We start from the raw sequence: 57,671 nt of genomic DNA on the forward strand, positions 1-57,671 counted from the left end.
GGCGGCAGTGACCTTGGCAAAATATTGCGATGCTTCGTCATCGAGATTCAGCACAGCGTATTTGCGCTGACTTTTTTGATGAGAGAATTTATTGCCGAGCCGCGAGAAGAAAAGGCCTTTTGCCGCTCTGTATTCTTCCATCGATTTATGATAGTCCAGGTGATCCTGCGTCAAATTCGTGAAAATTGCCGTGCGGAAATCCGTGCCTTTAACACGCCCCTGTTCCAGTGCATGAGAGGAAACCTCCATGACGCAGCATTGCACGCCACCCGCCGACATATCGTCGAGGGAACGCTGCAGCTCCAACGCTTCCGGCGTTGTACCGGACATCGGAAACGTGCGGCCGCCATAGCGCATTTGAATGGTTCCGATCAGTCCGGTATTCACCCCATGGTCATTCATCATTTTTTCGATCAGGTACGTCGTGGTCGTTTTCCCGTTGGTACCCGTCACGCCGATCATCTTCATATGCGAGCTCGGAGATCCGAAGAACGCGTCCGCCATTACCGCCATCGCGTAGCGGCTGTCTTTGACGATCACCTGCGGAAGATCGATATCGAGCTGGCGCTCGACGACGAGCGCTGCCGCTCCTTGTTCAGCTGCCTTTAGGGCATAATCATGTCCATCCACGGTATATCCGGGTAGACAGATAAACAGGTCGCCCGGAGCTACCTTGCGCGAGTCGGTCTGAAGACCGGTGATGGTAATATCCCCGTTTCCTATGATTTGTGCAATTGTTAGTGTTGAAGCCAACTCGTTCAGTTTCATAACTTATCCCTCGCTCTAGTTCTATTATCGTCCATTGCTGCGATTTAAGTCTTAATCCGGTGCTTTATTTGAATCCGTAGGCTCGGGATCAGCGCCCATATAAATGCGGATGGTCGAGCCCCGTTCCACGCGGCTTCCCGCTTTGGGCGCCTGGCTGATCACCGTATTGCCGGTACCGGACTTCGCCAGCATGAAGTTCATGTTCATATCCTCGTACAAGTCCTGAACGGTAGCGCCGACCAGATCGGGAACGGTCACGATCGGCGTGTCGCCATACTTATATACCTTGGGCAGCTGATCCTTGCGCGGAGGTACGTTCAGCACCTGAAGGGAATCCTTCAAAATGTTCTGTACGATCGGCGCAGCAACAACGCCCCCGAATTGAATGCCTGCAGGATTATCCACTGCGGTATATACCACGATCTGAGGATCATCCGCCGGGGCAAAGGCAATAAACGAAACGATATGCTCCGTTGCGGAATAACGTCCGTTGACGACGATCTGCGCTGTACCGGTTTTGCCGCCGACGCGATATCCGTCAATGAAGGCAGGCCGGCCGGTACCGTTCGCCACGACGCTTTCGAGCGCTTCCCGGACTTGCTTGGATGTTTCTTCCGAAATCACCTGTCTGACAAGCTGCGGCTTATTCTCACTCACGGTTTCGCCCGTGTCGGGATTAACCCATGCCTTGGCTACATACGGCTTATATAGTTTACCGCCGTTGATCGCAGCCGATACCGCTGCCACCTGCTGAATCGGGGTCACCGATACGCCCTGTCCGAAAGCAGTGGTGGCCAGTTCCACCGGACCTACCTGGGACGGCTTGAACAGGATTCCGTTTTCCTCTCCGTTCAAATCGATCCCGGTTTTGGAACCAAAGCCGAAATCGCGGATATACTTGAACAGCGTATCTTTTCCTAAGCGGTTACCGAGCGTGACGAATCCCGGGTTGCAGGAGTTTTCCACCACCTGCAGGAATGTTTCACTGCCGTGACCGCCCCGCTTCCAGCATTTCAAGTTTGCTCCGCCGATTTTAATATAACCCGGATCATAAAATTGCTCGTTCTTGAGATCCACCTTCTTTTCCTGCAGCGCCGCGGCAAGGGTAATGATTTTAAAGGTCGAACCTGGCTCATACGTCATCCAGATGGGCAGGTTGCGATTGTATACTTCCGCTGCGTACTCCTTATAATTGCCCGGTTCGTATCCGGGCCTGCTTGCCATGGCGTAAATTTCTCCCGTCTTGGGATTCATGGCGATAGACCAGGCGCCTCTGGCCTGATATTGAACCATCGCTTGATCAAGCTCGCGTTCCATAATCGATTGAATGGATTTGTCGATCGTCAGCTCCAGATTGAGCCCATCCTTCGGAGCGTCGTATTTCTCCGACGAACCCGGCATGAGGCGCCCCCCTGCATCTGACAGATAGGAGATGCTGCCGTTGATCCCCTGAAGCATGCTGTCGTATTTCTGCTCAACGCCAGTCAGGCCCTGATTGTCGATCCCGGTAAAGCCAAGAATATGACTCGCGAGATCCCCATAAGGATAATACCTCTTATTGTCCTCTGCAACAACGATACCCGGCAGATTTAAATCACGAATTTTCTGAGCAAGCTCCATCGTAATTTTGCGTCCACCGGGCTGAAGTTTTACGTTTGATTGCTTTTTGGTAATCGTCGCTTTGATTTTCTCTTCCGTCATGCCGAGCAGCGGTGCCAGCAGCCGGGCCGTTTTGTCCGGATCCTTGATCTGTACGGGAACGGCCATAATCGTCGGTGAACTGATGTTGTAGGCGAGCGCAGTACCGTTGCGGTCCTGAATTTCTCCCCTTTTGGCCGTGGAGGGAATCTCCCTGCGCCAGTTCTCCTCCGCTTTGGCGGACAGCTCCGCTCCCTTGCCCAACTGAACATATGCGAGCCTTACTATTATAGCAACAAACAGCAAGCAAAGTACGAGCAAGCTCGCCAGAAGTCTCCGTCTGCGCGTCACGTTCGAAACCTTCACTCTAATTCCTCCCTGCTTATCCTGAAATCATGACCGTTATTCCTATCATGGTATTCGGGACAAACAGGGGATAGAACAAGCTGTTTATTGATCGTTGTTTTTGCCGTTGGTTTTGCCGGCGGTAGATTGACTGCTAGCGTCTGCGTTTCCGGAGTCGCCGCCTTTGTCCGCGGAGTCCCCCTTCGAATCAGAAGTGCCTGCATCGGGTTCGTTTGCTGGCTTTAAAGTCAGCTGTACGACACGCTTGCCGTCCTGATTCGTCACCTTCTGGCTGGATACATATCCTTCCCCGCTGACGTTCACGGATAGTTTCATGAGGGTCAGCACATCCAGCGCATCCCGCAGTGATTCGCCCGTCAAATCGGGAACCTCCATCGTCTTGTCCGTTTCGGTCAGCAGGTAAATCCGCTGGCCCGGACTCATCGGGGTTCCTTTTGCAGGAAACTGCTTGGTAATCGTGGCCCCTTTGCCGATGGTGTCGAATGCGATGCCCGATTTCAGCAGCTGTTTCTCCGCATCCTTGACGGTTTTGTTGACGAGGTCCGGCGCGGGCGGGCGGTTCTGTGCCTGAATGGCGCTGTTTTTACTGTCGGTTTCTTTCGCTTTATCCTTATCGTCCTTCGTCAAGGTTCTTGGCACGCCCATGTACTGCAGAGACTGCTCCACGATCTTTTTGAAGACCGGGGCGGCTGCCGTACCGCCGCCGACCGTTGCGCTGTCAGGCTGGTCAATAATGACGAGCACAGCGATCTTTGGATCGTTCACCGGCGCATAACCGATAAACGATACAACGGATTTGGAGTAGTCATACTTACCGTTGATTACTTTAACAGCCGTACCCGTTTTCCCAGCTACGCGATACCCGTCAATATAAGCCTTTCTACCCGTACCGATGACTTGGTCTGCAACAACTTGTTCCAGGTATTCACCCGTTTCCTTGGCCGCCGCTTGGGAAATGACCTGTTTTTTGAACTCCGGTTTCGTTTCCGTGGTCACTCCGGTGTTCGGATCCGTCTTTTCCTTGATCACGTGAGGCGTCAACAACTGACCGCCGTTCGCAATGGCACTGATCGCGGCCAGCTGCTGAATTGGCGTCACCTCGACCCCGTGACCGTAGGTTGCGGTAGCCGTCTCGACGGGTCCCGGCAGATAGACCTGCTTGGATATTTCTCCAGGAAGATCGATGCCGGTCTTTTTTCCGAAACCGAAATCGGTAATGTATCGGATTAACTTTTCTTTACCGAGAAGCTCCGTTCCCAGCTTTACGAAAGCCACGTTACTAGAGTGTTTAACCCCGTCAAGATAAGAGATTTTTCCCCACCCAGATCTGTTGATGTCATGCAACGGTGTGTGTGTGCCCTTAACGATGATTTGTCCGGATTGGTATTTATCGTTCGGATTGAAGACCTTTTCCTGCACGGCTGCGGCCAGCGTCACGATCTTGAACGTGGATCCTGGCTCGTACAATGACTTCACGGCATGATTGACGAAATTCCCGTAATCCTCCTGTTTGACTTCGTTATACTTATTCGGATCAAAGGTCGGGAGATTCGCCATCCCCAGAATATCCATCGTTTTCGGATCGGCCGCGATGACCGTCATGCTGATCGGCTTATACTCATCGTACGCCGCTTTCATGGCATCTTCGATATAATACTGGATCGTGTCGTCGATCGTCAGCTTGTAATTCATACCATTGACAGCCGGCTTATAGACTTCTTTGCCATTCGGCAGTTTATATCCCGAGGCATCCGTTTCATAGTTTAGCTTGCCTGGCGTGCCCGCCAATTCCGTATTCAGCATCGATTCAAGTCCAGCAATGCCTTTACCGTCCCGGTCCGTATACCCCAGCACATGCGCGGCCAGGGATCCTTGCGGGTAATAGCGTTTCGATTCCTTAATGGTATCTAGTCCGGTTTCCTGGATCTTCTTCTTATTCTTGAACTGCTCTTTTAATTGATCGTTCAACTTGTCGACCTGCGCCTTTTTGGCTTCGTCGATCTTCCAGCCCTCGTTGCGGACTTCCTTGCTTTTGGCGTATTCTCCGGTTTTGCTATCCTTGGCGTTCACCAGCTTACGCAGTTCTTCGACATCCTTGCCCAGGATTTGATGCAGACCCTGCACCACCATCTCCTCAGTTCCGTTGGCATGAATGACCTTCGGACTGATGACGACGGTATAGGCGGGCGCATTAATCGCCAGCGGATCGCCGTTGCGGTCCAAGATCGTCCCGCGTTCAGCCGCAATGTTCGAGGCTTTGGCCCAGCTCTTCATCCCTTTATCATGCCAGGTGCTTCCCTGGACGATTTGAAGGGTAAACATGCGGATGAGCAGAACGACAAAAAGGAGGGTGATGAATCCTCCTAGAAGCAGTGTGCGAAGTTTTATTCTTTTTACCATGCTTCAACCCTCACAAACCTATTTTTTTGCGGTTTCCGACTTCGTGCCGGTTTCTGTCGAATTCGAAGAGATTTTCGAGCGTTCCACGTTGATCGATTCCCCCGTCGGTTCCTGGTACCCCAGTTGGATCGCTTTGTCCCGGACACCGTTCAGCAGCTCCTGTTTTTGAACCGTCAGCTTTTTGATCTCCGCATTAGACTTCTTGATCTCCCTTTCGACGGTTTGCGTTTCCTTGTTCAGCCCGTATATGTTCGCGTTTTGCCAGATGATCAGGCTCGCTACCATGACGCATGCCACGATCGTCAGCAAATACAATAGCTTCTCTTTGATCGGAAGATATGTACGGCGGGTAACCACCATCGTTTTCTCCCGATAGCCGGGAGAAGTGCGTTTTGCGGGCTTTTGTTGTTCTTTTACTGCCAAGTTACCTCGGGTGTAGGCCATGTCCTCTTCCCCTTCATCGTAGTTTTGCGCTTGATCAACGCCAGATAATATTGCGACGTTTATATTTTCTCCGCGACCCTCAGCTTCGCTGAACGGGCACGTGAATTAAGGGCCAGTTCCTCTTCCCCCGCAACAATCGGTTTACGGTTCACCAGCTTAATTTCGCCTTTGCCTCCGCAGACGCACATCGGAAAATCCGGAGGACATGTGCATCTGCCAACATAACTGTTGAAAATCTGCTTGCAGATCCGATCCTCGAGCGAATGAAAGGTAATGACCGATACTCTTCCTCCCGGTGCCAAACAACGTACGGCTTGATGAAGCGCTTCTTCGAAAGCGCCAAGCTCGTCGTTCACCGCAATGCGCAGCGCCTGAAAGCTCCGTTTCGCCGGATGTCCGCCGGTTCTGCGGGCCGCTGCCGGGATACCTTCCTTAATAATATCGACAAGCTGTCCTGTCGTTTGAATAGGTCCCTGCTCCCTGTGTTCGAGGATGCATTTGGCGATGCGGCGGGAGAACTTCTCTTCGCCGTACTGAAACAGCACCCGCGCGATTTCCTTTTCCGGCCATTCATTTACGATATGCCATGCCGTCAGCTCGGAGGATTGATCCATGCGCATGTCCAGCGGCGCGTCATGATTATAGCTGAATCCCCGCTCCCCCTCGTCAAATTGCGGCGATGAGACGCCCAAATCGAATAAAATGCCGTCAACCTGCGGGATTCCGTCCTTCATCGGAACAGCCAAATCCCTCAAGGTTTCCTCCAGTTGACGGAAATTCGTTTTGACCAAGGATACCTTGTCCGCGTACGGAGCCAGTTTTTCCTTGGCATGATTCAGCGCCCAATCGTCCTGATCCAGCGCAATGAGTCTGCCATATTCTCCAAGCTTGGACGCGATCAGGGAACTATGCCCGGCCCCGCCAAGCGTACAGTCGACATAAATGCCGTCTCGTTTGATGTGCAGCCCTTCTGTCGCTTCTTCTTTAAGCACCGTGATGTGATGAAACAAGCTGCAGCCCTCCTAGACTTATTACAATTCAAAGTTAAAATCAACCAGCTTCTCGGCAATCTCGTTAAAAGCCCCTTCAGACTGCTGGAAATACGTCTCCCAGGTATCCTTGCTCCAAATCTCCACGCGATTGGATACACCGAGCACGACGCATTCTTTGTCAAGCTTGGCATATTGGCGGAGATTCCCCGGTAAATTTACCCTTCCCTGTTTGTCCCACTCGCATTCCGTCGCTCCCGAGAAAAAGAAGCGTGTGAACGCGCGGGCATCCGACTTCATGAGCGGCAGCGACTTCAGCTTCTGCTCCAGGATGCTCCATTCATTCATAGGGTAAACGAAAAGGCACTGGTCGAGTCCGCGGGTGATGACAAAGGATGAGCCTAATAGCTCCCGGAATTTAGCAGGAATAATCAAACGGCCTTTATCGTCGATGCTGTGTTGAAACTCCCCCATAAACATTCGGCCACTCAACTCCTTAACCCTAAATCCCCACTTTGCACCACTTTCCACCACTTAAGGATACTAGATTCGCCACCCAAAATCAAAATCCTGCATGCCAATTGTGTTTTTTTGGATATCTTCCAAAGGCATTCGATCCAATGACAGCACGAAACCCCTTGATCCGTAAGGAATCAAGGGGTTTTTCGGAAAGAAATAACAGACCAAAAATTACCTTCTATTCATGACCTGTCCAGCTGTCCAAATATTCGATCTGTGCCGGGCTCAGTGCATCGATCTGGATGCCAAGGCTTTCCAGCTTGTAGCGTGCCACCTGCTGATCGATTTCAAGCGGCACGTTCAGTACTTGGCCGCCGATGGTTTCGTAGTTATCGTTTACGTATTTCAAGGACATGGCCTGCAGCGCAAACGTCATATCCATGATCTCCGCCGGATGTCCGTCTCCCGCACCCAGGTTTACCAGGCGCCCTTCAGCCAGAAGATACACTTTGCGGCCATCCTTGAGCGCATACTCCTCAATGTTGCGGCGGACGGTGCGGATCGAAGCGGCACGGCTGCCCAGCTCAATCTTATTCACTTCCACGTCAAAATGTCCGGCATTGCACAAAATGGCTCCGTCCTTCATCACGTCGAAATGCTCTCCGGTAATGACGTCGCGGTTACCGGTCACGGTGACGAAGAAGTCGCCGTGCTTCGCGGCCTCGACCATCGGCATGACCTCGAAGCCGTCCATATGCGCTTCGACGGCGCGGATCGGATCCACTTCCGTTACGATGACCTTCGCTCCGAGCCCTTTGGCCCGCATCGCAACGCCTTTGCCGCACCAGCCATAGCCGACCACGACCGCCGTTTTGCCTGCCACGACCAAATTCGTCGTGCGATTCACCGCATCCCACACGGACTGGCCCGTTCCGTAACGATTATCGAACAAATACTTGCAGTAAGCATCATTTACGGCTACCATCGGCAGCTTCAGAAGCCCTTCCTTTTCCAGCGCCTTGAGACGTATGATGCCTGTTGTCGTTTCTTCCGCACCGCCGCGGATCGTCGCCAGCAGGTCGGGACGCTCGGAATGCAGAATCGTTACCAGATCTCCCCCGTCGTCAATGATAAGATCGGGCTTCGTCTCCAAAGCGCGAATCTGAAGTTCCTTGTATTCCGCCGGGTCAGGGTTGTACTTCGCCAACACCATCACGCCGTCCTCCACGAGCGCCGCACACACGTCATCCTGTGTGGAGAGCGGGTTGCTGCCCGTAATGGTGACTTCAGCACCACCAGCCTGAACGACCTTTGCCAAGTAGGCTGTTTTGGCTTCCAGATGCAGCGCAATGGTTACCTTCAATCCTTTAAAAGGCTGCTCCGCCTCAAATTGCTTACGGATTTGGTTCAACACGGGCATATGTGCCTCAACCCAATCAATTTTCAGATGCCCTTCCGGAGCCAAAGACATATCTTTGACTACGCTGTTCTTTAATGACAGTGTGCTCATCAAAAGCCTCCTTTTCGTATTCGTTACATTTCAACGATTTGATGCTCGGGCGTGTAGCGTCTACAGCTTCCGAGGATATCGAGAATCCAACCGAAGCCGTAACGGTTTATATAGTAGAAAACATTGAAAACTCTCTCCTGCGGTTTTCCCATCGGGAACAGGGACACGCCAATATGATCCCATCGCCGCAGTGCCGCTTCATGCTGCTTTTCCAGCGCCTGCTTGGTTTTGCGCTCCAGGTAGGAAATCTGCTCCAGGATTTTGTCTTTGTTCTTCTCGCCGAGCGGGATTAGACCATGCTGAATGGTGCCAAGCTCGCGGATCAAAGGCTCATACAGCTTTTCGAAAGCGCTGCGGGTTTCTTCGAATCTCGGCTCGATATGCAGGTCAGCCTGAGCATTCAGCCAGCTTTGGCGGGCGTCGTCCAACCGGTGCTGCACGTCCTGGAAGGAAAGATTGAAATGCTCCATGTATTTGCGCAGCGTTCCGTTCACCAGTGTAAAAGACATCCGGGGCAGCAGGATCGGCATTTTCAGCCCCATCACAGGAAACGCGTCCTTCGTGATCGCCCAATATGAGATTTCGCCTTGCCCGAGCACGGAACCGAGCACAGGCAGCAGGGATTCCTGCATCAGCGGGCGCGTCAGCACGTTATTGCTGAAACGTTCCGGGCGCTCCTGGAGCTCTTTCAGCAGCGCTTCACGGCTAAATTCAACGATGCCTTTCCGATCCGTGAAGCTTCCGTTTTGCTTCTGCAGAAGCAGTCGGTTTCCTTCATAGATATAGAATAGATTCGCTCCATCCGCCGTTACGTCCGCCTGCAGCGGATAGCCCTTTGAGGTTATGCGGGAGGCTGTCTCCTGATAGGTACGGCCGAGCTCGTCGTTGTGTTTGATGATCCGCTCAAAGACGGGAATCTCCAGCGCGCGCAGCGCGGGGTCGGCCGAATCCAGAAGAATCAGCCCCAGCTCTCCGAAGAGACGGCCCAGGAGCTTCGCGAAGGCGTCGCTCAAATTCCCGGATTCCTCGGCAGCCTGATGGAGCAGCTCCAGGATGGCGGGCTTGTTCTCGCTGTCGGGCAGCAGAGATGCCAAATGATCGATGGACTGCTTCCACTGCTCGGGGGACACCTGGATCCGGCTGACGGAGTTCCGAGGTCCCGGGGCCGCATCCATCTTGATTTTCTTCACCTGTAATTCCGGTGTCATGACATAGGTATGATTGACCTCATCCCAGTCATGATCCTCGCCGGCGATCCAGAATACGGGCACAACCGGACGCTGCAGCTTCTCCTCGGCTTCCTTCGCCGCCAAAACGATCGTCAGCGCCTTATAGACGACAAGCAGCGAACCGGTAAACAGTCCGCTTTGCTGTCCGCCAACGATGCTAAGAGTACCTTCCTGCGCAAGCAAATCCAGCGAGTTATGTACCTCTTTGTAGTCGTTATGCCTGCTATTATATTGTCTTAGACAGTCTGTCAGCGCTTTTCTGTTGACGCGGGTTCCTTCCGATTCGTCAAGCCATTCTGCGCGGCTCCGCCAGGATTCCTCAAGGCGGAAATCGTCGCCGTATAATTCCTGGACCTGCGCAAAACGGTTTATATAATCATCTGCAAGAGCGGAACCGCTCTTCAGCGAATCTGAAACAACATTCATGAGGTCTGCCTCCTATTCTGTACCTGTTCAAATCGTTTACGTGCTGCCTAAACCTTGGCCAATCGCCACATAAAAATCTTTCTTGATTGTAACTAAAGTTAACTCTGCCGTCAAAGCAAAACAGGCGAAGATGAATGGTTCGACGGCAAATGCTTCAAAATCGGTTACAGTTTAATAATTATAACTCTTCCCGTATCAGTATGCCATGCCCAAACGAAAAAAACCGCCGGATCAACCGGCGGTCGCTTATTTCAGGTTTTATGCATATGGGGCGGCAACCCAATGCCCCGGGGAGACTTCGACCAGTCTCGTATCTTCCTGCACGATCGCGTTTCCGTCCTTTGCCGAATGGATCGGGCCGGAAAGCTCGTCATCCATGAGAATCCGCTTTTTGTTCTCCTCAATTTCCGGATCCGGAATCGGGATCGCCGAAAGCAGTGTCTTCGTGTAAGGATGAATCGGGTTCGCGTAAAGCTCATCGCTGTCGGCAAGCTCAACCATTTTGCCAAGGTACATGACGGCAACGCGGTCGCTGATATGCTTAACCATCGACAGATCATGCGCGATGAATAAATACGTCAGACCGAGACGGTTCTGAAGATCCTTCAGCAGGTTGACCACCTGCGCCTGGATCGACACGTCGAGCGCGGAAATCGGTTCGTCGCAAATGATGAATTTGGGATTCACCGCAAGCGCGCGGGCAATACCGATCCGCTGGCGCTGTCCGCCCGAAAATTCATGCGGGTAACGCGTGGCATGGTCGGGATTCAAGCCGACCATGTCGAGCAGCTCTTCGATGCGCTTTTTCCGTTCCTTGCGGGTGCCGGCCAGCTTATGGATATCCAGCGCTTCACCAATAATATCCGAAACGGTAAACCGCGGATTCAGCGAAGCGTACGGATCCTGGAAGATCATCTGCATATCGCGGCGCATCGCTTTCATTTTATTAGGCGACAGCTTATAGATATCGGTGCCATTGAAGCGGACGCTGCCCGCGGTCGGCTCGTACAGCCGGAGAATGGTGCGTCCTGCGGTAGATTTGCCACAGCCGGACTCGCCAACCATGCCCAGCGTTTCGCCTTCACGGATATAAAAATTAATGTCATCGACGGCTTTCACGATTTTGCCGCCGCCTACATTAAAATACTTTTTTAGTCCTTCAACTTCGATCAAATGGTTGTCTTTCATGACGAATGAACCTCCTTCGCCATCTCATGCAGGTTCCAGCAGCGGGCCGTATGGGTATCGCTGAATTCCGTGGTACCTGGGTTGAGGCGTTCGCAAACTTTCATCGCCTCGTCGCAGCGTGCGCAGAATGCGCAGCCGATCGGCGGTTTGATCAAATCAGGCGGTGTGCCGATGATCGGGATGAGAGGCTCATCCTTCTTCTGATCCAGGCGCGGCATGGAACGAAGCAATCCTTTGGTGTAAGGATGCTGAGGATTTTTGAAAATCTCCCATTTCGTTCCGGTCTCTACCACTTCGCCGGCGTACATGACGATGACGCGGTCACACATGCCCGCAACGACGCCAAGGTCATGGGTGATCAAAATAATGGATGTTCCGAATTTTTTCTGCATGTCTTTCATGACGTCCATAATCTGTGCCTGAATCGTCACGTCCAGCGCCGTCGTCGGTTCATCGGCGATCAGTAGAGCCGGATTACATGCCAGCGCGATTGCGATCATGACGCGCTGGCGCATACCGCCGGAGAACTCATGCGGATACTGCCCGAAGCGTTCTTCCGGATTTTTGATGCCGACAAGCTTCAGCATCTCGATACCGCGCGCTCTCGCATCGGCCTTCGACATGTTCTGGTGCTTCATCAGCACTTCGGTAATCTGTTTACCCACTTTAATGGTTGGGTTGAGCGAAGTCATGGGATCCTGGAAGATCATGCCGATGTCTTTACCGCGGATATGCTCCATCTCTTTGTTGCTCTTTTTCAGGATATCCTGACCCTGAAAAATAATTTCACCGCTCTTGATATGGGAAGGCGGCGATGGAATGAGGCGCATGATCGTCTGGGCGGTAACACTCTTACCACTTCCGGACTCACCTACGATCGCCACCGTTTCTCCCTTGCCTATTTCAAAGTTCATGCCGCGGACGGCTTTTACCTCTCCGCCCTTCACATGAAAGGATACTTGCAGGTCTTTGACTTGTAAAATCGGTTCCATGATCTCACCTCCTGTTATTTCAGTTTCGGATCGAGCGCGTCGCGGAGGCCATCACCGAAAATATTAAATGCTAGCATGGTCAAACTGATCAGAATGGCCGGGAAGAGCATCCGCCATGGATAATACATCCAGCCTGTCAATGCGTCGTTGATCATCGAACCGAGCGAAGCGATCGGAGCTTGAACCCCGAGACCGAGGAAGCTGAGGAAGGCTTCAGAGAAGATGGCGTTCGGTACGGACAACGTCAAGGTAACGATAATCGGACCGACTGCGTTCGGCAGCAGATGCCGGAACAAGAGGCGGTTCGAGCCCGCGCCCATGGAACGGGAAGCTAATACGTATTCCCTGTTTTTGAGCTGCATGATCTCGCCGCGGACGATCCACGACATGTTAATCCAGCCCGTAATCGTCAAAGCCAGAATAATCGTTCCGATGCTCGGCTCGAAGACGACAAGCAGCAGAATAGTGACAAGCATATAAGGAATGGAGTACAAAATCTCCGAAAATTTGTTCATAATTGCATCAACACGGCCGCCGAAGAAGCCCATGATGCCGCCATAGATCACGCCAATCAGCAAGTCGATCAATGCGGCAGCGAGACCAACGATCAGCGAGATGCGGGCACCCATCCAGGTACGCACGAACATATCGCGGCCGAGGTCATCCGTTCCAAACCAATGGTCTTTGGAAGGGGGCTGGTTCGTATTCAGCAAATCATTCGTTGCCGAATCGTAGTTCGAAATCAGCGGACCGATAATCGCAGCCAGGATGATGAGCAAAAGCACGACCAGGCTGGCCATGGCAAGTTTGTTTTTGCGCAAACGCTGCCAAGCGTCTCTCCACGCCGAGAGGCTTTCCCGCTGAATGACTTCCGCCTGCTTTTCATCTACTCCTATTTTACGGAAGTCCTCGGGCGTTAGTTCGGCACTTGTGTTAGGCAAAGTTGTTTCATTCACTGCCACTGTTAGCCCTCCTTCCCGCCGGTCAATTTAATACGCGGATCAACCAGCACATAAACGATATCTGTAATAAAACGCGCCAGCATGAGCAGAATGCCGTAGAAAATCGTGACGCCCATGATCATCGTGTAATCACGGTTCGTGATACACTCAACGAACACTTTGCCTATGCCGCCGATACTAAAGATTTGTTCGATGACAACGGAACCGGTGATGATATTCGCCGTCATCGGTCCAATATAGGTGACGACAGGCAAAATGCCGTTGCGAATGACATGCCGGAACATGATCGTAAACCAATTCAAGCCTTTCGCTTTTGCCGTCTTGATATAGTCCGCATGCAGAACTTCCAGCATGCTAGAGCGGGTCAGACGAGCAATGAAGGCAATCGGTTGGGCCGACAAAGCTGCGACAGGCAAAACATAATCTAGCGGGCCGTCAAAGCCCATAACGTTGAACCATCCGAGCTTCTCGCCGAATACAAATTGGATTAGAGAAGCCAGCACGAAGCTCGGGACCGCAATTCCAAGTACGGCCAAAATCATGGCAATATTATCGATCAGCTTTCGATGGTAGAGAGCCGCGAGCATGCCGAGCAAAATTCCGATGAACACCGAAATGACAATTGCGATCAATCCGATTTTCAGGGAAGCTGAGAAGGTTTGCAGGATAATTCCCATAACTTCCTGGTTTTGATGCTTCATGGAGATACCAAAATCCCCGGTCGCAATATCACCCAAATATTTAAAGTACTGCACATATACCGGTTTATCGAGACCGTACTGCTCCATGAGACGGGCTTGTATTTCAGGCGGAACCTTTTTCTCGGACATAAAAGGATCCCCAGGTATGGCTTTCATCAGAAAGAATGTGGCTGATATCAATATGAACAAAGACACCAGCATGTAAAAGAACTTGTTGGCTACGTAACGAACCATGCCCGATTACCCTCCCCGCTATTATTATTCTACAATTTTCGACATAATTCGATTTTAAAGAATGGCGGGCACTTTTGTCCAATCTAGTTATTACTAATTGAAGAAATATCTACCACAACCATGATGAGATGCAAAAAAAACGGGATATATATGGATTGTCCACATATATATCCCGAATTACTTATCCAAATTTACACAAGCGTCTTACTCAAAGTAAGCGCGTGTAAAGTCAACTGCACCTGCGTAATCAAGAATTACACCTTTCAGGTTCGGTTTCATCAGTGCTACGTTGGTGTAATAGTAAATCGGCATAAGCACTTGTTGATCCTTGATCAAAAGAGTTTCGGCCTTCGTGAAATCTTCCATCCGCTTGTTATTGTCAGCGGAAGAGTAAGCATCATTAATCAAAGCGTCATATTCTTTGTTCTTGAAGCCTACGTCGTTGTTACCGCTCTTCGAGGTCCACAGATCAAAGAATGTCATTGGATCGTTGTAGTCTGGGCTCCAGCCTGCACGTGCGATTTGGTAGTTCAGGCTTCTGCGGTTTTTGAGGAATACGCCCCATTCCTGGTTTTCGGTTTTCACTTCAACGCCCAGGTTTTTCTTCCACATGTCAGCTACGGCAAGCGCAATTTTCTTGTGTTTGTCGCTGGAGTTGTAAATTAGGGTTACGGCAGGAAGCGTTGTGTAGCCTTCTTCCTTCATACCTTCAGCAAGCAAATTCTTAGCTTCATCCATATTTTCAGTGAAGTAATCGTCTTTATGCTCCGTACGGAATTCTTCCTTGGCACCTGCGATGCCTGGAGGCACGAAACCAAACGCCGGTTTCTCTTCACTTTGCGTTACCTTGTCAACGATTTCCTGACGGGTGATCGCCATAGCGAAAGCTTTACGGATTTTTGCATTATCAAACGGCTTGGCGGTTACGTTGAACTGATAGTAGTACACGCTGCCGACCGGTTTCAGATCAAGCTCGTCCTTCAGTTCCTTTTTAACAGCTGGCATTTGGTCGGTAGGAATCTCGCCGTTCGGCATGCCTGCAAAATCCAATTGTCCGCTGCGATAGCTGGACAGCTCGGTTGCGCCGCTGTTGGAGAGGGACATCGTAATTTTATTCAGCTTGATGTCCTTGTTATCCCAGTAGTTCGCATTCTTGGTTACTTCGATCTTCTGGCCTGTTGTCCATGTGGTCAAAGTGAATGGTCCGTTGGTGATCATCGATTTTGGATCAGCAGCCCATTTCGCATTGTCCTTCACGGATTGATGAACAGGGTAGAACGTGTAGAACGAAGTCAGACCCAGGAAGTACGGAGTCGGGTTCTTCAAGGTCACTTCAAGCGTGTTATCGTCTGTTGCTTTTACGCCCACTTGCGAGAAATCAGTGGTTTTTTTGTTGTTGTAATCTTCTGCACCTTTAATGTAGTACAGTTGGTACGCGTAAGGTGGTGCCGGCGTCGTGCTCGGGTCGAGAACGCGCTGCCATGCAAAGACAAAGTCTTTTGCCGTTACAGGATCACCATTGCTCCATTTCGCGTCTTTGCGGAGGTGGAAAACATACTTCAAACCATCGGAAGAAATATCCCATTTTTCTGCGACACCTGGGATTGGTTTGCTGTTTTCATCCAGGCGGACCAGACCTTCATACATCATGTTCAAAACCGTATGAGCCTGGCTGTCTTGCGCTTGCGCCGGGTCAAATGTTGGCGGTTCAGCGCTGAGGTTGATGTGAAGCACTTGATCTTTGGCAGCGGCGCTATTTTCTTTGGAGCCGCTTCCCCCTTCATTCTTCGAGCCACAGCCCGCGAGAATGGTTCCCACTGCAAGGATCATCGTTAGCAGGGTTAAGAGTGTTTTCCTTCTCATGATGTAATCCCCCTAAGGTTATTTGAGTATATGTTTAGTGATTATACAACCAGTGGTCAAAAAAATCTACTCCATAATCAAAGAAAATACGTTGCATGGCTCAAATTTAATACAATTTTCATGATTCAGGAAATGCATAAATAATTAAGACATTGTAAGGAATATGTATTTGAATATGCCAATAAATGCAAAAAGAAGGTAGCTGAGGCTCATGATGACAAAAGACATTCTCCAAATTAATTTTACCATTTTCTGAACATTAACCTTGCCTTTCATGCGGTTCTGCGCACTGCCGATCAGCCCGATGGCAATGAGTAAAAGCAGCAGGATCAAATAAAATCCGAACCTTGAATCAAAGGTAAGATTAAACAGTGCCGACACCGAAATGATCAGGAAAAGCGTCGTGACGTCCATAGCAAGCTTAAGCGAAGTTTTTTTGTTATGTTTCCACCAATAATGGCCAAAATATACGAGCAAGAAAGGGAAAAACGGGAGCATGCTTAAAAAGAAAAATGAGTTTTTCAGAAAATCCAAATGATTCACTCCTCTCGTATCGTAAGACCTTGAATCAGGCCCGTGACCAGCTCGTGAGCCTCTGCACACATACCGGACGATTTGGCCAATGCCGCAATGCTGCCATTGATCCATTCGATTTCCGTCGGCATGCCTGCCTGCACATCCTTCAGCATGGAAGACGTATTACCGGAAGTGGAGGTACAGACTTCTACAATTTGATCCCATATATCCTGATCCCATGGTATGCCGCAGGCGTCGTAGACCCGAAGCGCCTCATCCAGCAGCATCCTCATCATGCTTATTCGCCGCTTTGTTGCCAGCAGCTCGCCATTCGGTATGCTCCACAGCGCGGTAAGCGGGTTGATGACGGCATTGATCAGCAGCTTCCGGAAAATTCTGCTATCGATGTCATTCGCTAAAACGGTTAAAAATCCTGCTTTTTGCAGCATTTTAACCAATGGTTCGAGCTTGCTGGCCTCGTTACCATGTGCATGGTGCTTCTCCGTCGCGCCGACCCAGGTCGTCCCTGCTCCCGCATGCATCACTTCGCTAGGAGAGACTCGCTTTGCTCCCTCGGTCGTGACCCCTGCATACAGAGGCCAGCCCGGCAGAATGCCTGCGACCCGGTCCATATGGCCATAACCGTTCTGGAAACAGACCAATCCCGGCAGCATGCTTGGATGCAGCTTGTCCGGTTCGAGATGTGCCGCGATTCGCGAGCATACCTCGAGCACATCCTTCTGCTTGGTCATCAGCAAAATATAGTCCCCGGGCTGCCGCTGCCAGCTGAACGCAAAATCCTCAAGGACTCCAACGACAAAATCGCCCGCGGCTGCTCGCGCCTCCGTGCCGCCATCCGCATGGAGGATTGTAATCCCCTTTTCCCTGAGATCCTGCGCCTGCGCCGCGCTTCTGCACCATACCCGCACCTTGGCCCCTGAAGCCGCGAGTTTGCATCCGTATAACAAGCCGAGGGAGCCCGCTCCAATCAGATCTATCATCATCGTATCTCCTGCCTGTATCCCAAGTTTGAAATCTTGTCTTTAAAATATTATATCGCATGAATCGACCGGGTTACGAGAAAAAAGTCTGCCTGGTTCCGTCCGGATTTCAATTCAGCCCCAAGCATGGAAAAACCCGTTCGGGCGCGCCTTCTCATAGCGCTCATCCGGACGGGTGTCTGGGGTTATGACCTTTATGTTTTAACGCCTACTCGATGCGCTCGAGATTACCGTTCGCATCCATTTTAAACCGGGTCTTCAGCTCTTCCTCTTCTTCCGTTAAAAAAGCAAGCCGCCGCGCCCGGTCCATGATTTGGATCAGCGCTTTGTAGTCGTCATTGACAACCCTGTAATCCGTCTGGACCTCACTGACTTCCTTGCTTAGCTGCTCATTCACTCTTCTTAAGTTGGCGAGCTCCTCTTCTTTCTCTCGCAGCTCCTTTTCCAGCATTTTCAGCTGGCGGCCGTTCTCCTGCAAGCTGCCCTTCCATTGGCGCAAAAAGCGGATCACCGCATCAATGGACAATGATTCTTCGCTTGCGCCATCCACTTTGAAATATCCCGGCTCTGTTTCCAAGCCAAGTCCCGCTACCATAGGGTTTGCAGGCTGTTTTTTGTAGTAGCTTCTTTTTTGCCGCTGCGTTTTCGCGAGACTGATCGCTTCCTCATACTTTTTACGGACACAGCTGTTCCAGCGGAAGCCGCAGGCTGCGGACGTCCTGCCGATTTTTTCCCCGACCTCCTCAAAAGCGGCGAGCTGCGTGCTGCCTTCACGGATATGCCTCAAAGTAACTTCCGCTAAAATAAGGTCATCCTCTGTACTCCATGCGTCTTGTCTTACTGCTGTCATGCAACAAAACCCTCCTAACAACATCCTAAAATAACCGTCTCCATAACCCTTTTCATGTTCCGGGCTTGAATGAGGTATAACAGCTGCTTATTTTCATTTCTATGCTTCTCATAGAGTTCATAGAATCTATTTGATACTAATTTGTATTGCCAAATTTCAAATGGCTCATACTTGTTCCACCGGAAAATAAACATGTCAGGCTGTATACTTTCCATAACAATGATCACAATAAATATTGAAAAAGCAAAAAGTTCATATTTGTTCAAGACTTTTCGTTTACACAATTTTGGGTTAACGTTATAATGATGTGTAGTAAAGCTACGACCGTACATAAGGAGAGGGGGATACTACGTGGCACGTATGTTTCGAGTACTGGGCTTCTTTACGCTCGCGATCGGTCTGATGGCATATGCCGGCAACATGGTCGAGATGGCTCTGTTGTTCTTCGTGCAGACAGCATTTTTCGTGATTTTGGGCTACCTGAAATTTACGGAAAAAACATACATTGTTCTCTTCTGGGGCTATATGATCGTGACTTTTACCGGATTCAGCTACTGGACAGTCTTTCAAATGGGTCTACCGCTGTAGTTACCGATCAGGGCTTGAAGAGTTTTTCAAAAAGACGATCCGACAATCGCTGCCGGAACGTCTTTTTTCTTTTGTTTCAACGTTTGTCCGCAGGTGTGAAAAGAGAGGGATGATATTTTTTATAAACAAGCATATATTTACATGAGGATCTGAAATCAGGCATGCTCAAGACTTGCCAGGAGGGGAGGATGATTCGTGAAGGCCGCCGGAAAACATGTGCGCCTGATAGTTCTGCTTGTCCCGCTTCTGCTCCTCTCGATGCTGCATTCGCAGCCTGTCCTTCTTGCCGATCCCGTAACACCGGAAAATGCTGACCAGCAGCAAATCCTGCAGAAGAGCCTTTCAATCGTAGAAATCGACCGCGAAATTGAACGGGTCAGCAAGCAGCAGAATGATACGCAGACGGAAATAAAGCAGCTTCAGGACCGGCTTACGGAAAAGCAGGACCAGATTAAAAGCCGCCAGGAGCGGGCAGGCACCGTGATTCGAGCTTATTATATGGGTGAAAGGGACAATCTGTTCACCATTCTTTTTTCAGCTAAAAGCCTGAGCAATCTGCTCGAAATATACAGCTATTATGAAATGATCATGGATCAGGACCGAATCGTGCTTGACGCCTACCAGTCAGAGTACAAGAACATTAGGGACATGCAGCAGCAGATGGAAAAGTCGTATGCGCAGCTCACCACGATCAAAGAAAATCTCTTGAAGCAGAGAGAACGGGTGGTTGCCCTGCAGAAAGAGCTGGACAGCAGCGTCGCCAGCAGCAGCGATCCCGAGGCGATGAAAAAACTGATCAAGGAATTCACGTCCTACTGGGAAAATGTAGGTATGTACGAGGTCAAACGCTACTTCTCTGCATTATCGTCGGCTATGGATGATCTGCCTGAATTTATCCAGAACAAAAAAGGCGCCATCCGGACGAACGGCACCACGTATTCCATCGATATTCAGGAAAAGGATCTCAACGAATTTCTGAAAAGCAAAAATAAGCTGTTCGACAATTTTGGATTCCATTTCAGCGACAACAAGGTGATCGCTGCCGGCGAGAGCGGCAACCTCAGCTTGCAGGTCGAGGGGCATTACAGCATCGAAAATGAGCCGGAAAATTCGATTCTGTTCCATGTCGATAAGCTGGTTTTTAACGGACTTGAACTCCCCGACACGACGTGCCGGCAGCTCGAGGATGAATTCGACCTTGGATTCTATCCGCAGCAAATCGTTTCGTTCGTGAAAGCCACGGAAGTCACCAGCAATGATCAAGTGCTCCATGTCAAGCTGAAGCTTTCCATGTAGCCGTCTCCGTTATTCGTTCGCGCTCTTCTCTTTGGGGTGGCCTTCCAGGGCCTCCCTGTATTCCTGCGCGGTGCTTTTTCCCGACAAGAACAGCTTTGCGGCTTTCGAGAATACTTCCCATTTGGTCTGGAGGAGGCTGTCCCCCGACTTTCCTTCGACCGGCTTGAGCAATTGATTCAGCTCCACAGGCGGCTGAACAAACTGAAATGGATCCTCTTCATATATTTCCCTCTGCACCGGCAAATACCCGGTCGTATCCGACCAGAGCTGCTGCGATCTTTTGGATGTCATGAAAGCAATCCATTCCGCAGCCTTTTCCGGATTTTGAGCCTGGGCTGAAACAGCGTAGGATCTTCCTCTAAGTAAAAATGGGTTGTCGGCATATAACGCCTCCGGCATTCGAAGCTCAAGCAACGGATTGATGCTTTTTTCTTTCACTGCGTCCGAGGCTGGGACACCCAACAGAATCAGCTCTTCATTTTTCAGGCTGGCCCATGCTTCCTGTGATTTGCCAGCCTCAATAAATTGGATGCTTGTATACAGCTTGCTTAAGGAGTCCAGGTCCTCGTTTGAAGGATTGGCAGGATTCATCCCCGCCCCTCCCATTAAGGCCGCGAAAGCATATCCGTCCCCAGCAGGGATGGCGATCATTTTCTTATCCTTGCGGCTATCCTGCTTTCCGAGCAAATCCTTCCAATCCTTCCCCGCTGCCTGCGGAATACCGGAGATTCCGAGCGTTTGCAGGGCATGTGCCTGCCATACCAGCACATAAGGATCCATATCTAACGGAATGCCCCACTGGTATCCGTTCCATTCCAGCAGCTGCAGAATGGCACTGATAGCGTCCCCGCCGGTAGCGGTGCTTTGATAGGATTCGGCCGGCAGGATATACCCGCTCGAAGCCAGCGATCGGATCCAGGGGCTGTTGACCAGCATAACATCCGGCCCTTCCCCGACCTCAAGCGCTGCCGTTAGCTGGTGATAGGCATCCGTCCCTGGGATATTCCGGATATTCACCTGAATGCCCGTCTCGGACATAAACATGCGATTTATATCGAGCAGTTCCTTGTAATCGGATTCATTTAAATGGGTTATGACCTGAATCGGTTGATCTTCTGCATCCTGAGGTGAGGAGGGCTGCGGGTTCCAGGACATTGTTTTTCGCTCTTCACCGCTGCTGTTGTCGGGCGTCAAATTCTGGCCTTGGGAAAGGCTGGTTAAAGACAGCAGCAAGATTGCGAACAAAAACCAATAATTTTTCCGCTTCAAGTCTTTCGGCCTCCTCTGGCGAATGCTTCATTCCATACTCCCTATTTTAGCAAAAGAATAGGGCGCTTGTCCTACTTTTTATTGGAAATGTTTTACTTAGACCTAGTTCCATCCATGGTATGAGTCCTGGATTGCCCTTGTCCTTGTGGACTCGGACAGATCCAGGACAGCTTAATAGGACGATTTTACAGCAGGTCTGCGGCCAATTGCGCCAGCTTCGACCGTTCTCCTTTTTCAAGTGTAATATGCCCGCTGATGCCCTCCTGCTTGAATTTCTCCACGATGTACGTCAGACCGTTGCTGGAGGCGTCCAAATACGGATGATCGATCTGCTCCGGATCGCCCATGAGAATGATTTTGCTGCCTTCGCCTACCCGGGAAACAATCGTTTTCACCTCATGCCTTGACAGGTTCTGCGCTTCATCAACGATGATAAACTGGCCGGGGATGGATCTGCCGCGAATGTACGTCAAAGCTTCAACCTGAATGGAGCCGAGTCCCATGAGGATTTTATCGATGTCACCGGATTTTTTGGTATCGAACAAAAACTCAAGGTTATCATAAATCGGCTGCATCCACGGCCGCAGCTTCTCTTCTTTTTCCCCCGGCAGATACCCGATATCCTTCCCCATCGGAACGACCGGCCTTGCAATCAGCAGCTTCTTGTACTTGTGTTCATCCTCCACCTTTAGTAGTCCCGCAGCCAATGCCAGCAGCGTCTTTCCCGTCCCCGCCTTCCCGGTAATCGTAACCAGAGGGATGTCATCGTTCAATAGCAGCTCCAGTGCCATGCGCTGCTGTGCATTGCGGGCGCAGATGCCCCAGACGGCGTCATTGCTCAAATAAAGCGGCTCCAGCTTGCTGCCTTCCGCGTTCACTTTGAGCAGCGCCGATTTGGTGCTTCCCATTTCATCCTTCAAAATGACGAATTCATGCGGGTTTAGCGGGTAAGAGAGCTGCAGCGGTTTAACCGGCAGGAAGCGATAGGAATAAAATTCGTCGATCATGGAAGGATGCACCTTCAGCTTCAGATTGCCCGAGTACAGCTCCCCAAGCTCCACCGTGCGGTCAGACAAATAATCCTGCGTGTTCAGTCCGAGCACATCCGCCTTAATCCGGACCAGCACATCTTTGCTGACGAGCACCACCTGGGCGGCATCCGTTTTTTCCGACTCCTCCATATGATAATTCAAGGCCACGGCGAGTATGCGGTTGTCGTTGGAAATTTCCCCGAACATCTCCTGGACCTTGAGAAAGCTCCTGTGATTCAGTTCTACTTTCAGGCTGCCTCCATGATGCAGTGTCACCCCGCTGTGCAGATGTCCTTGTTCCCTCAGCTGATCCAATAAACGCGAGACCGTACGGGCATTGCGTCCGATTTCATCGGCATTTCGCTTCTTCGAATCGATTTCCTCCAGAACCACGGCAGGTATGACGACTTCATGCTCATCGAAGGCATATATGGCTCCGGGATCATGAAGAAGCACATTGGTATCCAGTACAAAAATCTTTCTCATACCTTCTCCCTCCACTAACTCATAATGAACACATAAATTATTCCGTCATGGACATCCTAAGTTACAATTCGCCATTAGAATCTATGACCTGGAAAGGACGATCACATATGAGAATGCTCATGCTTGTCGTGCTGGCACTGGCTGTCATCAGCGGCTGTAACAAGGCTCAAGACAAAAACGCATCACCCTCTCCTCAAAGTAAACAAGGACCCGCGGCTGCTTCGAAGGACTACAGCCGGGTATCGTTAAAATCGGCAGGAAAGTCCGCTGTACATACGGCGGAGGAGACAACGGACTTGTCGGTGAAGGATCACCTCGAAGCCCTGGCGGAACGGGTTGCCGGTGTTAAAAAGGCTCATGCCGTCGTATTCGGGAATACAGCAGTTGTCGGCATCGATGTGGATGGCAAGCTTACCCGCTCCCGCGTTGGCACGATCAAGTACTCCGTGGCCGAAGCTCTTCGCAAGGACCCGCGGGGTAAAAATGCGCTTGTCACAGCCGACATGGATTTGTCGAGCCGAATCGCCGAAATCGGGCAGCATATCCAAAAAGGCGAGCCGGTATCCGGATTTGCTTCGGAGCTTGCCGATATCGTCGGGCGAATCATCCCGCAGCTTCCGAAAGATGTAAAGACAAAAACCCAGCAGCCTCCAGCCGCACCGACGTCCAGACACTGAATTTGGACGACCGTTTTCCGCACCACTCAACATTTTCCGCATAAATGAACAAAAAGCCTAGTGAGAAACTCACTAGGCTTTTTTGGTCACAACGCATCTGGACACAAGTCCATGCGTCCTGTTCAAGGGCCGGCATTCCGGCAGCTGCATTCATTTGGATACATAATGGCTGAGTGCATGGTGCGACTGCTTGGGACATCTGACCGACCTCCTGTACAGGTTCCAGTGTACTCTATTATATTAGTCAGGCCGGGAAATATTGCACCCAACTTTAAGGATTTGTTTGCTCCGCGCCATCCGGACTCGCTGCCGGCAGTCCATTGCCGGCAATTTCATCCTTCAGTGCCTGCTTCGCTTTATCCAGCTCGGCATCGTCCACATACACGTACGGGCTCTTCCATGTACCGGTTACCGGCATGAATTTGACATTTTCCTTTTTGACTTTCCAATACGTTGCAATCATGTTCTTCAGCTGATCGTTCTCGATGTCGGTTTCCATGTTTTTATCCATGGCATCCAGGACGCCGCCAAGGCTCGTAACGCCTTTGAACGTCTGCATTTTGTCGATCAGAGCATGTAGGACTTCGTTTTGCCTGCGGTTACGGTCAAAGTCGTCGGAAGCCTGCGTTTTCGGACGGCAGTTGGACTTGCGGTAACGCACATAATCCAGTGCATCGTTGCCGTCAAGCTTTTGCTGGCCCTTCTTCAGGTTGATGTTCGTACCATCGGCCTTGTCCCGGTAACACATATTCATGTCCACGTTGATGTCCACGCCACCGAGGGCGTCAACCGCATCCCGGAAGCCCTGGAAATTCAGCACCGTTGCATAGTCAATCGGAATGTCCATATATTTGCTCATCATCGTTTTCATTTCGTCTTCGGCTTTGATGCCCGTGTCCTTCTCTTTGGCAAGGAACGTCGGATAGTAGGCATTCGCCTTGTTTTCCTTATAGCCCTTCAGCTCGATCTTCGTATCGCGTGGGAGCGAGACGACCGTTACCGTTTTGGTATCCGGATTAAAAGCCGTCACCATGATAACGTCGGATAAATGGGTACCGGTCTCCGGACGGTAATCCGTGCCGAGCAAAAGCATCGTCACCGGCTTTACCTTGGCTGATTTTTCAGCCGGAACTGGATTGTTGTTTCCTGTATCCAGGACACCGCTATCCGCTTTGTAATATAAATATCCGATATATCCCGCTGCAGCCAGCACAGCCAATATAATAACAATCAGTAAGAATTTCAGAAACGACTTGAACCCGCTCTTCTTCTTTTTCTTCTTTGGCGGCTGTTTGGTCTGCTTGCTGCCACTTTGAGATCGTGGAGGTAGACTGGATTTGCTGGAACTCATCTCAAACACCTTTTTCATTTATTTTGAGCCAATTCCCTCTAGAAGAGAAACGTCTATCAACGTACTTTCAAAGGAGACAGACCGCATAAAGGTGTTTCCCTTGCAATATCAGGTAGCAGTGGCTTTGTAGAATAAACGTTCTGATATTATAAACGAAGCCCCTCGTCAAAAAGTTGCCAAAGAGACGGAGCGCATAACGGCTGTTTAGCCTCGCTTGGCTGCGGCTTCCGCTTTTTTCTTCTGGCGGGCTTCCACAAAATAACGGACGCGCACGAGCAGCATTAAAGCAACCGCAACAAGCAGGCACTGGATGATCGGAAGCTTGTCATGCTGAAAAACAAGCAGCATTCCGGAACCGATGGCCATCAGGATATACAGCAGAATTTCTTTGAGCAGCGGAAGTTTCTGTTTGATACGGAATACTTTGTTATACACATACGTAATCAACACGAAAATGACAATGTAAGACACAAGCGAATGCGATGCAAACCAGGCTTGCATGTGCGGTACACTCCTTTCGGTAACGGGTCACCTAATTACAGATTGGATTCGGCCATTTTACGATGCTTCTCTGCGCGTTCACGCTCACTCTTATTCAGGATCTTCTTGCGAAGACGAATCGATTTTGGCGTGATTTCGCAAAGCTCATCGTCGTTCAAATATTCAAGCGCCTGTTCCATCGAGAAGATAATCGGCGTTTTCAATTTCACCGTTTCTTCTTTATTGGCAGAGCGAATGTTGTTGACGGCTTTTTCTTTACAAATGTTTACGACGATATCATTGTCGCGCGTGTGCTCCCCGACGATCATGCCTTCGTAAATTTCGGTTCCCGGTTCCAAGAATAAGGTTCCGCGGTCTTCAATCCCCATCATACCATACGTTGTGCTTGTGCCGCCTTCGCTTGCTACAAGCACGCCCTGGTGGCGTCCACCCACTTGGCCGCCGACCAGCGGTCCGTAGCTGTCGAACGCATGGTTCATAACGCCGTATCCACGGGTCAGGGTCAGGAAGTAGGTGTTGTATCCGATCAGGCCGCGAGCCGGAATGAGGAACTCAAGACGAACCTGGCCATTGCCGGAATTCACCATGTTGACCATTTCGGCCTTGCGAGTTCCAAGGCTTTCCATGACAGCTCCCATGCTCTCTTCAGGAACGTCGATCAGAAGACGTTCGATCGGCTCCATTCTCTTGCCGTCGATTTCGCGCACGATAACTTCAGGCTTCGATACCTGCAGCTCGTAACCTTCACGGCGCATGTTCTCGATCAGAATGCCGAGGTGAAGCTCGCCGCGGCCAGAAACGATAAATGCATCCGGGCTGTCGGTCTCATCGACACGCAAGCTCACGTCGGTTTCAAGTTCTTTCATCAGACGCTCGCGCAGCTTACGCGAAGTAACCCATTTGCCTTCGCGGCCAGCAAAAGGACTGTTGTTGACAAGGAACGTCATTTGCAGGGTCGGCTCGTCGATTTTAAGAACAGGCAGTGCTTCCGGATTTTGCGGATCAGCGATGGTTTCGCCGATGTTGATGTCCTTGATGCCTGCAATCGCGACAATATCGCCTGCGCCGGCTTCTTCCATCTCAATGCGTTTCAGGCCTTGGAAGCCGAACAGCTTCTCAATGCGGGCCGTCTTGCTCTTGCCGTCGCGCATAATAACCGTTACAGCTTGACCTTGCTTGATCACGCCGCGGTTCACGCGTCCGATCGCAATACGTCCGAGATATTCGTTATAGTCCATCAAAGTAACGAGGAACTGTAGAGGTTCTTCTACATTTTCAGTAGGATGAGGAATATGCTCTGTAATCGTTTCGTACAATGCAAGCATGTTGTCATCTTGCTTCTCAGGGTCAAGGCTCGATGTACCGTTCAGTGCGGATGCATACACGACAGGGAAGTTCAACTGATCGTCATTGGCTTCCAGCTCGATGAACAGATCCAGCACTTCGTCAATGACTTCAGCCGGGCGTGCAGCCGGACGGTCGATTTTGTTAACAACGACGATCGGAGTCAAATTTTGCTCGAGGGCTTTGCGGAGAACGAATTTGGTTTGCGGCATGCAGCCTTCATAGGCGTCTACGACGAGCAATACGCCGTCAACCATTTTCATGATCCGTTCCACTTCGCCGCCAAAGTCGGCGTGTCCGGGAGTATCCAAAATGTTGATCAAATAGTCTTTATACGTAATGGCCGTGTTTTTGGCCAAAATGGTAATTCCGCGCTCACGCTCCAGGTCGTTGGAATCCATGGCCCGCTCCTGCAAATGCTCGTGTTTCCCGAAAATACCTGATTGCTGCAGAAGCTGGTCTACCAGTGTTGTTTTACCGTGGTCAACGTGGGCAATAATCGCAATGTTGCGAATTTTATCTCTTGAATGCATGACTTTTATCCAGATCCTTTCCCTTTCAAATCAATGCGAATATCTTTCACCAAAAGAAGCGCCGGGCGGTAATGCCGACGACGCTTCAACATATCCCTTATATTATAGTGAATTTTCAGAAAAAAACAAGCATTTTTACAGAAAATAGAATAAGCGAGCATGAGCTGTTACCAGCCGCCATATCCCTTTCTCCGTCCCGATCTTCCCCTCCCCGAAATAAACCAAATACCGAGCGCAATCAGCACAACCGCCAGTACATAAATGGCACCCGTATGCAGCAAGGTGAAGAAAAGCAGAACCAGGGAAACAAGCCCAAGAATCCATGCGAAAGGCAGCACCCCGCCCGGCTTCGGGGATTCGAACAAATAATATTCGTACGCTCCCACCGCGATGCCCAACAGAAATACCGGCCATAGATGCGACATGACGCTCCAGCCCCACAGGTTGCAAATTTCAAACAGCAGCCCGTAGACCACCAAAATACCTCCCGGAATCAGCACGGCAGCGCGTGCGCGACCACTGAAATACAGCAGGTGCACCAGAAGACCGACGACGACGATGGCAAGCGGCCACAACGTGCGCCCCAAAAAACCGAACACGCCCAGCTTGCCCAGCAGAATGACGACCCCTGCCACGACGATAAACAGACCCAGTCTTACATCGTTCTTGGAGGACATTTTTCCCCACCCTCTTTTCCTATATACCTTGTATGTCCGCTCCCGCAGGATCCGACATGTTTTCACCTTTAGTTTATCTGAAACAGACCGAAAAAACCATATTCGCTATGTAAAATTTTCACACCTCATAAACGCCAAAAAGCCGGTATACACCGGCCGTAATGACTTGCTTATGTTCGCCGTGGGGACAGCTTCCTGAATCCGCCCGCCAGGATGACCAACACCGTTAGCAGGATGGGGACCATGCCATGCACCTGTGGCATAAGTGAGGACAGCAGGATGCCCATTCTCGAGTCCTGAAGCAGCATTTCACCGGCCGTATAGCCAAGAATGCCTGCTCCCAAATAAACCAGCAGCGGATAACGATGAAGCAGGCCAACGATCAAATTGCTTCCGAATACGACGATCGGGATGCTGATCGCTATTCCAATGACGATCAAAGCCAAATCCCCGTTGGCGACTCCCGCAAGGGCAAGCACATTGTCGAGGCTCATAATAAAATCCGCCGCCAGAATGCTTCGAACCGCTTTCCAGATGGAGGCCGTTTCGCCCATCCGGACATCGTCCTTGTCGTCCACCAGCAGCTTGTAAGCAATCCAGAACAGCAGAACGCCTCCCGCCGCCTGGACGAAAGGGATTTTCAATAGCAGGACGGCCGCAAACGTCAACACGCATCTTAGCAGCACCGCGCCCAAGGCACCCCACCATACGGCCTGTTTGCGCTGTTTCGGCGGCAGGTTTTTGCTGGCCAGCGCAATGACCACGGCATTGTCTCCGCTCAGAACCAAATTGATCATCAGGATCTGTACAAGCAGCCATATCGATTCCAACAGTCAACACCCCCACTAATACTCCTATGCCTCCTTGGGCCAGGCTATGCTTGACTCTCATTGAAAAATTATCCTATAATGAATCCGATTTTGTTTCTGCTCCGTATACAGTCATGATGAGGAGTGACGAAGGTGGAAGAATCCATATTTGCCTTTTTGGCAAAACTAATCAATATCGTGTTTCTCGATCTAATTTTAGCTGGCGATAATGCCATTGTAATCGGCCTTGCTGCGAGGAATCTGCCATCCTCGACTCAGAAAAAGGCCATTTTTTATGGAACCGGCGGTGCTGTGCTGCTGCGGATCGCCGCGACGATTATCGTGGTCTGGCTGCTGCAAATTCCGTGGCTGCTGCTGGTGGGCGGCATTTTGCTTATAGGCATTGCCTACAAACTACTCGCGGACGATGACGATCATACCGACGTCAAGGCGGGGCGCTCGCTGTGGGGAGCCGTTAGGACCATTATCGTCGCGGATGCGGCGATGGGCCTGGATAACGTGATTGCGGTTGCCGGAGCGGCTCAGCAGAATATCCTTCTGGTCATTCTCGGCCTGTTGATCAGTGTTCCGATCGTCGTTTGGGGAAGCACCCTGTTCATCAAACTCATCGACCGGTTTCCATGGATTATTTATTTGGGCTCCGCGGTGCTCGGATATACGGCATCCAACATGATTACGGAAGAAAAAAGGCTGCAGCCTTTTTTCGAGGCGCATCCCGCCGTGCGGATCCTCTTTATCGTTGTCGTCATCATCGCAGTACTCGCGGCCGGGTTTATGAAAAAACGGTCAGACGCTCGCAAAAAAAGAAACGAAAACTCGTACTCCTAGCAAAAAGGACCTCCAACATTGACTGTTGGAAGTCCTTTTGTGTTTTTAAAACCAGTTATCATCGATCCCATCTTCACGATCCGCCTCGATTACGGAATCCGGTGTAAGGAGAACCGTCTCCGTCCGCGCCACCGCGTCTTCGAGCATCGCCGGCAGTGCCGAGATCGAGGCTTCAATTCTTTCCACGACGTGGAGATTCGGATTGGTCGTCGGCGACTTGGGCACAAACAACGTACAGCAGTCCTCGTATGGCAAAATCGAAAGCTCATACGTACCGATCTGCTTGGATATTTCGATGATCTCGCTTTTGTCCATCATTACCAGCGGCCGCAGCAAAGGCAGCTCCGTTGCCTTGCCGATGACATTCATGCTGGGCAGCGTCTGGCTTGCCACCTGCCCCAGGCTGTCCCCTGTCACGATCGCGAGCGCACCCTCACGCTCAGCCAGCATCGTAGCAATCCGCAGCATCGAACGGCGCATGAGGGTAATGATCAGATTATCCTGGCCGAGGCCGGTAAAGGATGTCTGTATTTCTGTAAAAGGAACCAGATGCACCTTGACGCTGCCCGCGTATCCCGACAATACCTTTGCCAGCTCCAACACTTTTTCTTTAGCTTTGCGGCTCGTGAAAGGATAGCTGTAAAAGTGAACGCACTCCACTTCCAACCCTCTCCGCATACTGCTGAAGCCCGCTACGGGGCTGTCGATGCCTCCGGAAAGAAGCAGCATCGCCTTGCCGTTGCTTCCGCGCGGAAAGCCTCCGACCGCTGGAATGACCTCGCAGTAGATGTACGTCCCCTGCTCCCGGATCTCAACCCGCAGCTGCAGCTCGGGGTTTTTCATGCTGACCTTCAGCAAAGGGAACTTTTTGAGGAGGGGTGACCCGACCAAATGGTTCATTTCCTGGGATGGATGCGGGAAAGCCTTCCAGGCTCTTTTGGCCGTTACCTTAAAGGTTGTTTCCGTGAGCAGTTCCATTTGCTCGATAAAGGAAGCGCCGGTCTCGATAATTTTATCCAGCTGCGAGGCACACACGACTACCGGGCTGATCGAGACGATGCCGAATATTTTTTTCAGCTCGGCTATCAGTTCAGGTGCGTTCTCGCCGTTTAAAGCGATATACAGTCTCCCGTATTCCTTCTGGATTTCGGCAGAAGGGTAGGATGCAAGCACGGATTTCACGTGTGTTATTATTGTTTTTTCAAAACGGTTGCGATTTTTTCCTTTTAACGTAAACTCTCCGAAACGGAGAAGAAGCATGTCATATTTCAAGCTCATTTCATTCCTTCCTGTCTAAGCGGCTGCAGTCTTTTCACCGCGGTTTCAAGCGCCGATATCAGCTGCTGCACGTCTTGCTGCGTATTGGTCATCCCCATGCTGATCCGGATTGCGCTGGAGGCCGCATCCTCGCTTCGCCCCATTGCAAGCAGCACTCGGCTTGGTTCTGCCGTTTTGGAGGAGCAGGCCGATTTGGTGGAAACGAGCATGCCGTGTTCCTCCAGCGTATGCAGCAGCACTTCCGCTTTCATACCCGGAAAAGACACGTTGACGATGTGAGGTGCGCCTTCCTCGAAGCTGTTCAGCTCAAGACTTGGCGTTCGGCGGATCCAATCGAGCAGCGCTCCCTTAAGCGCGCCGACCTCCTTCATGAAAGCTTCCGTCTGCTCGGAAGCCATCCGCATGGCCTTGGACATGGCAACGAATCCGGGAATATTTTCGGTTCCTGCCCGAAGCCCGGATTCCTGCTTTCCGCCCGACAACAGCGGATGAAGCGTAATTCCTTCCCGCTTATAAAGTACCCCCGTCCCTTTCGGACCGCGGATTTTGTGGGCAGAGAGAGTGTACAAATCCGCCTGCCACTCATCGAGATGAACGGGCAGTTTGCCGAATCCTTGAACCCCGTCAATATGGAAGATCGTCAGTGGATTAGCTTGTTTCAGGGCTTGACCGATTTCGGCAAGCGGCTGCACCGCTCCCGTCTCGTTGTTCACATGCATGATGCTGACGAGAATCGTGTCCTTCCGTACTGCGGCTGCCAGGCTTGCAGGATCTAACCTTCCGCTGCCGTCAACAGGAAGAATTGTAACCTCGAACCCCTGTTTCTGGAGATCCAGGCAGCTGTCATATACGGATGGATGCTCGATTGCCGTAGTAATGATGTGCTTTCCACGGCCTGCATATTGCAACGCTGCCCCTTTGATCGCCATATTGTTGCCTTCCGTTGCCCCGGAAGTCAGAATGATTTCGGAAGGCTTCACCTGCAGGGAGGTAGCGCACACCTCCCTCGCTTTTTTGATCAACTTAGCAGCATCCTCGCCCATTCTATGGATCGAAGAGGGATTGCCGTAATGCTTTTTCATGACCTCCGCCATCGTTTGAATAACTTCGTCATACGGCGGCGTACTGGCTGCATGATCCCAATATATCATTTTTTTATCATCCTTCCGTCTTGCCGTTTTGCGGACAATATAAAGAGATCAAACAAGAGGAGGTTGTTGTCCGAGCAGTCTTCATCCGCCGATTCCCCGTTTGATCCCAGCATTCTTTTTTAATATTAAGCTTCGTATTTCGAGCGTGCGTTTGCGATTTTACTGATGTATTTCCGGGTCTCTTCCGGCAGCATCGCCAGCTTGTCCATCAGCTGTTCATCCGTAGAAACCCCGAGCTTGGCAATCCGGTTCGGTCCGGCGTTGTAGGCTGCCAAAGCCATGTTCACCTGTCCGTTAAACCGCTTGATCTGATAAGACAAATAACGCGTACCTGCATCAATGTTCTGGGCCGGATCAAATGAATCGCTAACGCCAAGACCGGCTGCCGTTCCATCCATCAGCTGCATAAGCCCCTTAGCTCCGACCGACGAAACGGCGCTCGGGTTAAAGGAAGATTCAGTATCAATCACCGCTTTGATCAGCGCTTCATCGATGCCGTATTTCTGGCTCGCCTGCTGGATTAAATCGTCATATGAGGTAGGGCCTGATTTGTGGCTGGAGTGGTGGCTGCTGGCGCTCACGAATTGGAGCTTGGAATCGTCTGTATTCTCTGTTACACCGAGCTGCTGCCACAATAATCCATCGCTGTAGCTTACCCCGGGGACCGAAGGCAGAACGGAGCTGTCCACGCCCGAAGCATCCGCAGCGGATGAGCCCGCGAGATTTTGCAAAATAACGCCAAAATCTGAGGTGCTTCCGTTATTCATGATCTCTTGAAGAAGCTCGTCTCTATTTCGAATGCGGCTGTTATCCTGAAGTGAAGCCAACTGCTTCGCGGTTGCCGAATCGATCTGCATGTATAAAACCTCGTTTTCTCGTCAGATGGATTTGTTTCATTTCAGTCATTTTACCATGCAGAGGGGAGTTCGCGCCATATATCCAAGGAATTATATTATGCGGCTTACGAGCATGTTCCTTGCATTGAAGAACATTAAAAAGCGCCCTTCCGCTGGTTTCGCAGCCAAAAGGACGCTCAAGCTCGTGTGCATCAACTGGGGATTTAACGGGCAAAAGGGATAAGAACAAAATAACTGATTGTGGCTAAAATACCCAGTCCCATGCCCCAAGCTCCCCAAACCTTGCTGCCTTGACTGTACGCATAATAACCTGTGACAGCTGCGATTGGCCCAAGCACGATGGACCACATGAACAACGAGGCGATGCCAAAAGACAGCCCGACATAACCGGCGGTTCTGCCTGTCGTTCTTCCTCGATCTTCATCATCTTCTTCGCTGATTTCGTAGCGGCCGGATGTTGGAGGAGCTACCTCGGCAGCATATTCCTCCTCATGATTGTCGCGCCGCGGATAATCCCTGCGAATACGTTTGGGCAGCAGCTGCTTTCTTTTACCTTCCGGATGTTCCTGCTCTTCATGTTCATGAAAATCGTCCATCGGAAAACCTCCCTTGAATGGATGGCCCTGCTAAAAAACGGGATGCGACGCTTTGTTATTCGGATTTCGGCTTGAATGTCAGGCAGCAGGTAGCAGATGAATTATTTGCATAATCCTTATGCTCGGCAAAATGCTCGCTTCCGAATTCCTCACAGTATTTGGCGGAAGCATGCTTGTCGATCTCAATCAGGATTTGCTCGGCTTTGCAGACATTCTGCTCGCCCCAGTAATTGCAGTTGCTGACGCTGCATTTGACAATGGTTCTTGAATCATTCATTTTAGGATCACCTCAAATACCATTGTCTCCCCTGCCACTGTACTCTATACGGCTCGGGAATGTCAGTTGATGGCGGCAGTTCATAATTCATGAAAGCATACTTGAAGCGTCTCATTCCTGCGGCAGGAGGCCAAAATACGTGGATATAAAAAAAGATGCCCGGATCCCGGGCATCTTTAGACTGAATTTTGCTTTATATCGTTTAGGCGTGAGTGCGCTGACTCTGCATTCTACGCTCTGTTAGGTAGTCGCTTTCGTAATACGTCAGATCATCTCTGAGGTCTTCAAATACTTTCGTAATGTCCAGGATGATGTCTCGTACCGGACGTACCGGCTTGGCTCTGAAACGGATCGCATCTTGTCCGGTATAGGCGTAGCGGCCATCCTCGGAATAGCTTTCGCTTTTCGGATAGAAAAAGTTATTCACGCAGTGGTGATATACGTTATAGAGAGCCTTCTCAGCAAATTCGGTGTCGAAATTGGCACGTCGCAGCGCGATTCCAAGCTTCTCGGAAGATACTTCGCTAAATACGAGCAGGTGGCGCAGATCCGACAGGAAGCCTTTATAAAAATGCAGCGTCTCCTCATTCGTTTCTGGTGCAAGCTGCGGAAGCGAATACTCATTCAGAAAATTTTCCAGCTTATCGATCGCATATTTCAGCTTCTCTTTCGTGGTCTCACACAATTTTTGAACATTACCTGCTGACATCGCTAATTTGCTCCCCCTTAATGGTTCCTTCAGTCCAATGGCTGACGTTATACAATTAAACCGCTTTACAGCATCAATTTTCCATGTACTATCCTAACACAAAACCATGTGAAGCGGTATCCCTTTCTGGGAGTCCATATAAAATGTTGATTTTATATATTTGAACAAAACATGGGAACTTCGGTACCGCCCAACATGCAGGGTATAAAATAACCCTTCTCTCCTCACGATAAAGGTAATTTCATTTTCAGGAGGTTTATCTTATGTCCCGTCGCACATGGGCAGGCCTTGGTATCGCGGCAGCAGCGGCTGCGCTGCTTCTCGTGATGCAGGTGCCTCATTCCGCCGATACCCACACCCGCAAGCAAGCTTCGGAGCCGGTCATTCCGAACCCGAAGCAGGAACATATCTCAAAGCAACGCATGATGGCGCAGGACATCGCATCGACCGATCATCTGACGCGTCTGGACGCCAAGCAGCATCTGACATCCATGCTGGATAAGCTCGCTCAGGCCAGACCTGCTCAAATCACGGATTATGTGCGGACACTGCAAAAATCACATGATCATTTTACCATGATTATATGGCAGGATGCCAAAAAAGGAAAACGTGAATACACCACCAAAAGCAGCTGGAGCGCCGAAGACCGGAAAACATTAAATGGATATATAAGCAAGGCCCAGAAAAGCATCGCGCAGAAGCGGCCCTACGAATCCCCTTCCTTCAAAATGGACGGCAAGCAGTATTTCATCATAGCCGAGCCGGGTAAGTCCAAGCCGAATCAGGGCGTGATCGCCCTCATGAACCAGAGAATTCTGACAGAGGTCGCCAACCATCAGAAAAAAAATCTGCGCCTGATCCCGTATCCGAAGGAAGGCAAATACAAAGTGGAATCCGTGCATGCCGATACCCTGAAGGATATTACCGTGCGTACGGGTCATGACAATGAAAAAGCGAGCCATTTTTACGAAAATGAGATTGTTGTCCGTTTCCGGAACGATCCCTCCCGGGAAGACATGAACCGGATGGTATCCGAGCTGAGGGCAGAATCTTCGCGCAAGCTGGGGTACGCTTACGTATTTCATGCGAGCGGCATGGATTACGGGCAGCTGAAATCGTATTTTCTGAAAAACTGGAACCCTTTGTATGTCGAGCCCCATTACCTATATATGACCAACGATACAGTTAAAGAATCGACGAGCTCGCTTCCGAATGTTCCGAACGATCTGCTGTTTGCGAAATACCAGTGGAATCTTCCGGCCATCGAAACCAATCAGGCGTGGGACTTGTCGCGCGGCAGCAGCGATATCATCGTAGGTATCGTAGATACGGGCGTGGACATCGGTCATCCCGATCTGCAGGGCAAACTGCTCAGCGGCTACAACGTCATCACTCCCGATTCAGATCCCATTGATGACGTGGGCCACGGCACGCATGTCGCCGGCATTATTGGAGCTGTCGTGAACAATAACGAGGGTGTAGCGGGGATTAGCTGGTACAATAATATGCTGCCGGTCAAAGCCTTGGATAAATCCGGATCCGGTACGACTTACTCCGTCGCCGAAGGCATCATCTGGGCGGCGGATAACGGCGCCAAGGTCATCAACATGAGTCTCGGCAACTACGCCGATTCCCAGTTCCTGCATGACGCCGTAAAGTATGCATATGACCGGGATGTCGTTCTGGTCGCTGCCTCGGGTAATGATAATACGGAGCGTCCAGGTTATCCTGCAGCCTATCCGGAGGTGCTTGCTGTCGCCGCAACCGACTCCAACATGAAGCGTGCCTCCTATTCCAACTATGGTGATTACATCGATGTAGCCGCTCCAGGTACCAGCATCGCGAGCACTTATCCGGGCAACCAATATGCCGCACTGTCCGGTACATCGATGGCAAGCCCGCATGTTGCGGCCATGGCCGCTCTCATCCGTTCGCGCAATCCGGATCTCACCAACAAGCAGGTCATGGATATCATGCGCAGCAGCACCGTGGACTTGGGTCCAAAGGGAAGGGATAAATATTATGGCTACGGTCAGGTCGACATCCGCAAAGCCCTTGAAGCCGCAGGCAACAGCGAGGCTCCGCTGCAGTTCTGGCCGCAGCATGTTCAGAAGAAAATGGATTCCGTTATCCAGAAAAAAACACCTTAGGTTAGAAAAAAAGCAATCCGGCCGCTGGCGGATTGCTTTTTTTTATGATTTTGCCATTTCGGAAGAAGCGATGTGTTTGGCCTTCATCGTCATTGTTCAAGCATTTATTGACTAGCGTCTGCCTCTGGCTCTGGAAACCTGCGCGCCGCGTTTCATGCTATTAGCGGATACGGAGCAGTTTTGGTCGCTTTCAACATAGTTGTAGATATGCTTGGGCACAGGTACACAGTGATGTCTCTTCACGACTTGCACCGTGTGAACCACAGGAACGATTTGTGGATAATAATAGTCCTGAACAATAACTGTTGGATCTGTATAAACTGGATCCGCCGGTGGACAGTGGAAGCAATGATTATACATTTGCAAGCAGCTCCTTTCATCGATTTAGTACAGTTTATTAAGCTTTTAGCTCCTTCGTTTGTACGTTTGTCCTTGATATAGTGTTAAATGACCAAAACAGGCTCGTCTGTGCCAATGCCTCACTCAAACGCAAAAAGACGGCATCTGCCGGATCGATCCGGGATGCCGTCTTGAAGGTATCATCTAAGCCATACAGTTGCAGTTTGGAAAGTTTTACGTAAGCCGGGTTCTGTGCTCGTCGCGGTGCAGCCGGGAACTACCCTCCCGCGGATAAGCGACAATCATCTATCTAGGCCAGTCATTGCTGATTGGCTCAAGCGACCAACCCGAACGCGCCTCGGGCTAAGGCTGCTTCTCAGGGAAGCTGCGTTCCATTAGGTCTTGCTCCAGGTGGGGTTTACCAGGAACGAAGTCACCAGCGTTCCTCGGGGTCTCTTACACCTCGGTTCCATCCTTGCCTGATCCGCTGAAACAGCGGCCATCGGCGGTCCATTTCTGTGGCACTATCCTTCAACTCGCGCTGACTGGACGTTATCCAGCACCCTGCCCTATGGAGCCCGGACTTTCCTCTCGCGGCGCCTTACGCGCCGCCAGCGATTGTCTGTCAAACTTTCCGGACAACATTGTATAGTATACACGGTATCCGTGAAGGTTTCAATCCTCTTCCTCTTCCAACCCCTGCGGAATTTCCCTCCCGTCCTTGAATTTACATAAACCGGAACGGTTCGGTATTTATGGAGGAAGCGATAACCTTGGTTTCATACCGGTTCTTCTCCAGTATGGCGCTCATCCATTCCGCTACCTTGGCCTTCATAATCTTTTCCGCATTATGTCCGGGATCAATGAGCGCGATACCGGCAGCGAGCGCATCCTGGGCCGTATGATAATCCACATCGCCGGTTACGAGAACATCCGCGCCGCGAAAACGCGCTGCGCCGTACCAGCGGCTTCCGGAGCCGCCGATCACCGCCGCCTTTTTAATAACACGTTCCGGATCCCCTACGACACGCACGCAAGGCACGTCGAGTTTGTCTTTGACCACCTCTGCGAATGCAGCCAGCGACTGTTCATGCTCCAGCTTACCGACCCTACCCAGTCCGTATGCCTTCCCCTTGAATTCGAGCGGATACAGATCATAGGCGACCTCCTCATAAGGATGGGCTTTCAGCATAGCCTGCACGACGCGGCTGCGGATGCCCTGAGGCACGATCGTTTCGATTCTTACCTCACTCGCCTTTTCCAGTTTTCCGGCAGAGCCGAGAAATGGATTGCTGCCTTCCTGAGGCAGGAAGGTTCCCGTTCCCTCCACGTTAAAGCTGCAGTGGCTGTAATTTCCGATAGCCCCTGCCCCGGCCGCAAGAATGGCTTCCCGCACCTGATCGGCATGTGTGACAGGAACAAACACGACCAGCTTCAGCAGCTGCTCCCGCTGCGTTTCTTCAATGGGTACCGTATTACGGATGCCCAGAGCTTCCGCCATCCAATCGTTCATGCCGCCTTCGGCGATGTCCAGATTCGTGTGCGCAATATAGACGGCGATGTCGTTTTTGATGAGCTTTTCATAGACCTTACCTGCCGGCGTATCTGTATTAATCTGTCTCAACGGCCTGAAAATGATCGCATGATGGGCGATGATCAAATCGGCCCCGATCCGTACCGCCTCATCTGCGACGTCTTCATTGACGTCTAGCGCCACCAGAACGGTGCGGATCTCTTTGTGCAGGCTTCCCAGCTGAAGTCCGATCCGTTCCTTGTCGTCTTGATCAGCCAAATGTTTTGGAGCCAGCTGCTCCATATACTGAATTACAGTCTGCCCTTTTGCAAACATGCGAGTACCTCCTTGATCTGCTCCATTTCCTGCTTGATTTGCAGCGATTTCGTTTCTGCGGATTCCAGTCTCGATGAGGACAAAGACGCCAGGATTCCTTCAAGCTTCTCCAGCTCGCTTTTCCATTTATCGAAGAAAACGGATGTCGGCTCCTTCAGAAGCCATGGGCCCATACGCAGCAGCAGCGCGGACGTCACCGTAAAGGTGCCATTACCGTTGACACTTGGCCATTCCTGGCTTTCGTACAGCAGCCGGCTGCTGATGCGCTCATCCTCTTTCTCGGGTACGGCCGTCAGAATTTCGTAGATTTTTCCGTCTTCCTCCATGATTCTTTCCGACGTCAGCAGCCAGCCATGTTCCATCAGCCACCGGCGGAGGATATCTTCGCCTACATTCGGCTGCAAAATCAGGAGCTGTACGCCGTCCAGCTTGTCCTGGCCCTGATCCAATATGCTGGCAATCAGGCTGCCGCCCATACCGGCAATCGTAATCACGTCCACTTCTCCGGCTGCAATGACGGCAAGCCCGTCTCCGCGTCTGACCGCGATCTGCTCCTGCAGTCCGGCTTCAGCCACCTGCTTGGCAGCCGCTTTCAGCGGACCCGGATTCACTTCGCCTGCAACGGCCTGGACGACCCTGCCTGATTTCACCGCTGCGACAGGCAGCAGCGCATGATCCGAGCCAATGTCCGCCAAACGGCTTTGCCCCGGAATGAGCTCCAGGATCATCTCGAGTCTTCTTGATAGTTTCATGAATGCCCCCACATATCTGATTGATTTTTCCAACGCTTTTTTATACCGTAACAAACCGGTCACGAACCTGCAAACAATCCCGAAACCCCACGTCATTCCTTGGCCATGGCTTTCGACAATACGCAATATTAATTTGCATTGGCTTTTAAAAAGAGCTAAAATAAAAACAAATAAAGGAAAATGTTCTAAAAGAAAGCAAACGATTCTTTCCTAAAGAACTTCCCGTTCTAAAAAAAAGACCTTGCTGCAAAAAGCCTGCAGAAGGTCAGCCTCATGGTCCTATTCAAGAAAATCCTTCAAGCGCTTGCTGCGGCTTGGATGACGCAGTTTGCGAAGCGCCTTGGCTTCGATTTGACGGATACGTTCGCGGGTGACGCCGAACACTTTACCCACTTCTTCCAGCGTTCTCGTCCGGCCATCATCCAGACCAAAGCGCAGACGAAGCACGTTTTCCTCGCGTTCGGTCAGTGTATCCAGCACGTCTTCGAGCTGTTCCTTCAGAAGCTCGTAAGCAGCAGCATCGGCTGGCGCCAACGCTTCCTGATCCTCGATAAAATCGCCGAGATGTGAGTCGTCTTCTTCACCGATTGGCGTTTCCAGCGAGACAGGCTCTTGCGCGATTTTCATGATTTCCCGAACCTTCTCCACGCTGAGTTCCATCTCAGCCGCAATCTCCTCCGGCGTCGGTTCGCGCCCCAATTCCTGAAGCAGCTGACGGGATACCCGGATCAGCTTATTGATCGTTTCCACCATGTGTACCGGAATCCGGATCGTTCTGGCCTGGTCAGCAATGGCGCGCGTGATGGCTTGACGGATCCACCAGGTCGCGTAGGTACTGAATTTATATCCTTTTTTGTGGTCAAACTTCTCCACGGCTTTAATGAGGCCCATGTTGCCCTCCTGAATCAAATCCAGGAACAACATACCGCGTCCCACATACCGTTTGGCAATGCTGACGACCAGACGAAGGTTGGCTTCAGCCAGACGCCGCTTGGCTTCCTCATCACCGTTCTCAATCCGTTTTGCAAGCTCGACTTCATCATCGGCCGACAAGAGAGGCACACGGCCAATTTCCTTCAAATACATCCGTACCGGATCATTAATTTTAATGCCCGGCGGCAGGGATAAGTCGTCGTCAAAGCTGAAATCATCGCTATCGCTACCTTCATGGTCGTCGGATGGACGGTGCATGCCGTTATCATCTTCGTCGCTCTCGTTAACCACATCGATACCCAAGTCGCTCAGATGCTCATAAAACTCATCCATCTGCTCCGGATCCTGATCAAACGGCGATAATTTCTCCATAATTTCCTTGTAATTTAAAGAAGATCTCTTCTTACCCTGTTCAATCAGCTGGTCTTTTACCTGATCCAGCGTAAATTCTGTCTCTAGTTCAGTATGCTGATCATTCGCCATAACTCGACTCCCTCCTCCCTAGAAACATTCAAGCCTGTTCTTTACTGTCTCTCTAGGGCTATAATCTCACTTGCAATTTGTGCAGCACGCAAAAAGTCCCCTGACCGCTCGGCATTGATCATTTCTTCTTTCTTCTTGTCGATCTGCCGCTTCTGCGGAACTTTCTGTACTTCCCGAATACAATCATCCAGCTCCTGAACGTTCCACTCCGGGGGAGTGTCCATCATGGAGATGGAGCTCACGGTCTTCTCCAGACGGTCATCGTGCAAGGACGACATAAAACGGCTGATATCCGGGGGTTTGCCCTGTGCGTAGTAGGCATATAGATAAGCAGCAATCGCTGCATGATCATCAATGTTGAATGCGTCACCGAGCCGTTTTTCCACATAGCTTGCGGCCTCGGCATCCTGCAGCATCATGGCTAAAAGGCGCCGTTCTCCGGTATGGTATGCCGGCAGCAATGTAGGAGCAGCAACCTGCCCTTTTTTATGCCTACCATTATTCCACCTTTTGTCGTTATTATCCCCATCCGGCATGTTTTTTTGCATGGACTGGCGGATCTCGTTGCAATCCTGCTTAAGACTTTCAAAGGAAAGCTGAAGTTCGGAGGCGAGCTCCTTCAAATAAACTTCTCTTTCGGTCGATGAGGGCAGGGCCGCAATAATCGGAAGGACTTCCTTCGTATATGCGATCTTCCCCTCTTCTTCTAGCAGTATATGGTTTTTTTTCAGATATATAAGCTTAAATTTTGTCGTCGATACCGCTCCGTCAATCATTTGCCGGTTAAAGCGGTCGGCACCGTATTTCCGGATGAATTCATCCGGGTCGAGCCCCTCGATCAGCACCGAAATCCTAACGCTGAGGCCTACGCCTTCAAGCAGCGGAATCGACTTCATCGCCGCAGCTTGTCCGGCACGGTCGCCGTCGTAGCAGATGACGACTTCGTCCGCCATCGTTTTCATCAGCGCCGCGTGGCTTTCCGTAAGTGAGGTGCCCATTGTAGCAACACCGTTTTGCACGCCAGCCTCCCAGGCCGATATCACGTCCCCGTATCCTTCGAATAATACGATTTGCCGCAATTTGCGGATTGACGGCTTGGCCTGATGAAGATTGTACAAAATCCGGCTTTTGTTAAAAAGCTTGCTCTCGGGCGAATTCAAGTATTTCGGCTGTCCGTCGCCCAGGATCCTTCCAGCAAAAGCGATGATCTTACCGTTGCGGTCATGAATGGGAAACATGATGCGACCGCGGAAGCGATCGAGAAAATCTTCGCTGTCCTGCCGTTTGGTCAAAAGTCCGCCTTTTTCCATCTCATGCAGGTCAAAGGATCTTTTGGTCAGAAACTGTACCAGCGTATCCCAGCGGTCCGGCGCAAAGCCGATCTGAAATTGGTCGATCACCTTGTCGTTAAAGCCGCGTGAACGCAAATAGTCCATCGCCGCTTTCCCGTGCTCCGTATTTTTGAGCAAAAAGTGATAAAATTTAGCAGTCCATTCGTAGGCCTGAAGCAGTCGTTCTCTCTCCGGATTCGGAGGGTTCACCACAGCCCCTTGTCCTTCCGGTACCGCAATATGACTTTCTTCCGCCATAACTTTAACGGCTTCGGGGAAGGATAATCCTTCGATTTCCATCCTGAATTTGATGGCATTTCCACCCTTGCCGCAGCCATAGCAATAGAAAATCTGCCGGTCCGGTGTCACCGTAAAAGAGGGGGTTTTCTCCGAATGAAACGGGCAGAGGCCTTTCATGTATTTCCCCTGCTTGGTCAGATGAACATACCTGCTTACTGTATCGACGATATCATGCTGTTCCAGCACGGCATCGATAACTTTTTCCGGAATGTTACCTTGTCCGGCATTCATCCAAACCACCTTCATCTCTTTTTGGCACGTAAAATATTATTCGCTACCGTTAAACATTCTCCTGCAACTCGAGCAAAAGTTTTGTCAGTTTCTGTTGAAAAATTCTCTTGTCCTCCTGGGTAATCGGCTTCGGCCCTTTGCCATAGCTGCCTCTTCGCCTCGCTTTGGCCTGGTGATGCCGACGGTCCAGCATGAACTCGATATTTTCGCTATTGTAGCTTTGACCCCGGAATGAAATGACATGACAGCCTTTGGAAAGCGCAAGCGCAGCCAGCCCGTAATCCTGCGTGACGACAATATCTCCCCGCTTGATGTGGTTGGCGATATAAAGATCAGCGCTTTGATCACTGCGGTCCACCTGGATCGTCTTCACACCTTCCCCGCCCTGAATAAAATGGTCATAAGAAGAAACCATCAGAACAGGAATGCGGAAGGCTCTGGCAGCTTCGCCAATTTCATGCTTCACGGGACAAGCGTCCCCGTCAACGACAATGTGAATCGTGTGCATATCAGCCAGAAGATCACCCTGTTATCATGGTTTACCGTATTATTATATACGAGCTAAGGAAGTCAAAATCCTCTTTCTACGGGTTAACAACTTTTTCCAGCTACTGAAAAGATACGGAACAGGTCAACGTCTTGACGCGCTACCCGCTCCGTATGTTTTTACCCTCATTCAAACTTTTCCTACCACACCAGCTTGTTGAAATCAGCGAACTGTTTCAGTCCTTGATCCATCTGGGCCAAAAGTCCAAGGCGGTTATTCCGGATCTTCTCATCCTCGGCCATAACCATGACGGAATCGAAAAAGTTGGTGATGGAAGGCTTCAATTGTCCTAACAACTCAAGCGCTTTTTCTCCGTTTTTTGCTTCCAAAGCGCTGAAGTACGGCTTCTGGACTTCCAGCCATGCCGCATACAGATCTTTCTCCGCGCTTTCTTGAAGCAGGCTTTCGCTGACTGCAGCCTTGGCGGCTTTGGCAGCCAGGTTGCTTACGCGGTTGAAAGACTCGACCGTGGTTTTGAACGCTTCGCCGCTGTTCACAGCATTCATCAAAGCGCCGCCGCGGGAGACAACCGACATTACATCGTCAAAGCCGGCGGCAATGACCGCGTCTACGATATCGTAACGCAGATTCTCGGACAGGAGCTTCTTGACGCGAAGTCCGAAGAACTCCTCCAGATCTTTACGTATTTCGCTGCCTTGACGTTTCATTTCCCGCAGCTGCGCATGCACGTCGATCGCGATGTTGAACACCTGCGAGAGCGTAAGCGGCATTTGCTTGGACAGCAGGATTTGAACGATCCCTTGCGACTGGCGGCGGAGAGCGTAAGGATCCTGGGATCCCGTCGGGATGATGCCGATCGAGAAGCAGCCAACGATCGTGTCGATTTTATCCGCGATGCTGACGATAGAGCCTACCAAGGAAGAAGGCAGATCATCGGAAGCGGAACGCGGCTGATAATGCTCGAATACGGCTTTGGCAACCGCTTCGCTTTCGCCGGCTTTACGGGCGTAGTCTTCACCCATCACACCTTGCAGTTCCGGGAACTCATAAACCATTTGCGTTACGAGGTCGAATTTGCAAATATCGGCGGCGCGGCTGACATGCTCCTGATCCGTCCCGGAAATTTGCAGCGCTTCGCCCAGTTTATCCGAAATTTTGCGGATGCGGCGAACCTTATCGCCCACCGTTCCAAGCTCCTCGTGGAAAACGATGCTTTCAAGCTTGGAAAGGGCATCCTTGATTTCGAGCTTCTGGTCCTCATCATAGAAGAACTTCGCATCGGAGAGGCGGGCGCGCAGCACCTTCTCGTTTCCTTTGGCAATGACATCAAGCGATGTGTTGTCGCCGTTGCGTACGGTCACGAAGAAAGGAAGGAGCTTGCCCTGTTCATCCAATACGGGGAAGTAGCGCTGATGCTCTCTCATCGATGTGATCAGCACGTCCTGCGGAATGTTCAGGAACGACGGATCAAACGTACCGAACAGTACTGTCGGCGTCTCCACAAGGAAAAGCACCTCTTCGAGCAAGTCATCCTTGATGGCGATCTTCCAGTTTTTCTCCTGGGCCAGCCCTTTGATTTGCTGCAAAATCATGCTTTCGCGTTCCTTCACGTCAACGATAACATGCTGTGAACGCAGGACTTCCGGATAAGCGACTGCCTCCGTCACGACGGCATCCGTTCCGAGGAAACGGTGTCCGCGCGTCACATTGCCGGATTTCACATGGGTGACTTCCAGATCGATAACGTCCGAGCCGAACAACGCGACGATCCAGCGGATCGGACGGACGAATTTATAGTCGTAGCTGCCCCAACGCATGTTTTTCGGGAAAGTCATCGAGGACAAAATGCCAAGCAGGCCTTCCGCAAGGAGGGATGCCGTCTCGACACCCGTGCTGCTCTTGGTGACATAAATATATTCAACGCCGTTCAGTTCAATAAAGGTGAACTGTTCCGGATCCACGCCTTGTCCGCGTGCAAATCCGATGGCTGCTTTGCTCCAATTGCCGTTTTCGTCCTGGGCAATTTTGCGGGAAGGTCCTTTGACTTCTTCTTCCACGTCATCCTGCTTCTCGGCTACATCCTTCACCAGCACCGCAAGGCGGCGGGGCGTTGCATAAGCCTGAACATCGCCATAGGATAAACGGGACTGTTCAAGCCAATGTACCATTTTCTCCTTCAGCTGATCCATGGCAGCACGCAGAAAACGTGCAGGCACTTCTTCCAGGCCGATTTCAAAAAGCAGATCCTTAGACATTCTGATCCTCTCCTTTCTTCAGGAGCGGGAAGCCGAGCTTCTCGCGTTCCTCCACGTAGGTTGCCGCTACCTGGCGGGCCAGATTGCGCACCCGGGTGATATACCCTGTCCGTTCGGTTACGCTGATCGCGCCGCGGGCATCCAAGAGGTTAAACGTATGAGAACATTTCAGGACGTAATCATACGCAGGGAACACCAGATTCTGATCCATCGCCTTTTTGGCTTCCTGTTCGTACATATTGAACAGCGTGAAGAGCATCTTAACGTCGGATACTTCGAAGGTATACTTCGAATGCTCAACTTCAGGCTGATGGAACACATCGCCGTAAGAAATGCCGTCTACCCATTCCAGATCAAAGACGTTCTCTTTTTCCTGGATGTACGAAGCCAGACGCTCCATGCCGTAAGTGATCTCCACGGCTACCGGATGCGTCTCGATGCCGCCCACCTGTTGGAAATACGTAAACTGCGTAATTTCCATGCCGTCAAGCCATACCTCCCATCCGAGGCCGGCACAGCCAAGCGACGGGTTCTCCCAGTTGTCTTCGACAAAACGGATATCGTGATGCATTGCATCCACGCCAAGGGCTTTCAGGCTGTCAAGGTACAGCTCCTGAATATTGTCAGGCGAAGGCTTGATGATGACCTGGAACTGATGGTGCTGGTACAAGCGGTTCGGGTTCTCTCCGTAGCGTCCGTCGGAAGGACGGCGCGAAGGCTCGACGTAAGCAACCTTCCATGGTTCCGGTCCGAGGGACCGCAAAAAGGTCATCGGGTTCATCGTGCCTGCTCCCTTTTCCGTGTCATACGGGTTCACGATGATGCAGTTCTGGGCTGCCCAAAATTGCTGCAGTGTCAAAATCATCTGCTGAAAATTCATTTCGTCACTCCTTTTCTTGATCATGGCATTTAGCCCGTTTCGCAGCTTTACCAAGCCTGTCAGCAGACGTTTTTGGAACAAGCAAAAAGCTCTCGCCCATGCCTGCTGTACAGACATAGGGACGAGAGCTGTCATTCCCGCGGTTCCACCCTACTTGATCGCGGAGCTGCCGTAGCAGAAGCCGCAATCCTCTTTTGGCCGATTTCATATCATGCTCCCGGTCGCCTGTTCATGAATCCGTCCCACCGGGCTTGCACTTTCCCCGGCTCGCTGCTGGAACCAACCATTCATTACTTTTTCCGTTCAACGCATGTCAGACAATTTAAAAAGAAACTTAATATATATTACTGAATATATGGCGATAAGTCAAACCATTTTTACAGCCCGTATTTTTCCATCTGGTCAAGGAAGCTTTGCGACTTCAGGTTCAGTCCGAGCTGCATATCCATAAAGGCACGCATGACGCTCTTCAGCTCGGCTTTCGTCTCTTCCTTCACGTCGACGTGGCCCAATCTTCTTAGGTCCAGCCGCGAGAATACGCGAAGCAGCTTCAAAGCTTTCGGAGATATCTTCATCGCCGGTGGATCCAGATGCTTGCAAGAGCGGCACAGCACGCCGCCCAGCCTCGGACTGACGGCAGCATTGTCGTCCTCGGACAGATCCTTTCCGCAAGAAATGCAGGATAGGAGCTCGGGTCCGTATCCTGCGGTCTGAAGTATTTTCATCTCGTACAAATTCATGACGATGCCAGGATCCTTGCCTTCCTCCAGTGCGTCAAGACAGGCTTTAAGCTGATGAAACCAGAAGCTTCCCGTCTCTTCGTCCTGAAGTACCCTGTCCAGCAGCTCGCAGGCATAGGATGCATACGCCGCCAGTACAAGATCCTGACGGAGCACGTGATGCGAGCTGTTGATTTCCCCGGAGTTCAGCGTTCCAAGGCCCGTTCCGTTTCTAAAAAACACATATTCTGCTGTCGTAAACAGCTGTGTTAAGGCAGCATGGCGGCTTTTGACTTTTTTCGCCCCGCGAACCAGCACGCCTATTTTGCCCGCGTTCTCGGTGCAAATCGTAATGATTTTGTTCCCCTCGCCGTAGTCCATGCTGCGGATGACGATCCCTTCCACCCTGTATAGCATGCTTCTTCCCCCAGCCATTCCCGGAGCAGCCAAAGATCATTCGTTTTCTTCATGAGTTTCCGTCTCTTCCGCTGCCGCCATTTCTGGAGCAGCAGCCGTTTCGGCCATTGTTATGCCGCCATGTTCTTTATAGAGCATATAAGCATCCACATCTCCAGTCATCGCAAAATACTTCCACGAAAAATCTCGCATTCGTATTCATCCTTTCTTTGGAAATGACGTCTGCATCTTCAAAATTAGGATGTGGCGAACGCTCCGGATGTATGTGAAGCAAATACTGCCAGCAGCATGGTATGGATGGCTTAGGCGTCGCGGTGGAAGCCAAGGTCACGAAGCACGCGGTCCTGGTTGCGCCAGTCTTTTTTAACTTTTACCCATAATTCAAGGAAAATCTTCGATCCAAGCAAATTCTGGATGTCCTGTCGGGCTTGCTTGCCCACTTCCTTCAAAAGGGCGCCTTGTTTGCCGATAATGATGCCTTTCTGGGAATCCCTCTCCACGAAAATGACCGCGGAAATGTAGACGACGCCGTTCTCCTGCACGCGCATGTCCTCAATGGAAACCGCGATCGAGTGCGGAACCTCCTCACGCGTCATATGCAGGATTTTCTCGCGAACCAGCTCTGCGCAGACGAACTGCTCCGGATGATCCGTAATTTGGTCTGCAGGATAATATTGAGGGCCTTCAGGCAAATATTTCTCCACCTGCTCGAGCAGACGGGTAACATTGTTGCCGTTCAGGGCTGAAATCGGTACGATCTCGGCAAAATCGTGAAGCTTGCTGTACTGCTCGATGATCGGAAGCAGCGCCTCCGGCTCGATCTTATCAATTTTGTTCAACACCAGAATCACTGGCGTTTTCACGTCCTTCAGCTGCTCGATAATGAAACGGTCCCCGCCTCCGAAACCTTCGGACGTATCGGCCAGGAACAAGACCGCCTCCACCTCTCTCAGCGTGTTCAGTGCTGTCTGGTTCATGAAATCGCCAAGCTTGGATTGCCGTTTGTGAATGCCCGGCGTATCCAGAAATACAATCTGCATTTGGTCCGTTGTGTACACGCCGTGAATCTTATTGCGCGTCGTCTGCGGCTTGTCCGACATGATGGCGATCTTTTGGCCGATCACCTGGTTCATGAGTGTGGACTTGCCTACATTCGGCCGGCCGACAATGGCAACAAAACCGGATTTATATGACGCTTTCGCCATGATCTATCTTGATCCTCCTCTGTTTGTCTTCCCGCATCGGGAAGACTGCCGGGGCCCAGAATCCGGCGGCGGCACAAACAGATGCCGGCCGCGGAGACGGGGCCCCGGATCAATTGTTATTGGATTAAATGTTAATGATTATTTGTTCGCGCCGCTCTCCAGATCCGAAGGACCAAAAGCGCCGGGCAGCAGATCTCGGACAGTGGTCTCGGTCATGTCGCCCTTCATGTTGCCCATGATGATTTTCATGTCGGGATCACACAGCTCCACGAGTACCTGGCGGCATACTCCGCAAGGTGAAATCGGGCCCTCCGTGTTGCCCACGACAGCCATGGCCTTGAAGCTTCCTGCTTTATGGCCATCTGCGATCGCCCGGAACAACGCCGTACGCTCCGCACAATTGGTTGGGCCGTAAGCCGCGTTCTCAACGTTGCAGCCATGATGCACATGGCCGTTCTTGTCGAGGAGCGCGGCGCCTACTCCGAAATGGGAATAAGGCGTATAGGCATTAGCCCGTGCTTTAATTGCTTCCTGAAGCAAAAGTGCCGAATCCATAAGTAAAAACCTCCTCAAATTCCGTAAAACCATAATATACTACCCGCCCGAACCAAGCAAATCCATCACTGGACGGAAGAAGATGATACAGCCTGCAGCTACGGCGAAAATCGCCGAGAGAAGTACGGCGCCGGCAGCCGCGTCCTTGGCCGCTTTGGCCAGCGGATGCACTTCCGGCGAAGCCAGATCCACCACCGCTTCCAGTGCCGTATTCATCAGCTCCATCGCCATAACCAGCGTGATGGCGAGCAGTAACACCACCCATCTGACCCAGGACAAATGCAGCAGCGCTGCCGCCATGATGACGGCGACCGCTGCTGCTGCATGAATCCTCATATTTCGCTGCGTACGCAGCGCATACCGCACTCCCTCAGCCGCATAAGCAAACGATTCCAGGAGAGAGTCGCTTTTCATTATCGTATAAGCCCCACTTCAGCCAGAACCGCTTCCTGTTTGCCCATCATCTCGGCTTCACTTTCCTGATCCTGATGATCATATCCAAGCAAATGCAGGAAGCCGTGGACGAACAAAAATCCGAGTTCGCGTTCCAGGGAATGACCATATTCTTCGCTTTGCGCCTGCGCGCGATTCACGGAAATGATAATATCGCCGAGCATATCCGGCATGTCCTGAAGTTCTTCATCTTCCTCCAGCTCATAGACGATATCCAGCTCTTCATCGGTAAATTCGTTCATCGCAAAGGACAGCACGTCGGTAGGACGGTCAATTCCGCGGTATTCCTTGTTCAGCTCATGAATTTGTTCATCATCAACAAATGTGAGAGCCACCTCTCCGTCCTCTACGCCTTCCGCTTGTCCCGCCTTTTGAAGCAGAAGCTCCAGCGTCGCAATCAGCTCTTCGCTGATCGCAAGCTCCTCCTGCTCATTGTTCCATGCCAGCTGCAGTCCCATGACTAACCGCTCCTTCTTGTGTCTTCATTCGTTTTGTTCTTTTTGATTTCTTCCGGATACTCGATACGCGAGTGGAAGATTCCCATGACGCTTTCCTTAAGGGTCTTGGCGACGATATCCAGTTCCTTCATGGTCAAATCGCAGTCGTTGAACTGATGATCGTCCAGACGGCTCTTGATAATTTTTTCGATCATGCTCTCCACTTGGTCCACGGTGGGGTTCCGCAGAGAGCGCACAGCGGCCTCCACGCTGTCGGCGATGCCGATGACAGCAGATTCCTTGGACTGGGCTTTCGGGCCCGGATAACGGAAATCTTCTTCCGTGAAATCAGGCTCCTTGCCCTGTTCCTCCGCCTGGCGCAATGCCTTATGGTAGAAAAACTGCAGGAACGTGGTTCCGTGATGCTGTTCCGCGATATCCCGGATCGGTTTCGGGATCTTGTATTCTTTCAGCATTTCCACACCATCCCGCGCATGCGCGATGATAATTGATTTGCTCATCTTCGGATCGATGGAGTCATGCGGGTTCTCCATATTGTTCTGATTCTCGATGAAGTAGCTAGGCCGTTTGGTTTTACCGATATCATGGTAATAGGAACCGACGCGGCAAAGCAGCCCATCCGCACCGATGGCCTCTGCTGCGGCTTCAGACAAGTTTCCGACCATCACGCTGTGGTGGTAAGTGCCCGGAGTCTCCGTCAGCAGCTTCCTTAGGAGCGGATGATTCGGATTCGACAGCTCCACCAGTTTAAGAGCCGACAAAATACCGAACGTAACCTCGAAGAACGGCATAAGGCCGATCGCCAGGATCGCCGTCAGCAGGCCACCGGCAAAGGCAAATCCGATAGCGTACAACGTTTGCATCTGATTCCATTGCCCGCTGCTGATCAAAGCCATGATAAACACGGACAGTGATCCGAACAGGCATACCATGATTCCGCCTTTCAGCAGCGTGGAGCGTTGACTTGCACGATGAATCGTGAAGATGGCCACCGCCGACACGATCAGCGCAAAAAATCCAAAGCTGAAATCAAACATCTGGCCCTGATGGACGTTCAAAATAACGCTCGCCAGAATACTGAAAATCATGGCGGAGAAATACGCAAGCGACATATCCAGCAGCAGGGTTACCAGTGTCGCGCCAATCGCGACGGGTGCCAGATAGCCGATATACGGTCTCTCATTGCTTTGGAGAAAGCCCGCCAAATGCATCGGTATGACCGTAATGATAAATATAAGCACCAGCATGAGCAGCTGCGCGTTGTTGTATCTGAATTTGCCGGGATCGGACTGACGAATAAAGAGAAATATCCCCCATGCCATCAACAATGACAGCAAGAGCAGGCCAAGCTGCGGCCAATAATTGACCTCGTTCTTAAGCAAGCCGTTATCATCTAGAAGGTTATACAAGTCTTCCGTGATCAGCTGGCCTTTGGCGACCAGCACGTCCCCCTGCTTGATATAGACGGTCTGCGTATTTTCCCGTGCCTGAACCTTGGCTTCCTTGGTTGCTTCTTCATCGTAGAATTTGTTGGCCGTGATCGCTAGCTTGGACAGCTCCTGCACGACTTCCCGCGCCGTCCGCTGGCTTAGCGTGCTTGCGCTGACTAGCTCAGCTACCTTGGCGCGGGCTGCTTGGGCCTCCGCCACTTGATCGTTAGTCAGACGGGACACGATCTCACGTGCAACCGGCTTCATTTCCGCGATATCTTGAGGCGTCAGCCTCGGAATCTTAATGAAGGTCTCTTCCGGTATTTTATAGGTTTGCTGATTGGTCACTCTCAGCATCTCATCCAGCAGCTTGTCCGAATAAGTTGCCGAAGAACGGTTCGCATTGACGAAATTTTGTATAAAGTCCTTGGCGCGCTGCGGGATTTCCAGACGGTATATGGAGATTTTATCTTCTCTCGATACCTGGTCATCCTGATTCAAACGGTCAATCCGATCCAGAATGGACACGACCAAATTCTCATTGGGCACGGTTACGATCGTATTAATCGGTTGTACGCGTTCGGCTTCCTGTTCCTGGGCTTTCAGCGTCGCCTTGTTGTTCGGAATCTGCATCGGCGCCCTAATTTCCTTCTCGCTATGCGTTCCGACCTGAATGTTATACCTTTCCGGCAACAGCTCGGGAGCCAGGCTGACATAGAACAGCACAGCCAGACATAAAAAGAGAACATAGCGAGTTCCAGCGCTATGTTTCCAGCCCACATTTTTAATTGAGAAAGATTTGCCTGATGACGTTTCTTTCGAAGTCATAAAGATAATCCCCTCTTAATCTTGATTTTCTGCAGCTTTGTCATAAGCAACGATAATTTTTTGAACGAGAGAGTGACGAACGACATCTTGTTCGGCAAAATATACGAAGCCGATTTCCTCGATTCCGCTAAGAATCTTCTTGGCCTCAACCAGACCGGACTTTTTGCCTTTAGGCAAATCGATTTGGGTCACGTCGCCGGTAATCACCATTTTCGAGCCGAAGCCCAAACGCGTCAGAAACATTTTCATTTGCTCAGGGGTCGTGTTCTGCGCCTCATCCAATATGATAAATGAATCATCCAGCGTTCGTCCGCGCATATATGCGAGCGGCGCAATTTCAATGAGTCCTCTTTCAAGCGCTTTTGCCGTTTGCTCCGGCCCCATGACATCATAGAGAGCATCATAGAGTGGACGCAAATACGGGTCTACCTTTTCCTGCAGATCGCCCGGCAAAAAGCCCAGGCTTTCGCCCGCTTCCACGGCCGGCCTTGTGAGAACAATCCGTTTCACGGATCCGTCTTTCAAAGCGGCAACGGCCAGCACGACCGCCAGATAGGTTTTGCCGGTACCGGCCGGTCCGATACCGAATACGATATCCCGCTTGCGGATCGTCGTTACATAGTGCTTCTGTCCAATCGTTTTGACGCGGATCGGCTTGCCGCGGAACGTGGTCGTGATTTCTCCCTTGAACAGGTCAAGCAGCTGATCCGCCCGAAAATCCTTGGCCAGATCAATCGCGTATGCTACGTCCCGTTCCGTAAGAATATAACCGTTGCGGACAAGCTCGAGGAGGACCTCGAACAGCTGCTGAGCGACTGCTACGTCGCGTTGATCGCCGCGGATCGTAATCTCAGCTTCCCGGGAATCGATCTTCGCCGGGATTTCAGCTTCAATCATTTTCAAAAAAGTATCCTGAGGTCCGAATATGGACAGTCCTTCGCCTGCACTTTGCAATGAAATTTGCGCGCTGTGGTTTTTATCTGACAAATAGCCTCATTCTCCTTGACTATGAACTAGGGGAAGCTCTTCTGCGATCTTCTCCTCCACCTCAAAAAGCACTTTCATATAAACTTTACCATTCTCTTTCTTCTCATGCAAAATTTTTTGGCTGATGATCTGCGAATCGCTGCCGTATTTCGCCAAAATATCACGAATTGCTCCTTGTATTCCCAGTTTTTCGGCTTCTTGCTGCTGCAGCGTCTCCTCTGCTTCCTGAACCTCCATGACCTTCTCTGTCATCCAGCCGATCGGCAGCGCAATCGAACGCCAGGTAAGGGGATCATGCTCAGTGATTGTTTCCGATTTGGCAAAAGGCTCCTTTCCGTATCCCCACAATTGAATCGCCCTGTTTCCGAGCACGAGATAGCTTTTGTTTTTTCTTTCCCCTGTATATACATTTCGCTTCTGAACCAGCGGTACCTGCAAATTATATTCATGCCAAACGAGACCCTTGACCTCCCCTTTGGCCACGACAGCCTGTGAATGCGCATCCCCGTCTCCCAGAATGCCGGAAATCAGCACTTGTCCTTTCTTTACGCGCGTGTTCTTTTCGACCAAAGGACGCCCTTGCTCCGCATAAATGCTCGAGACCACCGCATCCGTTCGGCTGACCAAATGTCGAGGCTCAACCAGCGGCTTTTTCTCCGGCTCTGCCGCCTCTACGATTTGGATCGTGATCGTCGTCCCCTTTCTCTCCACGCCGACCCAGGAGGTGCCAGGGAGCTTCATGCTGAGCTCACGCGAGAGCTTGTCCGGCTCGTCCAGCCGGAAAATCCACTGAAATGGCTTGATTCCCGCTTGTCTCGCCACTTTCAGAACGTCTTCCGTCGCTAATTTTTCGTTTCCGGTTACGTTGATGTTCCACACCAGGGAGGAGAGCAGAAACAAAATCATGAAAAAGGCAATCATGCCGACGGCAAAAAATTTGCGATTATACAGCCTGACCATCCGAAACGGAAGACCAATCCGGCGTGAGACATGCATCCGGCAGCCTGTCCGCTTCAGCAGGGGGCGAAGCGCATGAAAATCTCTCAGCAGTACCTTCATATCGGCCGTATGGTCGCTGGTCGGGCGGATATCCCATACGGGAATGCCCGATTCCGCTAAAGCATTGATCAGATGATTCACGTGCTCCCCTCGGACGGTGATCATCACGCAGCCGCGCAGCCCGGATAAGGTTGGTATTTTCATGAGCTCTCCCCCGTTCCTATATATTTTATATTGTTGATGACTCCCTCGATCAGGACCTCCTGCGGCAGAATGGCCCGGATCATCAGGCCGGCACCCTCGACTTCCAGGGAGCCCTGGCTCAGCGAAAGAATCATTCGATTTTCAGAAAAATGCCGTACCCCGCGATGGTTTTCAACGGAAAGCTCCTTGTTCCCTACCAGCGTAATCCGTGGCAGATCCAGCAGAACATCCTGCGGCAAATCCAGCATTTCATTTGTCCATTTCCGCAGCCTGCGGCTGATTTGGGCCATACGAAGGTCTTCCCCCTTCCTGTACTTTAAAACTTATGCCCGGGGCTTGCGTTTTATGAGAGTTTTCACAAACGGGCATGCGATCTTTTGAGGAAGTTAAGGAAGCATTGACGACAAGAAAAAGCCTTCTCTGCACAGGCGGATATGGGGCATCCGCTGCCATACAGAAAAGGCTCTGATTATCTTTGCTGATATTGTCATAGATTAGACGATTACTTGCGTCCGTTATACGGGCGTTTCGCGCGCGGAGGTCCAAGGATCTCAGCCCAAATCAAGCCGTTCCTGGCCTCGTTCGCAAGAGGGGAAGACGGCCGCGGCTGTTTCGTCCGCGCAGCGGGTGATGAAGCCGGTTCCGTCGCTTGCTTCTCGATGCGGTCGAGCGATGCGTTTACCCGGCTCAAATGCTGTTCCATCTCCCGTTGAACATCCTTCAAGTTCCCAGGTCGTTCATCCTCCCACATGCCGGACACACCTTCGCCGGTATCATAGTCGGGACCTGGCCCTTGATATTCGAATGTCCTCTCTTCATCCCTCGAAGCTGTTTCTGACGGAGGCATTTTAGCCTCCTCAGGGCTGCTGAATGGGCTCGAACGCGGAGCCTGGGCTCTGCGCTCCGAATTCTCCCCGTTGCCGAAGGTAGGCATTCCCCGCGGATGCTGCTGCTTTTGCTTCGTTTTACCGCTCTTGCTAAGGGCAGAGAGGACCGCAAATCCCACAATCAGGACCCAATAGAAATTTTCCAAGATCCACATGGAGCATCATTCCCTACTTGTTATTTTGAGGGCCGTTTTGGTCTCCCTCGCCCATCTTGCCGAGCGAGCCTCTCATCTGGGTATCCGCCTCGATATTTTTGAGGTTCATATAGTCCATCACGCCGATCTTGCCCGAACGCAGCGCTTCAGCCATAGCGAGCGGCACCTCCGATTCGGACTCGACAACTCGCGCTCTCATTTCAACGACGCGGGCTTTCATTTCCTGCTCGTGGGCTACCGCCATCGCGCGGCGTTCTTCCGCTTTGGCTTGGGCGATCCGCTTATCGGCTTCCGCCTGCTCTGTCTGCAGGTAAGCACCGATGTTTTTGCCTACATCCACGTCAGCGATATCAATCGACAGAATTTCAAAGGCGGTGCCTGCATCCAAGCCTTTAGACAACACTGTACGTGAAATCCGGTCCGGATTTTCCAGCACATCCTTATGCGAATCACTGGAACCGACGGTTGTAACGATACCTTCGCCGACACGGGCAATGATCGTCTCTTCGCCCGCACCGCCGACGAGTCGGTCGATGTTGGCTCTTACCGTTACTCTTGCTTTAACTTTAACTTCAATACCGTTTTTGGCAACAGCCGCCACGACCGGGGTTTCAATGACGCGCGGATTAACGCTCATCTGCACGGCCTGCAGCACGTCGCGTCCTGCCAGGTCAATGGCAGCCGCACGGGTGAATTCCAGCGGAATGTTCGCGCGCTGTGCCGCAATCAGGGCGTTGACGACGCGGTCTACATTACCGCCCGCCAGGTAATGGCTTTCCAGCTGGTTGATATTCAGCCCTAAACCTGCTTTGGTTGCCTTGATCAGCGGATTGACAATCCGGCTCGGTGTAACCCGGCGGAGCCTCATGGCTACCAGGGTAATGATACTGATGCGGACGCCCGCCGCCAATGCGGAAATCCAGAGCGTAAGCGGAAAGAAGCTGAAAAACACGCTCAGAACGATGATAACCACGACAGCGATGAGCAGAATCGGAATTAACGACGTCATAAATGTAATCCTCCAATATTTTATTATGATCCCTTTGATTCAACCGTGATGTACTTATTTACCATGTTACATCATTCCCCACAATAAGTGCAGGGTTTATTTGGGTTTCACTACGATTCTCGCACCCTCAACATGAATGACGATGATCTCCGTGTCCCGCGGAATAAATTCTCCGTCGGTCACGACATCGATGCGCTCCTGGTCGATCACGGCCGTTCCTGCCGGGCGCAAAGGCGTGGCGCTAATCCCTGTCTTGCCGAGCAACGCTTCCTTGGAAGCCGTAGGCACATACCCCTGCTCCTTCGTCAGTGACTCACTCAGGATGAAGCGATTCCAGATCCCCCGCTCCTTGAACACGATGGCCACGATGACGATCACGACGACCGCAGCCGCAAAGGCGATTCCTAAGGACAGCATCGCATGGCTCGTATCATAGGCCGCCCGTACGACCCCGGCAATCAAGCTGACGGCTCCCAAAACGCCAAGGATCCCAAAGCTCGGCACGAACATTTCCAGGATCATGAGCACAAGACCCACGA

54 protein-coding genes and 1 other RNA gene (2 of these 55 cut by a window edge) are annotated in these 57,671 nt (G+C 51.2%); 5 read left to right on the forward strand and 50 right to left on the reverse strand.

Going from position 1 to position 57,671, the window contains the following annotated elements; all coding sequences use genetic code 11:
* The 16 genes from PCH05_RS07120 to PCH05_RS07195 form a co-directional block, all read right to left on the reverse strand.
* Positions 1 to 768, reverse strand: the 5' portion of a protein-coding gene (locus PCH05_RS07120) for a UDP-N-acetylmuramoyl-L-alanyl-D-glutamate--2,6-diaminopimelate ligase (RefSeq protein WP_127601677.1). Its footprint begins 720 nt before the window's first position; 768 of the gene's 1,488 nt are visible here — the first part of the coding sequence; it begins with the start codon at positions 766 to 768; the stop codon falls past the left edge of the window.
* A gap of 51 nt (positions 769 to 819) precedes the next feature.
* On the reverse strand, positions 820 to 2,772 hold the full coding sequence (locus tag PCH05_RS07125) for a stage V sporulation protein D (protein WP_127601678.1): 1,953 nt from the start codon (positions 2,770 to 2,772) through the stop codon (positions 820 to 822).
* 84 nt (positions 2,773 to 2,856) lie between these two features.
* A complete protein-coding gene (locus tag PCH05_RS07130; RefSeq protein ID WP_127601679.1) occupies positions 2,857 to 5,172 on the reverse strand; it encodes a penicillin-binding transpeptidase domain-containing protein in 2,316 nt (771 codons plus the stop codon).
* An 18-nt stretch (positions 5,173 to 5,190) separates the two neighbouring features.
* Positions 5,191 to 5,595 (reverse strand): FtsB/FtsL family cell division protein, encoded by a 405-nt coding sequence (locus PCH05_RS07135; protein ID WP_127601680.1) that lies wholly within the window; start codon positions 5,593 to 5,595, stop codon positions 5,191 to 5,193.
* Between the two features lie 80 nt (positions 5,596 to 5,675).
* The gene (rsmH, locus tag PCH05_RS07140; RefSeq protein ID WP_127601681.1) at positions 5,676 to 6,626 is read right to left on the reverse strand and encodes a 16S rRNA (cytosine(1402)-N(4))-methyltransferase RsmH; all 951 of its coding nucleotides are present in this window, start codon (positions 6,624 to 6,626) and stop codon (positions 5,676 to 5,678) included.
* Positions 6,627 to 6,647: 21 nt separating this feature from the next.
* The gene (gene mraZ, locus PCH05_RS07145) at positions 6,648 to 7,085 is read right to left on the reverse strand and encodes a division/cell wall cluster transcriptional repressor MraZ (protein WP_127601682.1); all 438 of its coding nucleotides are present in this window, start codon (positions 7,083 to 7,085) and stop codon (positions 6,648 to 6,650) included.
* Between the two features lie 217 nt (positions 7,086 to 7,302).
* Complete coding sequence (locus tag PCH05_RS07150) at positions 7,303 to 8,574, reverse strand: adenosylhomocysteinase (protein WP_127601683.1); 1,272 nt, start codon at positions 8,572 to 8,574, stop codon at positions 7,303 to 7,305.
* Between the two features lie 23 nt (positions 8,575 to 8,597).
* Entirely contained in the window at positions 8,598 to 10,229 is a 1,632-nt protein-coding gene (gene bshC / locus PCH05_RS07155; RefSeq protein ID WP_127601684.1) for a bacillithiol biosynthesis cysteine-adding enzyme BshC, read from the reverse strand.
* A gap of 258 nt (positions 10,230 to 10,487) precedes the next feature.
* Positions 10,488 to 11,417, reverse strand: a complete 930-nt coding sequence (locus PCH05_RS07160) for an ABC transporter ATP-binding protein (protein ID WP_127601685.1) — start codon at positions 11,415 to 11,417, stop codon at positions 10,488 to 10,490.
* A complete protein-coding gene (locus PCH05_RS07165) occupies positions 11,414 to 12,409 on the reverse strand; it encodes an ABC transporter ATP-binding protein (RefSeq protein ID WP_127601686.1) in 996 nt (331 codons plus the stop codon). Before PCH05_RS07165 ends, PCH05_RS07160 begins: the two co-directional genes overlap by 4 nt.
* A 14-nt stretch (positions 12,410 to 12,423) precedes the next feature.
* On the reverse strand, positions 12,424 to 13,371 hold the full coding sequence (locus tag PCH05_RS07170; RefSeq protein ID WP_281278749.1) for an ABC transporter permease: 948 nt from the start codon (positions 13,369 to 13,371) through the stop codon (positions 12,424 to 12,426).
* Between the two features lie 2 nt (positions 13,372 to 13,373).
* On the reverse strand, positions 13,374 to 14,306 hold the full coding sequence (locus tag PCH05_RS07175) for an ABC transporter permease (RefSeq protein ID WP_127601687.1): 933 nt from the start codon (positions 14,304 to 14,306) through the stop codon (positions 13,374 to 13,376).
* Between the two features lie 204 nt (positions 14,307 to 14,510).
* On the reverse strand, positions 14,511 to 16,169 hold the full coding sequence (locus PCH05_RS07180) for a peptide ABC transporter substrate-binding protein (protein WP_127601688.1): 1,659 nt from the start codon (positions 16,167 to 16,169) through the stop codon (positions 14,511 to 14,513).
* Positions 16,170 to 16,313: 144 nt separating this feature from the next.
* Complete coding sequence (locus PCH05_RS07185) at positions 16,314 to 16,817, reverse strand: DUF3397 domain-containing protein (protein ID WP_307719515.1); 504 nt, start codon at positions 16,815 to 16,817, stop codon at positions 16,314 to 16,316.
* A complete protein-coding gene (locus tag PCH05_RS07190) occupies positions 16,709 to 17,686 on the reverse strand; it encodes a ketopantoate reductase family protein (RefSeq protein ID WP_246049395.1) in 978 nt (325 codons plus the stop codon). Before PCH05_RS07190 ends, PCH05_RS07185 begins: the two co-directional genes overlap by 109 nt.
* A gap of 208 nt (positions 17,687 to 17,894) precedes the next feature.
* Positions 17,895 to 18,536 (reverse strand): RsfA family transcriptional regulator, encoded by a 642-nt coding sequence (locus PCH05_RS07195; RefSeq protein WP_127601690.1) that lies wholly within the window; start codon positions 18,534 to 18,536, stop codon positions 17,895 to 17,897.
* 351 nt (positions 18,537 to 18,887) lie between these two features.
* Here PCH05_RS07195 and PCH05_RS07200 point away from each other — a divergent pair, with 351 nt between their 5' ends.
* Both PCH05_RS07200 and PCH05_RS07205 read left to right on the forward strand, forming a co-directional pair.
* Positions 18,888 to 19,124: a DUF2626 domain-containing protein gene (locus PCH05_RS07200; protein ID WP_127601691.1), complete on the forward strand. Its 237-nt coding sequence runs from the start codon at positions 18,888 to 18,890 to the stop codon at positions 19,122 to 19,124.
* Positions 19,125 to 19,340: 216 nt separating this feature from the next.
* The gene (locus tag PCH05_RS07205; protein ID WP_246049396.1) at positions 19,341 to 20,420 is read left to right on the forward strand and encodes a coiled-coil domain-containing protein; all 1,080 of its coding nucleotides are present in this window, start codon (positions 19,341 to 19,343) and stop codon (positions 20,418 to 20,420) included.
* 9 nt (positions 20,421 to 20,429) lie between these two features.
* Here PCH05_RS07205 and PCH05_RS07210 read toward each other — a convergent pair whose 3' ends face one another.
* Positions 20,430 to 21,689, reverse strand: coding sequence for an extracellular solute-binding protein (locus PCH05_RS07210; RefSeq protein WP_127601692.1), 1,260 nt, complete (start codon positions 21,687 to 21,689; stop codon positions 20,430 to 20,432).
* A gap of 185 nt (positions 21,690 to 21,874) precedes the next feature.
* A complete protein-coding gene (locus PCH05_RS07215; protein WP_127601693.1) occupies positions 21,875 to 23,206 on the reverse strand; it encodes a PhoH family protein in 1,332 nt (443 codons plus the stop codon).
* A gap of 107 nt (positions 23,207 to 23,313) precedes the next feature.
* On the opposite strand from PCH05_RS07215, the gene PCH05_RS07220 reads away from it, so the two are divergent.
* Positions 23,314 to 23,883, forward strand: coding sequence for a YhcN/YlaJ family sporulation lipoprotein (locus PCH05_RS07220; RefSeq protein ID WP_127601694.1), 570 nt, complete (start codon positions 23,314 to 23,316; stop codon positions 23,881 to 23,883).
* Positions 23,884 to 24,154: 271 nt separating this feature from the next.
* On the opposite strand, the gene PCH05_RS07225 is transcribed toward PCH05_RS07220, so the two are convergent.
* The 5 genes from PCH05_RS07225 to PCH05_RS07245 form a co-directional block, all read right to left on the reverse strand.
* The gene (locus tag PCH05_RS07225) at positions 24,155 to 25,234 is read right to left on the reverse strand and encodes an LCP family protein (RefSeq protein ID WP_127601695.1); all 1,080 of its coding nucleotides are present in this window, start codon (positions 25,232 to 25,234) and stop codon (positions 24,155 to 24,157) included.
* Between the two features lie 204 nt (positions 25,235 to 25,438).
* Positions 25,439 to 25,735 (reverse strand): YlaH-like family protein, encoded by a 297-nt coding sequence (locus PCH05_RS07230; RefSeq protein ID WP_127601696.1) that lies wholly within the window; start codon positions 25,733 to 25,735, stop codon positions 25,439 to 25,441.
* A gap of 35 nt (positions 25,736 to 25,770) precedes the next feature.
* Positions 25,771 to 27,612 carry a translational GTPase TypA gene (typA, locus tag PCH05_RS07235; protein WP_127601697.1) on the reverse strand — a complete coding sequence of 614 codons (1,842 nt, stop codon included), beginning with the start codon at positions 27,610 to 27,612 and terminating at the stop codon, positions 25,771 to 25,773.
* Between the two features lie 167 nt (positions 27,613 to 27,779).
* The gene (locus tag PCH05_RS07240; protein ID WP_127601698.1) at positions 27,780 to 28,289 is read right to left on the reverse strand and encodes a hypothetical protein; all 510 of its coding nucleotides are present in this window, start codon (positions 28,287 to 28,289) and stop codon (positions 27,780 to 27,782) included.
* Between the two features lie 170 nt (positions 28,290 to 28,459).
* On the reverse strand, positions 28,460 to 29,119 hold the full coding sequence (locus PCH05_RS07245) for a TerC family protein (RefSeq protein WP_127601699.1): 660 nt from the start codon (positions 29,117 to 29,119) through the stop codon (positions 28,460 to 28,462).
* Between the two features lie 132 nt (positions 29,120 to 29,251).
* Between PCH05_RS07245 and PCH05_RS07250 the strand changes: the two genes are divergently transcribed.
* On the forward strand, positions 29,252 to 29,947 hold the full coding sequence (locus PCH05_RS07250; RefSeq protein ID WP_246049397.1) for a TerC family protein: 696 nt from the start codon (positions 29,252 to 29,254) through the stop codon (positions 29,945 to 29,947).
* Between the two features lie 45 nt (positions 29,948 to 29,992).
* On the opposite strand, the gene thiI is transcribed toward PCH05_RS07250, so the two are convergent.
* The 6 genes from thiI to PCH05_RS07280 all read right to left on the reverse strand — a co-directional run bounded on the left by thiI (position 29,993) and on the right by PCH05_RS07280 (position 34,815).
* The gene (gene thiI, locus PCH05_RS07255) at positions 29,993 to 31,219 is read right to left on the reverse strand and encodes a tRNA uracil 4-sulfurtransferase ThiI (RefSeq protein ID WP_127601933.1); all 1,227 of its coding nucleotides are present in this window, start codon (positions 31,217 to 31,219) and stop codon (positions 29,993 to 29,995) included.
* A gap of 2 nt (positions 31,220 to 31,221) precedes the next feature.
* Entirely contained in the window at positions 31,222 to 32,376 is a 1,155-nt protein-coding gene (locus PCH05_RS07260) for a cysteine desulfurase family protein (RefSeq protein WP_127601701.1), read from the reverse strand.
* Positions 32,377 to 32,501: 125 nt separating this feature from the next.
* Positions 32,502 to 33,233: a lytic transglycosylase domain-containing protein gene (locus tag PCH05_RS07265; RefSeq protein WP_127601702.1), complete on the reverse strand. Its 732-nt coding sequence runs from the start codon at positions 33,231 to 33,233 to the stop codon at positions 32,502 to 32,504.
* Between the two features lie 203 nt (positions 33,234 to 33,436).
* A complete protein-coding gene (locus tag PCH05_RS07270) occupies positions 33,437 to 33,829 on the reverse strand; it encodes a hypothetical protein (RefSeq protein ID WP_127601703.1) in 393 nt (130 codons plus the stop codon).
* Positions 33,830 to 33,884: 55 nt separating this feature from the next.
* Positions 33,885 to 34,106, reverse strand: coding sequence for a DUF1540 domain-containing protein (locus tag PCH05_RS07275; protein ID WP_127601704.1), 222 nt, complete (start codon positions 34,104 to 34,106; stop codon positions 33,885 to 33,887).
* Positions 34,107 to 34,308: 202 nt separating this feature from the next.
* On the reverse strand, positions 34,309 to 34,815 hold the full coding sequence (locus PCH05_RS07280) for a YpuI family protein (RefSeq protein ID WP_127601705.1): 507 nt from the start codon (positions 34,813 to 34,815) through the stop codon (positions 34,309 to 34,311).
* Positions 34,816 to 35,078: 263 nt separating this feature from the next.
* Here PCH05_RS07280 and PCH05_RS07285 point away from each other — a divergent pair, with 263 nt between their 5' ends.
* Positions 35,079 to 36,965: a S8 family peptidase gene (locus PCH05_RS07285; RefSeq protein WP_127601706.1), complete on the forward strand. Its 1,887-nt coding sequence runs from the start codon at positions 35,079 to 35,081 to the stop codon at positions 36,963 to 36,965.
* Between the two features lie 563 nt (positions 36,966 to 37,528).
* On the opposite strand, the gene rnpB is transcribed toward PCH05_RS07285, so the two are convergent.
* From rnpB to PCH05_RS07395, 21 genes are all read right to left on the reverse strand, one after another.
* Positions 37,529 to 37,938, reverse strand: an RNA gene (rnpB, locus tag PCH05_RS07295) — RNase P RNA component class A.
* Between the two features lie 93 nt (positions 37,939 to 38,031).
* Entirely contained in the window at positions 38,032 to 39,153 is a 1,122-nt protein-coding gene (locus PCH05_RS07300; RefSeq protein ID WP_127601708.1) for a Nif3-like dinuclear metal center hexameric protein, read from the reverse strand.
* Complete coding sequence (locus PCH05_RS07305) at positions 39,129 to 39,905, reverse strand: tRNA (adenine(22)-N(1))-methyltransferase (protein WP_127601709.1); 777 nt, start codon at positions 39,903 to 39,905, stop codon at positions 39,129 to 39,131. The genes PCH05_RS07300 and PCH05_RS07305 overlap by 25 nt, the downstream gene beginning before the upstream one ends.
* Positions 39,906 to 40,184: 279 nt before the next feature.
* Positions 40,185 to 41,321, reverse strand: coding sequence for an RNA polymerase sigma factor RpoD (rpoD, locus tag PCH05_RS07310; RefSeq protein WP_127601710.1), 1,137 nt, complete (start codon positions 41,319 to 41,321; stop codon positions 40,185 to 40,187).
* Positions 41,322 to 41,362: 41 nt separating this feature from the next.
* Positions 41,363 to 43,183, reverse strand: coding sequence for a DNA primase (dnaG, locus tag PCH05_RS07315; protein ID WP_127601934.1), 1,821 nt, complete (start codon positions 43,181 to 43,183; stop codon positions 41,363 to 41,365).
* A gap of 49 nt (positions 43,184 to 43,232) precedes the next feature.
* A complete protein-coding gene (locus PCH05_RS07320) occupies positions 43,233 to 43,691 on the reverse strand; it encodes a YaiI/YqxD family protein (protein WP_127601711.1) in 459 nt (152 codons plus the stop codon).
* 179 nt (positions 43,692 to 43,870) lie between these two features.
* On the reverse strand, positions 43,871 to 45,946 hold the full coding sequence (gene glyS, locus PCH05_RS07325; protein ID WP_127601712.1) for a glycine--tRNA ligase subunit beta: 2,076 nt from the start codon (positions 45,944 to 45,946) through the stop codon (positions 43,871 to 43,873).
* Complete coding sequence (gene glyQ / locus PCH05_RS07330) at positions 45,939 to 46,826, reverse strand: glycine--tRNA ligase subunit alpha (RefSeq protein WP_127601713.1); 888 nt, start codon at positions 46,824 to 46,826, stop codon at positions 45,939 to 45,941. The genes glyS and glyQ overlap by 8 nt, the downstream gene beginning before the upstream one ends.
* Before the next feature lie 377 nt (positions 46,827 to 47,203).
* Positions 47,204 to 47,962 carry a DNA repair protein RecO gene (gene recO, locus PCH05_RS07335; protein WP_127601714.1) on the reverse strand — a complete coding sequence of 253 codons (759 nt, stop codon included), beginning with the start codon at positions 47,960 to 47,962 and terminating at the stop codon, positions 47,204 to 47,206.
* A gap of 36 nt (positions 47,963 to 47,998) precedes the next feature.
* The gene (locus PCH05_RS07340; protein ID WP_127601715.1) at positions 47,999 to 48,154 is read right to left on the reverse strand and encodes a YqzL family protein; all 156 of its coding nucleotides are present in this window, start codon (positions 48,152 to 48,154) and stop codon (positions 47,999 to 48,001) included.
* A 110-nt stretch (positions 48,155 to 48,264) separates the two neighbouring features.
* A complete protein-coding gene (gene era / locus PCH05_RS07345) occupies positions 48,265 to 49,167 on the reverse strand; it encodes a GTPase Era (RefSeq protein ID WP_127601716.1) in 903 nt (300 codons plus the stop codon).
* Positions 49,168 to 49,305: 138 nt separating this feature from the next.
* A complete protein-coding gene (cdd, locus tag PCH05_RS07350) occupies positions 49,306 to 49,722 on the reverse strand; it encodes a cytidine deaminase (RefSeq protein WP_127601717.1) in 417 nt (138 codons plus the stop codon).
* Positions 49,723 to 49,761: 39 nt separating this feature from the next.
* Positions 49,762 to 50,136, reverse strand: a complete 375-nt coding sequence (locus PCH05_RS07355) for a diacylglycerol kinase family protein (protein WP_127601718.1) — start codon at positions 50,134 to 50,136, stop codon at positions 49,762 to 49,764.
* Positions 50,136 to 50,633: an rRNA maturation RNase YbeY gene (gene ybeY, locus PCH05_RS07360; RefSeq protein WP_127601719.1), complete on the reverse strand. Its 498-nt coding sequence runs from the start codon at positions 50,631 to 50,633 to the stop codon at positions 50,136 to 50,138. The genes PCH05_RS07355 and ybeY overlap by 1 nt, the downstream gene beginning before the upstream one ends.
* 2 nt (positions 50,634 to 50,635) lie before the next feature.
* Positions 50,636 to 52,891, reverse strand: a complete 2,256-nt coding sequence (locus tag PCH05_RS07365; protein ID WP_127601720.1) for an HD family phosphohydrolase — start codon at positions 52,889 to 52,891, stop codon at positions 50,636 to 50,638.
* Between the two features lie 15 nt (positions 52,892 to 52,906).
* On the reverse strand, positions 52,907 to 53,878 hold the full coding sequence (locus PCH05_RS07370) for a PhoH family protein (RefSeq protein WP_127601721.1): 972 nt from the start codon (positions 53,876 to 53,878) through the stop codon (positions 52,907 to 52,909).
* Positions 53,879 to 53,884: 6 nt separating this feature from the next.
* Positions 53,885 to 55,081: a sporulation protein YqfD gene (yqfD, locus tag PCH05_RS07375; protein WP_127601722.1), complete on the reverse strand. Its 1,197-nt coding sequence runs from the start codon at positions 55,079 to 55,081 to the stop codon at positions 53,885 to 53,887.
* On the reverse strand, positions 55,078 to 55,371 hold the full coding sequence (yqfC, locus tag PCH05_RS07380; protein ID WP_127601723.1) for a sporulation protein YqfC: 294 nt from the start codon (positions 55,369 to 55,371) through the stop codon (positions 55,078 to 55,080). Before yqfC ends, yqfD begins: the two co-directional genes overlap by 4 nt.
* 212 nt (positions 55,372 to 55,583) lie before the next feature.
* Positions 55,584 to 56,123, reverse strand: a complete 540-nt coding sequence (locus PCH05_RS07385) for a YqfB family membrane protein (protein ID WP_127601724.1) — start codon at positions 56,121 to 56,123, stop codon at positions 55,584 to 55,586.
* A 13-nt stretch (positions 56,124 to 56,136) separates the two neighbouring features.
* Entirely contained in the window at positions 56,137 to 57,132 is a 996-nt protein-coding gene (floA, locus tag PCH05_RS07390) for a flotillin-like protein FloA (RefSeq protein WP_127601725.1), read from the reverse strand.
* 96 nt (positions 57,133 to 57,228) lie between these two features.
* Positions 57,229 to 57,671, reverse strand: the final stretch of a protein-coding gene (locus PCH05_RS07395) for an NfeD family protein (protein ID WP_127601726.1). Its footprint extends 907 nt past the window's final position; only the last 443 of its 1,350 coding nucleotides appear in the window; its start codon lies off the right edge, out of view — the gene reads right to left on this strand; its stop codon occupies positions 57,229 to 57,231.

Origin of the sequence: Paenibacillus chibensis (genome assembly GCF_004001045.1) — a bacterium.
Lineage (GTDB): Bacteria > Bacillota > Bacilli > Paenibacillales > Paenibacillaceae > Paenibacillus_AQ > Paenibacillus_AQ chibensis.

What these genes read in the sequence shown, in the direction of transcription:
- PCH05_RS07130 (WP_127601679.1), bottom strand. Translation starts at nt 5,172, where the DNA reads ATGGTAAAAAGAATAAAACTTCGCACACTGCTTCTAGGAGGATTCATC.
- mraZ (WP_127601682.1), bottom strand. Translation starts at nt 7,085, where the DNA reads ATGTTTATGGGGGAGTTTCAACACAGCATCGACGATAAAGGCCGTTTG.
- PCH05_RS07150 (WP_127601683.1), bottom strand. Translation starts at nt 8,574, where the DNA reads ATGAGCACACTGTCATTAAAGAACAGCGTAGTCAAAGATATGTCTTTG.
- bshC (WP_127601684.1), bottom strand. Translation starts at nt 10,229, where the DNA reads ATGAATGTTGTTTCAGATTCGCTGAAGAGCGGTTCCGCTCTTGCAGAT.
- PCH05_RS07160 (WP_127601685.1), bottom strand. Translation starts at nt 11,417, where the DNA reads ATGAAAGACAACCATTTGATCGAAGTTGAAGGACTAAAAAAGTATTTT.
- PCH05_RS07165 (WP_127601686.1), bottom strand. Translation starts at nt 12,409, where the DNA reads ATGGAACCGATTTTACAAGTCAAAGACCTGCAAGTATCCTTTCATGTG.
- PCH05_RS07175 (WP_127601687.1), bottom strand. Translation starts at nt 14,306, where the DNA reads ATGGTTCGTTACGTAGCCAACAAGTTCTTTTACATGCTGGTGTCTTTG.
- PCH05_RS07180 (WP_127601688.1), bottom strand. Translation starts at nt 16,169, where the DNA reads ATGAGAAGGAAAACACTCTTAACCCTGCTAACGATGATCCTTGCAGTG.
- PCH05_RS07185 (WP_307719515.1), bottom strand. Translation starts at nt 16,817, where the DNA reads ATGGATCAATGGCAGCATTGCGGCATTGGCCAAATCGTCCGGTATGTG.
- PCH05_RS07190 (WP_246049395.1), bottom strand. Translation starts at nt 17,686, where the DNA reads ATGATAGATCTGATTGGAGCGGGCTCCCTCGGCTTGTTATACGGATGC.
- PCH05_RS07195 (WP_127601690.1), bottom strand. Translation starts at nt 18,536, where the DNA reads ATGACAGCAGTAAGACAAGACGCATGGAGTACAGAGGATGACCTTATT.
- PCH05_RS07215 (WP_127601693.1), bottom strand. Translation starts at nt 23,206, where the DNA reads ATGAGAAAGATTTTTGTACTGGATACCAATGTGCTTCTTCATGATCCC.
- PCH05_RS07220 (WP_127601694.1), top strand. Translation starts at nt 23,314, where the DNA reads ATGAGAATGCTCATGCTTGTCGTGCTGGCACTGGCTGTCATCAGCGGC.
- PCH05_RS07225 (WP_127601695.1), bottom strand. Translation starts at nt 25,234, where the DNA reads ATGAGTTCCAGCAAATCCAGTCTACCTCCACGATCTCAAAGTGGCAGC.
- PCH05_RS07230 (WP_127601696.1), bottom strand. Translation starts at nt 25,735, where the DNA reads ATGCAAGCCTGGTTTGCATCGCATTCGCTTGTGTCTTACATTGTCATT.
- typA (WP_127601697.1), bottom strand. Translation starts at nt 27,612, where the DNA reads ATGCATTCAAGAGATAAAATTCGCAACATTGCGATTATTGCCCACGTT.
- PCH05_RS07240 (WP_127601698.1), bottom strand. Translation starts at nt 28,289, where the DNA reads ATGTCCTCCAAGAACGATGTAAGACTGGGTCTGTTTATCGTCGTGGCA.
- PCH05_RS07260 (WP_127601701.1), bottom strand. Translation starts at nt 32,376, where the DNA reads ATGATATATTGGGATCATGCAGCCAGTACGCCGCCGTATGACGAAGTT.
- PCH05_RS07265 (WP_127601702.1), bottom strand. Translation starts at nt 33,233, where the DNA reads ATGCAGATCGATTCGGCAACCGCGAAGCAGTTGGCTTCACTTCAGGAT.
- PCH05_RS07270 (WP_127601703.1), bottom strand. Translation starts at nt 33,829, where the DNA reads ATGGACGATTTTCATGAACATGAAGAGCAGGAACATCCGGAAGGTAAA.
- PCH05_RS07275 (WP_127601704.1), bottom strand. Translation starts at nt 34,106, where the DNA reads ATGAATGATTCAAGAACCATTGTCAAATGCAGCGTCAGCAACTGCAAT.
- PCH05_RS07280 (WP_127601705.1), bottom strand. Translation starts at nt 34,815, where the DNA reads ATGTCAGCAGGTAATGTTCAAAAATTGTGTGAGACCACGAAAGAGAAG.
- PCH05_RS07285 (WP_127601706.1), top strand. Translation starts at nt 35,079, where the DNA reads ATGTCCCGTCGCACATGGGCAGGCCTTGGTATCGCGGCAGCAGCGGCT.
- PCH05_RS07300 (WP_127601708.1), bottom strand. Translation starts at nt 39,153, where the DNA reads ATGTTTGCAAAAGGGCAGACTGTAATTCAGTATATGGAGCAGCTGGCT.
- PCH05_RS07305 (WP_127601709.1), bottom strand. Translation starts at nt 39,905, where the DNA reads ATGAAACTATCAAGAAGACTCGAGATGATCCTGGAGCTCATTCCGGGG.
- rpoD (WP_127601710.1), bottom strand. Translation starts at nt 41,321, where the DNA reads ATGGCGAATGATCAGCATACTGAACTAGAGACAGAATTTACGCTGGAT.
- dnaG (WP_127601934.1), bottom strand. Translation starts at nt 43,183, where the DNA reads ATGAATGCCGGACAAGGTAACATTCCGGAAAAAGTTATCGATGCCGTG.
- PCH05_RS07320 (WP_127601711.1), bottom strand. Translation starts at nt 43,691, where the DNA reads ATGCACACGATTCACATTGTCGTTGACGGGGACGCTTGTCCCGTGAAG.
- glyS (WP_127601712.1), bottom strand. Translation starts at nt 45,946, where the DNA reads ATGTCTAAGGATCTGCTTTTTGAAATCGGCCTGGAAGAAGTGCCTGCA.
- glyQ (WP_127601713.1), bottom strand. Translation starts at nt 46,826, where the DNA reads ATGAATTTTCAGCAGATGATTTTGACACTGCAGCAATTTTGGGCAGCC.
- recO (WP_127601714.1), bottom strand. Translation starts at nt 47,962, where the DNA reads ATGCTATACAGGGTGGAAGGGATCGTCATCCGCAGCATGGACTACGGC.
- PCH05_RS07340 (WP_127601715.1), bottom strand. Translation starts at nt 48,154, where the DNA reads ATGCGAGATTTTTCGTGGAAGTATTTTGCGATGACTGGAGATGTGGAT.
- era (WP_127601716.1), bottom strand. Translation starts at nt 49,167, where the DNA reads ATGGCGAAAGCGTCATATAAATCCGGTTTTGTTGCCATTGTCGGCCGG.
- cdd (WP_127601717.1), bottom strand. Translation starts at nt 49,722, where the DNA reads ATGGATTCGGCACTTTTGCTTCAGGAAGCAATTAAAGCACGGGCTAAT.
- PCH05_RS07355 (WP_127601718.1), bottom strand. Translation starts at nt 50,136, where the DNA reads ATGAAAAGCGACTCTCTCCTGGAATCGTTTGCTTATGCGGCTGAGGGA.
- ybeY (WP_127601719.1), bottom strand. Translation starts at nt 50,633, where the DNA reads ATGGGACTGCAGCTGGCATGGAACAATGAGCAGGAGGAGCTTGCGATC.
- PCH05_RS07365 (WP_127601720.1), bottom strand. Translation starts at nt 52,891, where the DNA reads ATGACTTCGAAAGAAACGTCATCAGGCAAATCTTTCTCAATTAAAAAT.
- yqfD (WP_127601722.1), bottom strand. Translation starts at nt 55,081, where the DNA reads ATGAAAATACCAACCTTATCCGGGCTGCGCGGCTGCGTGATGATCACC.
- yqfC (WP_127601723.1), bottom strand. Translation starts at nt 55,371, where the DNA reads ATGGCCCAAATCAGCCGCAGGCTGCGGAAATGGACAAATGAAATGCTG.
- PCH05_RS07385 (WP_127601724.1), bottom strand. Translation starts at nt 56,123, where the DNA reads ATGTGGATCTTGGAAAATTTCTATTGGGTCCTGATTGTGGGATTTGCG.
- floA (WP_127601725.1), bottom strand. Translation starts at nt 57,132, where the DNA reads ATGACGTCGTTAATTCCGATTCTGCTCATCGCTGTCGTGGTTATCATC.